Genomic DNA, 53,561 nt, shown 5'->3' with positions numbered 1-53,561 from the left:
CCAGAACACCCGCCATCACTCTCGCCGCATGACCACCCCCAACACCCGCACACCAGGCACCACGTCCTTGACGAAGGACATAGAGACACCCCCCCCCCCCGGGCCGACGAACCCAACCGGCTCGACACGCTCAGGTTGGCTCGCCTTTGACCGGAAGTGCATTGCTCCCGCAACGAACCGACTGATAGAGATGAAAGATCCTTTCGTCGGGGCATGTCCGACAATCGAGAGCTGGGGAGAGGGACCGGTAGGTCCTGGAGGACACGGGGGTTGGCGTGACGGGTTGGGACATCTCGCCCGCGGGGGTCCAGTCGGTGATCTCCAAGGTGAGGGATGCGGCTGACGGCATGAACGCCGGGATCAAGCTGTACGGAAGCAGCATTCAGGGAGCGATGGAGTCGGCGGGGACACTGGCCTTCGGCTCGGAGGGCCATGGGGGCGGCGACGGCCGTGCGGCCGGGTTGGTCGCAGTCGCGCTCGCAGAATTCAGCGAGGGCACGCAGACGAACGTTGTGTCCTTGTCGCTGCGTGCGAGCAACTCGGCAAACGGGGCGATCGAGGCGACCAACGCCTACCTCGCCGGGGACCTGGAACAGGCATGGAACGCGCAGCGACAGGCAACGCTGGCCCCTGACGTGACGGCATTCCTGCACGAGGCCCACAAGAAGGCCGGCCAGAAGTGATCGACCCGGAGAAGATACCCAGCTTCACCGGCAATCTAGTCGATCTGCAGCAGGAGATCATCTTTCTGCGCCGGGCAGCCAAGCAAATCAGCGAACGAGGAGACGACGTCCACACGCGCTTCCAGCGACTGGACGCCTTCTACAAAGCCCCTGAGGCCGAGCAGTTGTTCGGCACCACACAGGCGGTGCAGGACACGTCAGGCAGCTTCGCCGGCCAACTGGAGACGGTGGCCGAAGCGCTGGAAACCTACGTGGTCACGGTCGCTGAGATCGTCAAGCAGTTGGAGGCTCTTCGCGGACAGGCCGCAGCATTCGTGGAGTCGGTCAAGGACCAAGACGGCCTCATGGAGAGCTGGCGCAAGGACGAGGACAAGGTCAACGAGCACCAAGCCATCTGGGATGCGGTGAACGCAGCCGTCGCTGCCTTTCAGCAGGCCGAGGTGACCTGCGCCGGCAAGATCACCGCCCTGGTGGGCGGCACCCGATGGCACATCAACGACGGCAGCCCCGAGCAAGAGAACGCTTACGGCTTCAATGCCGGTCAACTGGCCTGGGCCGAGCATCTTCCATGGGGCCGCCCCGAGCACACGGAGTCGCTGCCTTTCGGCATCGACTACCACCTTCAGCAGACCGGCATCAGCTTGGCTGAGAACGCCGTCGCCTCGGTCGAAGGGCTGGTCGACCTGCTCAGTCCGGGCGAGGAAGGGGGTGCGGCCAGGGAAGGGATGCTGCGCGTCATCGTGGGAGCCGAGAGCTACCTGCTGAATCCTCGTGGAGATCGCGATACTCCTCTCGGCCCCTCCACGGAACGTTTCATGGAGGAAAGCAAGCCCTATTCCAAGGAGTTCGCGAAGTCCTTCGTGGCTTGGGACGACTGGTCCACCAACCCAGGCAAGGCGGTTGGCACGGTCATCTTCAATGGGCTCACACTGGGCGCCGGGCCCTTGGGAGCAGCCGCCAAGGCCGGATCAGGCGCGGGTAAAGCGGGAGCCGCCGCTCGCACGGCAGGTGCTCTGGCCAAGGCAGGCGACGTACTCGACCCGATCGGCGCGGCGGCGAAGGCCGTCGGCGCAACCGCCCGCGCCCTGCCCAAAGTCGCCGAGCTCACCGCAGGCGTACGCGCGGCCACCGAAGCGGCCGCTGCGGCGGACGCCACGCACAGCTTCCTGGAACTTCCGGACGGCTCTCAACTTCGTTTGTCTGACGGCGAGTTCATTCCGAGCCGCAATGGCATCACGGACGTCAGCCCAGTGCCCCACGAGCGGGCAGCCGTCGACCGAACACCATCCCTCGCCGGCCCAAATGAGCGCGACCTGGTCGGTGCGGGAGCGCGCGCCCCAGTGGCGACGGCGCACGCGGGAGATCACCTGCCGCCCCAGGCCGGCCACGAGGCACCTCGCCCTTCCGCAGGGGAAGGCGTCGGCGAGCGGACGAGCACGCCACAGGGCGCTGGCGGCCCCGGCGCAGGGCACGTCGCCGAAGGCACCAGGCCGACGGGCCACTCACCGGCAGAACCTGGCACGTCGCTCACCCCTGACGCCGACATCTCGACGGGCGGAACCGACGCACCTGGCGCCAGCTTCGGCGATAAGACTGACGGCAACCCCTCGACCGGATCAAGCGGCGGCGGGGCGCCACCCGACGGTGAACCCCAGCCCATGGTGCGCGGCGGCGAAACAGAACAGCGCATCCGGGATGCCATCAAGGGCATTCCCGGAAGAACACGACCGAAGCCACCCATCCTCGAGAGGGTGCTGGACAGGCTGGCCTCTGAACGCAACGGTCAACGAGTCGCCGAAATCATCGCCTCCGGGCAGTTCAACAAGAGCGACGAGTTCGGCACAGTGATGTCATCTCTGGCTGCGAAGAAGGAGCACATGTTCCAACCCGCCGCCGATCAGTTGATTTTCGCGGACGACCTGGTCAGGAGCGGCGTCCCCGCTCACGCCATCCAATTCGAGCAGAAGCATCCACCAGGTGCCGACGCCGATGTTCGCGTCACTGGTGAGTCCGGAGAGGTCTACGCCTATCAGATGAAGCGACTCAACAATCCCGCGGACCCGGTGAGCGAAATCACCAGGAACAAGTACCTGCTTCAGTTGGCACGAGCAGAAGCCGATTATCACGTGATGCTGGTTGACGGTGCCAGGGGAACGCGTGCGGACTGGATGTCCAACGGCTCCTACGATGCACTCATGGACACTCACCGAGGCGCGAATGGACCGAAGGGTGAGGGCATCAGGTTCGTCGTGCGTCTCGAGGACGGAACTCTCGTGATCCCGCCCGGCAGCAAGCTCGACCCCAAGGACATGCTGTGATCACCACGAAACCTGTCGGCGACTGGACCTGGGAAGTCACGTCGGACACCGGCACCCTGCGCCCCGGGCGGGCAGCCGACGTAATGGTCGCGGTGTGGGACGAGCTCACCCGTCACGAGTTGGCCGTTCCGGTGGGGAAGGCCAGAGTCTCGGTTCGCCCCATCGGCGACATGAGAAACGCCCGCATCGACGTCGGCGGACTGCCCCTGGGAAAGGAACCGCAATCTCGGGGAGCAGCGCTCTCCCAAGTGATGGCCGAGGCCGCATCACTTGACGGCGACTTCCTGGTGACCATTCGAACCGACTGCCCCGGCCTTTGGCTGGAGTCCGAGTCGGGAACACGACATCGCGCGGAGAAGCTGTTCGTCATCCATGTCGACATTTGGAAAGGCGCCCTTCTCTCGGTGACGTTGGAAACATATTCAGACGCATGGTTGACAATGGACACGCGCGACCGGGAGCAACCCGAGGTGTTCGCAGCGAACGCTCCGCGTCTGGCCGCGGCGCTGGACGGAATTTCGAGGCTGCTCGGCGGCCCTCCAGAACCGGGCAACCCGAACTGCTTTGCCACCGCGACGGTGACGGGCTTCGAGGACCCACGGGTCGAGGGAACCGCCTACGACGACTCGTGGGGGACCTTTGAGGTCCCGGCTCGTGGGGCACTGCTCCACACCGGGGTCCCGGACTCCGAGGACGAGTACGAGGAGGTCACCGACCAGCCCGTGCGCTACTTCCCTGTTCTGCGGGACGGGCAGACGCTTGGCTACGTATGGGCCGCGGTCGGCGAGCAGGCCGCGGGGTACGAACCGCGCACAGCAGCCGGCAGTGACGCGTTCGAAGCGGGGACCCAATGGCTGCTGCGGCTGCGCGAGGCCCACAGGCGTGGACTCACTGCTCTGGCCGCGCTGGACTGGGTGGTACGGCAACCACCTCGGGCCGAAATGGGCGCAGTCATGGACTCCGTCTCCCGGGAAGCCCAGTCCTTGGACGCTCTGCAGGAGCTGTCAGGACGGTACTGACCGAGGGCGCCGTTACTTTCACTACGGGAGAGAAGTACGTGACTCAGGACGTCATAGCCCTCACCCCCGCCATGCCGGATGCACGGGCCACGCTCGCCGGGCTGTTCGCCGGTGGTCCCGGCCTTCGGGTGAGCAGCCGCGCCGAGGGCGCTGCCGTGCAATTGTGCACGGACGGCGGGCTTCCCCTGGTCACGCTCGAAGTGCCCATCCTCGTCCAAGTGCCGGGCGAGACCGTCCGTTTGCTCGGCCCCGAGGTACGGGCCGAGGCACCCGTGTGGTGGACCGAGGTACGTGCGGCCCCGTCGGTCGAGGAAGCGGCGCCCTTGGCGCAATCGGTGGCGGCCCGCCTTACCGCCACATTGGGCGGCGCGACTTGGCCGCGTCACATCGCAGACACCGGCGTCGTATCGGTCCCCTCGGCAGGCGAGGCCTCGGCCTGTGAAGACGACACGCTCGGTGTTGACGTCCTCACTCAACGGGCGGTGGTCCTGATCCAGGACCGTCCTGTGATCGCTGCGACCACTTGGCTCACCCACCTCCTCCGCTCGGCCGTCGCCTCGGGGCGCGAACTGCAGATCGTCACGACGCCCGAAGCTCGACTGACACTCCCGGCCCGGACCCTGCTGACCCATGTGCCCGCCCGCTGGGTCGTCCGTGATCCGGCCTGCGGCTATTACGACGGGTTCTCCGGCGCCGTCCTCCGGTGGCACGACGGCCGTTTCGCCCCCGAGCCGACCGGTGACGGCCCCCAGTCGATCGCGAAGTCGTTCAGCAACCGCGCCACCGCTCAGGGCGAACAGCAACTTCACCTCACCATCCGTACCACTCACCCCGCCGACCACGGGCTTGTCCTGGGCGGCGCACTGGAAGCCGCGTGGCAGGCTTTCACCGGCTCACCGCCCACCGGCTGGTCCACCGCCGAGCCCGTCAACCTTCCTTGGTCCTCACGGCAGTTGACAGAACTCGCGCGCAGCCGGGCGCAGAGGTCCGCGTCCACCTGGCTGGTCGCCGTCGGCGCTCCGGACCGGCCCGCGATCGCCACCCTCCGCACCACCCACACTTCGGAGGGCATCGAGGAGCACATCACCCTCGGCATCGGCTGCCCCGCCCATCAGGCACCGCCCGTCGACGAGCTCTCCGAGCTGGCCGCGACCCTCACCACCAGTCACCGCCTCACCTCACTGCTCGCCCAGGTGCGCCCGGCGCGCGCTGACCTGACCACCCCGTCCCATCGTGAAGGTCCTCCCGTGCCCGTCGCTTTCGCGCTCGGCCCTGATGCCGTCCACAGTGTCGGCCTCAAGAGCGCACAGTCCTCTCCGAGCACACGACCGACCACGCTCGGTCCCACCGCGCGACCTGGCCTCTACTACGCCCTCGGGGACGGCACCGACCTCACCAGCTGGCAGCGCCTCAAGGAGCTCAACGACCACCTGAGAGTGTCAATCCGGCGGTGACGTCGGCTCTGTCGCCCGGCACTCGAACCACACCGTCTTCCCGCCTCCCGGGAGCGGATCGGCGCCCCACTTGTCGGTCAACGCGCCGAGCAGGAGCAGACCTCGGCCGTTCTCGGCGTCCGGCGTCAACTGTTGTGGCGTCGCGGGGAGTCGGCGGCTTCCATCCGTCACCTCCACCCGCACGCCCGCCGTCTGCCGCAGCACCAGCACCTCGCAGCGCCGGTCCGGGACGTGCCGCACAACGTTGGCGAGCAGTTCCGTCACGCCCAGTTCCACGGCGTCGGACAGCTCCGGCATCTGCCACTGCTTCAGCAGCGACCGGACGATGCGGCGTACGTGCCGGGCCGCGTGTTCGGCCACGGTGAGGCGCAGGGCGTACTGGGCGGTGCGGGGCCACGTGGGGGAAATGTATTCGTTCACATCACTAGCCTGACCTCACATGACTACGGTGGGCTACCGAACGAATACAACACGTCCCGCTGTGGACCGAGTTGTGCGGGAGGGAGCTCCGCGTGACCCACATCAACACCCTCGACCCCGGCGCGTCACCGCTGGACTACTACGGCTTCGAACTGCGCCGTCACCGCGAGACGGCCGGGCTGACGCAACGGCAGTTGGGCGAGATCGTCAACTACACGGGGTCGCTGATCGGACAGATCGAGACGGCGCGGCGCATTCCCACACCGGAGTTCAGTGAGCGCGTAGACGCCGCGCTGGGCACCGGCGGGCTGCTGTCCCGACTCGTGGACCTCGTCCTGCGTCACCAACTCCCCGCATGGTTCCGGCAGGTGGCCGAGTTGCAGGCCCGGGCGTCCGAGATCTACTCCTTCGAAACGCACATGGTGCACGGGCTCCTCCAGACCAAAGCGTACGCACGTGCCGTGCTCAGCGTCCTCGACGAGGCAGGGCTGGACGACCGCATCGCGGTCCGGCTCGCCCGGCAACGCATCTTCGACAAGGAGGAGCCGCCCATCTCCTGGACGATCCTCAGCGAGGCCGCGCTCTACCAGGAGATCGGCGGCCGGACGACCATGCGGGACCAACTGGCCCACCTGTTGTCGTTCGCGGGCAATCCCCGGATCAATGTCCAGGTGCTTCCGTTCTCGGCCGGAGCCCACGCAGGGCTGACAGGCCCATTCGACCTCTACCGCTTCGAGAGCGATCCGGCCATCGTCTATACCGAGGGCTACGGCAGCGCGCATCCGACCGCCGACCGAGCCACCGTCAAGAACTGCTCGCTCCGTTACGATCATCTGCAAGCCGCCGCGCTCTCCATCGAGGCCTCGGCGGACCTGATCCGGCGTGTGATGGAGGAACGCTATGGAGAACAACCCGATTCCGACGGGCACCCAGTGGCGTAAGTCCAGTTACAGCAGTGACCAGGGCGGTAACTGCGTCGAGTGCGCGCCCCTCGGCGAGGCGACCTGGCGCAAGTCGACCCACAGCGGCGACCAGGGCGGCAACTGCCTCGAAGTCGCCCAACTCCCCACCGCCGCCCTCGCCGTCCGCGACTCCAAGACCCCGGCCGGCCCCGTCCTCACCGTCACGCCCGCCACCTTCACCCGCTTCGTGAACTGGGCTGCCGACACTGGTCGTTGAAGCCCGCAGACCCGCCCCGCTCGGCCCTCGCGCCGTTACGCGGCGGCGCTAGTCCGGGCGCGCGAAGTCCTGGGATCCGTGCACCGTGTCCACGTAGCCCAGTCCCGGCATCAGGCGCGGCGGGGCCGGTGGGTAGAGCCAGAAGCCCAGCAGGGCGAGCAGAGTGGTGGCGCCCAGGGTGGAGCGCGCCCAGCGGTAGGCGACCGGGCGGCGGACGTAGAGCACGCCAAGGACCGACGCGGTGGTCCGGCTGGACTGGCTGAGGGCGACCTTCGACTCCCCTACTGCAGTCGTTCCACTTCCTGGACCGTCGGCTGGAGGGGCGCCACGAACGCCTCCAGCGGCGCGCCTACGGCCTCGTCCAGGCCCACACCCCACTCCCCCTCCCCCGAACCGAAGGCGACGGCCCCATCCCCTGGGCCGCCGCCTTCGCCTGTCGCGGTACCGTCTCAGCCGGCCGCTCTGTGCTCCCGGAGTTCATGAACACTGGCCGTGAGGGTGCCGTCGTGCTGTTCGTAGTGGGACAGGGCGAGGCCGAGGCCGAAGAACGTGGGAGCCCACTCACCCACGAAGATGCCCCACCGGTCGGCTCGGGCGAGCCCGGTGCCGGGTTCGGCCTTGAGGCTGGTCATCCAGGCCGCGACAGTCAGGCCGATGGAAGTGAAGGCGGCCATGTAGGCGTGCTCGCTGCGGATGCCCATCTCGTGCATTTTCTTGACGCTCATGTTTTCTCCCGCTCATGGTCGGTGGTGGACGGGTTTTCTGCCGTCCCCGCGCCGGCGGGTGCCCATTTTCTGGAGCGACACCCGCGCTTTCTTGAGCAACACCCGCCCTCCGACGAAACGGCGGCGCTTTTGTTTGCGGCTTCAACGAGTCGCGCAGTCCGATCGGCAAAAATCCGCGTCCAGGTGGTTTCTTCATCAGGCGTGGTACTCGCGCGCCGAGCCTGCTCTTTTCGTACTCGTCATCCGTCGGACAGTGAGGACAAACCATGGCCACAAACGCACCGCGCACGACCGCCCGTACCCCTGTGCAGAAGGCCGCCATGCTGGTGGGGGCCGTGTTCCTGCTGGTGGGTATCCTGGGCTTCATCCCCGGTGTCACCACGAGCTACAGCGCGATGGAATTCGCCTCGCACGAGTCGGGCGCCAAGCTGTTCGGGATCTTCCAGATTTCCATCCTGCACAACCTGGTCCACCTGGCCTTCGGCGTCGCAGGCCTGGCACTGGCCCGTACCGTTTCCTCCGCCTACAGCTATCTGCTCGTCGGCGGGGCCATCTACCTGGTGTTGTGGATATACGGCCTGGCCGTCAGCCACGACAGTGGCGCCAACTTCGTGCCCCTCAACACCGCCGACGACTGGCTGCACTTCGTGCTGGGCCTCGCCATGGTCGGACTGGCGCTTGCCCTCGGCCGGCGTGCCCGTGGCACCGGAGGTCGGTAAAAGGTCCCTGCGGCAGGAGTGACGGCATGCAGACCTTCCTGCCCTACCCCGACTTCAGGTCCTCGGCCCTGACCCTGGACCGGCGCCGGCTCGGGAAACAGCGGGTCGAGGCGTTGCAGGTCCTTCGTGGCCTCGTCGTGCCGGGTTACGGGTGGCGCCACCATCCAGCGGTGCGGATGTGGGCGGGATACGAGGAAGCACTGGTCCGATACGGCCTGGAAGTCTGCAAGGTGTGGCGCGAACAAGGTCGTCCGGACAGCTGTGCGGCCACACTGGTCGCGGATCTCCTCGCGTTCCGCCCCGGTGCGTCGGTTCGCGACCAGCCGCTGCTGGCGGCCGCCGGGGATCTGCCTCCCTGGCTCGGTGACGACGCCTTTCACCGCAGCCACCGGTCAGCGCTGGTACGCAAGGAACCGGACAGCTACGCCCGGCTCTTCCCCGACGTGCCGGACGATCTGCCGTATGTGTGGCCGACGTCGGACCGCTCAGGCGATCCGCCTTCCGCGGCCTGAGGTGGCCGTTGTGGCACCCGCACTTCCCCGGCGGGAGCCCCCTGGGCACTGCGCCCGGGAACCGCACCCGTGATCACGCCGTCTGTTGCCCTGGCAGGCGACACGGGGAGGGGCTCCACACACATGTCCACACACATGCTCGACATCAGGCGCACCGGCAGACGCACACGGCTGCTCACCGTGCTCCTCACCCTGCTCACCCTCCAGCTGGCCTCCCTCGTCGCCCCCGCGTACGCGTGCGGCTGCGGCGCGATGGTGACCGACGAGCGGCGGCGCGTGGCCGTGGACCGGGAGACCTCCGTCGTCCGGTGGGACGGCCGCGAGCAGCAGATCGTGATGAGTCTGACCGTCGGCGGCGACGCCGAGCGGGCCGCCTGGATCATGCCCGTCCCGAACCGCGCCGACGTCCGCCTCGGCGACCCCGCGCTGTTCGAGACCCTGTCCGACGTCACCGCCCCGGTGTACCGCGACCGGTTCCGCTTCTGGCCCGAGGACCCCTGGCCGTTCGACGACGAGGGCGCCGGCGCCGCCCCGGGAGACGGTGCCGGGCCGGGCGTCGGAGTCGTGGACCGGCAGCGGCTCGGCCCCTTCGAGGTGGCCCGGCTCACCGCCGACGACCCCGACGCCCTCGACACCTGGCTCCGCGACAACGGCTTCGCCCTCCCCGCCCGCCTGGAGAGCGCCCTGCGGCCGTACGTCGAGCAGGACTGGGAGTACGTGGCCGTCCGCCTCGCCCCGGACAGCGGCGGCGCTCCCCTGTCCGGCACCCTCGACCCCCTGCACCTCACCTTCGCCTCCGACGCGCCCGTCTACCCGATGCGCCTGTCCCGGCTCGCCGACACCCCGCAGTCGCTGCGCCTGTACGTGCTGTCCGAGCACCGCATGCGCACCGAGAGCACCATCGGCGGCGACGCTCCCGAGGTCGCCTTCGCCGGGGACGTGGCCTCGAAGGCCGCCGACCTCGGCGGGCTCGCCGACGGGACGCCGTATCTCACCGCCCTCGACCAGGAGTTCCCCGAGCCCTCCCGGATCTCCGGCGACCACGCCCTGGTGCGCGCCGCGAACGACGCCCCGTACCAGGAGGTGATCCACCGGGACCGGCTGATGAAGGTCGCCGGGGTGCCCGTCTTCCTGCTGGTCGTCGGGGGCGGGTTCGCCGTGGCCGTCCTCGCCGTCGTCCTCGGTCTGCTGCGGTGGCGCCGGCGGCGGCGCGTCCTCCATGCGGTCGAAAGTGCGTGAGAGGGGAACCCCTGCGTCGTCGGCCCTCGTTGATCGATTGGCCGGGCCGTCCAACGGGGCTCGCCGAGGTCTCGTTCCGTACACGAAAGGCGGGCGCATGAGTGAGTCGCAGGTCTGGGACGGCGTCGACGACTACTTCAACAGCCACCTCACGCCCGACGACGACGTGCTCGCCGCCGCCCTGCGCGACAGCACGGCGGCCGGGCTGCCGCAGGTCAACGTCACCGCGACGCAGGGCAAGCTGCTGCACCTCCTCGCCCAGGTGCAGGGCGCCCGTACGATCCTGGAGATCGGCACCCTCGGCGGCTACAGCACGATCTGGCTGGCCCGCGCCCTGCCCGCCGACGGGCGGCTGATCTCCCTGGAGTACAACCCCCGGCACGCCGAGGTCGCCACCCGCAACATCGCCCGCGCCGGGTTCGACGGGGTCGTCGAGGTGCGGGTGGGCCCCGCCCTGGAGTCCCTGCCGCAGCTCGCCGACGAGAACCCCCCGCCGTTCGACCTCGTCTTCATCGACGCCGACAAGGCCAACAACGCGCACTACGTGGAGTGGGCCCTCCGCCTCACCAGCGCGGGCAGCCTGATCGTCGTGGACAACGTCGTCCGGGGCGGACGCGTCGCCGACGCCGGCAGCACCGACCCGGACGTGCGGGGCACCCGCGCGGCCATCGAACTCATCGGCAGCCACCCGAGGTTGAGCGGTACGGCCGTCCAGACGGTCGGCAGCAAGGGCTACGACGGGTTCGCCCTGGCGCGAGTCCTGGGCTGAGCCTCCGGGGCCCGCGGGCCGGCCTCACATCTCCCGGCCGAACACCTCCCGGCCTCACACGTCGGGGCCTCACACCTCGGGGCCTCACACCTCGTGGTAGAAGCCCACGTTGACGCTGCGCGGGGCCGTGCGGTCCTGGATGACGACCTCGCCGCTGCCGCCCCTCGGCAGCGGCACCGCACCGCCGTAGGGCACGGCGTGCACCTGGCCCGCGACGGTCAGCCGGACCTCCGAGGACGGATCCGGCTGCGAGCCGCGCAGCCACCTGAGCTGCCAGCCGCCGTCCGGGCCGCAGAGGAACTCCAGGTGCACGCGGGAGACGAACAGCCAGTCGTCCGGCGTCGACAGCCGGCACAGGGACTTGTCGCGGCCCACCCGCAGCACCGCGCCCGGCTCGGTGGGGGCGTCGGCCATGAGCATGCCGGCCGTGGCGCCCGCGTCCGCCGCGGACACGGCGGCCATGGTGAGTTCGAGCACGAGCGCTCCTCCTGGGACTCCCGGTGCGGTCGAACGGAACGACCGCGTACGGGCGCCCCGTTGGCGCTCCGCCGCCGCATGATAAATCGACCGGCAGTACGGCGTCCGGCACAATGGCCTCATGACCGAGCGAAAGCCACCCGGCGTGCCGTTCGACTCCTGGGCGGACAAGCAGATCCGTGACGCGCAGGCGCGCGGCGAGTTCGACCGCCTGCCGGGCGCCGGGCAGCCGTTGCCGAGGGAGATCGAGGCGACGTACGACGAGCTGTGGTGGGTCAAGCGGAAGCTGGCCCGCGAGGGCGTCTCCGTGCTGCCGCCCGCGCTGGCGCTGCGCAAGGAGGCCGAGGACGCGCTCGCCGCCGCGCTGGCCGCGCCGTCGGAGGGGGCGGCCCGGCGGATCGTCGAGAAGGTCAACGTCAAGATCCGCGACATGATGCTCAAGCCGCCGCCCGGCCCCCCGCTCGGCAGGAAGCCCTACGACGTCGAGGACGTCCTGCGGCAGTGGCGGGAGCGCCGGGCGAGCTGACGCGTTGGCGGTGCCCGTTCACACGTGCAGCAGCCGCTCCGCCAGTTCGCGGTAGTCCCGGAGGGCCAGCCGGAGTTGTTCCGTGTCGCCCGCCGTGTCACCCGCCGTGTCGGGGCCGGCCTCGGGGCCGGCCGCGGTGCCGTCGGGCTGCCAGGAGGCGCGCAGGCCCCGGCGGCGGTTCGTCATCGCCTCCGTGACCCGGGCGGCGATGTCCTCCAGCACATGGTCGGCCTCCTGGACGGCGCCCCGGGGCCCGTCCACGAACCCCGCCACCGCCTGCTGCATCCGCAACGCCAGCCGGTCGCTCTCGTCCTGCGGCAGGAGACTGCTTCCGGTGTCCGCAGCGGCGGTACCGCCTGTGGCACCAGTGGTGTTGGGGGTGCCGGTGGTGCCTGCGGTGGTGAAGTTGCCTGTGGTGCCTGTGGTGTCCGCACCGCCACCGGCGCCCGCGGGCACGCCCGCGTCCGTGCCCGCACCCCCGCGCGCGCCCATGCCCGCGCCCCCGCCACCCGTCGTCGTGCCCGCCGCGCGCGCCGCCCCGGGCGCGTTCTCCGGCCGGGCGCCGGGCGCCGCCGGGCCGCCGCTTCCCCGGCGCTCGGCGGGCGCCGCCTGCGGCGTGTTCTCCGCCCAGGTGCCGGTCTCGCGGCCGGGCGTCGGCGCGGCCGGGGTGCCGAGCGGGCTGTCGCCCCGTGTGCCCCGGGCGTTCTGGGCGTCCCGGGCGTTCTGGGCGCCCCGTGCGTTCTGGGCGTCCCAGTCGTCGTCGGCCGGGCCCGTCGGATGCGTCATCGGGTCAGCCCTCCTTCGGTCGGCGGCCGTGCAGCAGCGACGGCCGGTGGCCGCTGGTGTGCCGGTGCCCGTCGCTGTCGGCGCGATGGCGGCCGTGGTCGCCCCGGGACGTCGAGACCAGCTCGTCGAAGAGGGCCCGCGCCTCGACCATGGCCTCGCGCGTCTCCTCGGTACCGGGACCGGCGCCGGGACCGGTACCGGTTCCGGCCCCCTGGCCGGGGCGGCCGTCCGGCGTGCCGTCGGTGTGCGCGCGTGCCGCGCGGTGGATGCGCCGGTAGCCGTCGACGTGGGCGGCGTGGTGCACGGACAGCGCGGCGAGCTGCTCCTCGTACTGGCCGCCGTCCGGGAAGCCGCGGGCTCCGGCCAGGTCGGCGAGCAGCCGGTCCGCCTCCGCGGCGGCCTCGCGCGGGGAGTCGACGAAGCGCTCCTGCGCGGCCGTCCAGCGCGCCTCGTACCGCTCGCGCTCGGCCGGTTCCAGCGGCCGTTCCCGCAGGTCACCGTGGCGTTCGAGGCGCCCGGCGAGTTCCCGCTCGGCCGCCTTGGTGTCCCCGTCGTGGCGGGCGACGGTGCGGTCGTACTCGGGCCCGAAGCGGTGCCTCAGGTCCGGTCCGCGCCGGGTGCGTCGCGCGCGCAGGATCAGGACGGCCGCGAGGACGACGACCGCCGCGATCACTATCAGAGCAATGATCAGGCCAGTGGACATGAATGCCTTCCGGAATCTCGACCGGACCGGCTCTCCTTGCCTTGCCGGTTCGCCGGACGGGTAGCCCGGCGGCCCGCCGCCAAACGGCGCACGTCGACGGCCGACCGTGCCCGCGGCACAGGGACCGCCCCCGCGCTCCCGGACCGTCCGGGCCGGCCGCGCACACCCGGTTGCGTGCCGCGTGGCGCCGGGCCGGAGAATGCGGTGCATGACCTGGACCGTCGCCCCGGAACCGTACGACTCCCCCGTCGCCGCCGCCCTCTGGCGGGCGTACTACACGGAGGTGAGCGACCGCTGGTACCTGTTGCACGAGGGACGCCGCACCGACCCGGAAGAGCTGGAGCGGGAGATCGCGAAGGAGTCCGGCGCCGATCTGGCCCCGCCCGGCGGGCAGTTGCTGATCGCCCGGTACGACGGTGAGCCGGCCGGCAGCGCGGGCGTACGGCTGCTGGAGGGAGCGGTGGCGGAGCTGACCCGGGTGTACCTGTACCCGGAGGCGCGCGGCAAGGGCGGGGCCGCGCTCCTGGTGCGGGCGGCGGAGGACGCGGCACGCGCGCTCGGGGCCGCGCGGATCGTCCTGGACACCCGCGGCGACCTGGTGGAGGCCCGCGCCCTGTACGCACGGCTCGGCTACGCGGAGACCGAGCCGCACAACGCCGAGCCCTACGCCGAGCACTGGTTCGCCAAGGCGCTCGTCTGACGCCCGCGACGGTTTCGCCAAGGCGCTCGGCCCCCGCGTGGCACGGATTCACCAAACCGCTCAGCCGACGCCCGCGACGCTGCTGCCGCCGGCCCGGTCGTCGTGCGGGCGTTCCCGTTCGGAGCCGCACAGTTCGCCGTTCAGCTCGGTCACGAGCTGGACCAGGTCGCGCGGGCGGTCCGGGCCCCACCAGTCGCCGAGCAGTTCGGCCAGTGACTCCTCGCGGGCGTGCGCGAGGTCGTCGGCGATCTCCCGGCCCCGCTCGGTGAGGCGCAGGTCGAGGCCCTCGCGCACGGCGAGGCGCCGTTCCTCGACCTGGCGGGCGCCCGCCATGATGACGTGCAGCGGTACGGAGGTGCGCTCGGCCAGCACGGCCGGCTCGACGACGCCGTACCTGCGGATGCGCAGCAGGAGCCAGCCCGCGGCGGGCAGCAGGTCGTACCCGGCGCGTTCGATGATCTTCCGGTAGACCTCGCGCCGCCCCTCGCGGGTGCCGAGCACGGACAGCGCGCGGCACACCTCGTCGTACGAGGACCGTTCGACGGGGTTGCTGGCGAGGGTCTCGGTGACGTCGGGTGCCGTGACCGAGCCGCGCAGCCGGTCCTCGTGCAGGAACCAGGCCAGCACGAATCCGACGAGGGCGACGGGCGCGGCGTACAGGAACACGTCGGTGATGGACGTGGCGTAGGCCTGGAGGGCGGCCGGGCGCAGGTCGGGCGGCAGGGCGGCGATGCCGCGCGAGTCGGCCTCCAGGGCGTCGACCGTGACGCCGGGCGGGAGCCGGACCCCCTCGAAGGCCTTGGTGAGTTCGTCGCCGAGGCGGCCGGCGAAGAGCGTGCCGAAGACGGCGACGCCGAAGGAGGCGCCGATGGACCGGAAGAAGGTCGCGCCGGAGGTGGCGACGCCGAGGTCCTCGTAGGAGACGGCGTTCTGCACGATCAGGACGAGCACCTGCATGACGAGGCCGAGTCCGAGGCCGAAGACGAAGAAGAAGGCGCTCATCTCGAAGGTGGGGCTGTGCTCGTTCAACTGGTGCAGCAGGAGCAGGCCGAGGGCGGTGACGGCGGTGCCCGCGATCGGGAACACCTTCCAGCGGCCGGTGCGGCTGACGATCTGGCCGGAGGCGGTGGACGCCAGCAGCAGGCCGAACACCATCGGCAGCATGTGCACACCGGACATGGTCGGTGTCACGCCCCGCACGACCTGGAGGAACGTCGGCAGGTAGGTCATCGCGCCGAACATCGCGAAGCCGACGACGAAGCTGATGACGGCGGACAGCGTGAAGGTGCGGATGCCGAACAGCTTCAGCGGCAGTACGGGTTCGGCGGCGCGGCGTTCGACGGCCACGAAGGCGACGGCGAGGACGACGCCGAGCACCGCGAGCCCGATGATCTGCGGCGAGCCCCAGCTCCAGGTGGTGCCGCCGAGGGAGGCGACCAGGACCAGGCAGGTGGCGACGGACGCGATGAGGAGGGTGCCGAGGTAGTCGATGACGTGCCGGGTGGTGCGGCGCGGGATGTGCAGGACGGCGGCGATGACGGCGAGCGCGACGACGCCGACGGGCAGGTTGACGTAGAACACCCAGCGCCAGCTGAGGTGTTCGGTGAACAGGCCGCCCAACAGCGGTCCGAGGACGCTCGTCGCGCCGAACACGGCGCCGAACAGGCCCTGGTAGCGGCCGCGTTCGCGGGGCGGCACCAGGTCGCCGACGATCGCCATCGACAGCACCATCAGCCCGCCGCCGCCGAGGCCCTGGATCGCGCGGAAGGCGATGAGTTCGGCCATGTTCTGCGCCATGCCGCACAGCGCCGAGCCGACGAGGAAGATGACGACGGCGGCCTGGAACAGCCGTTTGCGCCCGTACTGGTCGCCGAGTTTGCCCCACAGCGGGGTCGCGGCGGTCGCGGCGAGCATGTACGCGGTGACGACCCACGACAGGTGGTCCATGCCGCCGAGTTCGCTGACGATGGTGGGCAGCGCGGTCGACACGATGGTCTGGTCGAGGGCGGCGAGCAGCATGCCGAGGAGCAGGGCGCCGATGGAGACGAGGACGTTGCCGGGCACGTGTTCCTCGGTGCCGGGGTCCGGTCCGGCGGGCCCGGCCGCGGCGGGCCGCGGGTGCCGTGCCGCTCCGGTCGTACCGTGCGCATCCCCGGCCATGGAGACCTCCCGAGGCTCTCGGTGACCCTTCCATCCTGAGCGGTGCGGCCGGTTATGGCCTGTCGAGTCCCCCCGGGGCTCACGGGGAATCCCCCGGAACCCTTTGTTCCGGGGGCTTGTCGCACATGATGTGGAGAAGATCTGGATAATCTCGGGAGTTCGCGAGGGGACGCGAAGGGAGGGGACGACCACATGACAGAGCCGAAGGGGCACGCGTGCCCGGAGTGCGGAACACCGCGCGAGCCGGACAACAGCCCGGCCTGCGCGTGCGCGCGGCGCGTTTCCGACGCCCTGCGCGACGCCCGCACCGCCGAGGCGGCAGCGGCCGAGGACTTCGACCCGCTGCGCATCAGGCCGTACGTCGAACTGGACGGCGCCGGGCCGCGGACGGCCGACGGGGGGTCGACGGCAGCCGAGGCGTCGACGGCGGCCGGGGCGTCGACGGCGGCCGGGGCGTCGACGGCGGCCGGGGCGTCGACGGCCGGGCTTCCGAAGGCGGGTCCGCGGGTGCCGCCCGCCGAGGCGACGATGCCGCTGCGTGCCGTGCCGCCGGAAACGCCCTCCACCGCCCCGGCGGGCGACGGCGGCTCCTCCCCCGACCGCACCTCCGTGCTCCCCACCCCCCTGGCGCCCCCGACCAGCGCGCCCAGCGACACCGACCTGCGCCTGTTCGAAGCGGCGGAGCCCCCGGGCGCCGGGCCGGCCGACGGGGACGACGACCGTGACGGCGTCGGCCCGCGGCGCCGGCGGCGGGCGCTGCTGCTCGGCGCGGCGGGCGGTGTCGTGGCGGTGGTCACGGCGGCCGGGTACGCGAGCGGGCTGTTCTCGTACGACACGCCGTCCCGGAACGCGGCCCTGCCGTCCGACCTGCGGGCGAGCGTCCCCGACGTCACCGCCGACGCGGTCTCCGAGGCGGCGGTCGGCAGCGCGTCCCCGTCCGCCGCACGGACGTCCGCCTCGCCGAGCCCGTCGGCCAGTGCGAGCGCGTCGCCGTCGCCGAGCCCGTCGCGGTCGAGCGCCTCCCCGAGCCCGTCGGCGGCGACGTCGTCGGCACCGGCGCCGGCCGTCACGGCGACCGGCAGCCTGTCGTCCGCCCCCGGCGACGGCGGGCGGGGCGACGGCACCCTGCTGCGCCGGGGCGACCGGGGACCCGAGGTCACCGAGCTCCAGCTGCGCCTGCACCAGCTGTACCTGTACGTGGGCGACGCCAACGGCCACTTCAACAACCAGGTGGAGAACGCCCTGCGCAACTACCAGTGGTCACGCGGCGTGGACACGGACGAGGGGCGGCTCGGGGTGTACGGCCCGGACACCCGCCGCAGCCTGGAGTCGGAGACCCGGGAGCCGTAGCGTCCGCGCGGGCGGGCAAGAAGCCCGCCCCGCACAGCCGCAGGGAAGACGCAGACGCGGCAAGAGCCCACGCGGCCATTTCGAACGGCGCCGGCGCCACAGAACGTACGCGGCCATGGGAACGGCGCCGGCGCCGCAGGAGCCCGCGTCACCCCACCCGCAGCCGCACGCCCCCGTCCGCCGTCGTCTCGACGCGGACCTCCGTCAGGTCCGTCACCAGCGCGTCCGGGCGGTGGAAGGCGGCGCGGGGGCCGACGCCCACGACGCGCATCCCGGCGGCGCGGGCGGCCGTGATGCCGGCGGCGGAGTCCTCGAAGACGACGCAGTCGGCGGGGTCCACGCCCAGTTCGGCGGCGCCCTTGAGGAACCCTTCCGGGTCGGGCTTGCTGGCGCCGACGGACTCGGCGGTGATCCGCACGTCGGGCAGCGCGAGCCCGGCGGCGGCCATCCGGGCGGTGGACAGGGCGACCGTCGCGGAGGTCACCAGGGCGTGCGGCACGCCAGCCAGGGAGGCGAGGAACTCGGGGGCGCCGGGGATGGCGACGACGCCCTCGGTGTCGGCGGTCTCCTCGGCGAGCATGCGGGCGTTGTCGGCGTGGTTCTGCTCCATGGGGCGGTCGGGCAGCAGCAGCGCCATGGAGGCGTAGCCCTGCCGGCCGTGGACGACCTTCATGATCTCGTCGCCGTCGAGCCCGTGCCGTTCGGCCCAGCGCCGCCAGACGCGTTCGACGGCGGCGTCGGAGTTGACGAGGGTGCCGTCCATGTCGAGCAGGAGGGCGCGGGCGGTGAGGTCGGCGGTGACCGGCATCGGCAGGCTCCAGAGCGGGGGGAACGGGGGCGGGACGCGAGGTCCGCCCCGGGGGGCAAAACGGCCCCGCCCGCCGGTCAGGGGAAACGGGCGGGAGCCACTTTGTTTCTCCACGGTACAAAACAAGCCGGGATACCGCCAGCCTCTCCGGCGACCGTTCACGCGACGTTCGCTCAGCCGGTCACGGCCTCCCACAGGCTCCACACGCCGAGACCGAGCATGAGCAGCGCCGCGATCTGCGTGATGAGCTTCAGCGGCACCCGCTTCATCAGGGCCTTTCCGCCGACGATGCCGAGGCCGGCGACCGCCCACAGGGCCAGCACCGCGCCGAGGCCGACGGAGAGCGGGTCGTCGTAGCGGGCGGCGAGGTTCGCGGTCATGATCTGCGTGAGGTCGCCGAACTCCGCGACCAGGATGAGCATGAAGCCCGCCCCGGAGACCTTCCAGAAGGACTGGTTCTCGGGCTTGCGGATCTCATCCTCGTCCTCGTCCTTCTTCAGCAGCAGCATCGCCGCGCCGGCCAGGAACAGCACGCCCGTGAGCGCGTGCACGATCTGCTGCGGCAGCAGCGTCAGCACGCTGCCCGCCGCGACGGCGAGCGCGACGTGCAGGGCGAAGGCGGCGGCGACGCCGGCGAAGACGTACGAGGCGCGGTAGCGGGTGCCGAGGACGAGGCCGGCGAGGGCGGTCTTGTCCGGCAGTTCGGCGAGGAAGACGACGCCGAAGACGAGCGCCGTGACGGACAGGCTGATCAAGGGTTCCTCAATCGGTCGGGGCTGCCCCACCGAGAGTGCTGAGCCTTTGCGCACGACACCTCGGCACGGCAGCACACGGATCACCCGCGCCTGACGGCACGGGCGTGCACTGCTCTGCCGAAGGTCTCGCTGGCCGGTCCCGGTGTCGGGGCCCGCCTCCGGGCGCCGGCTCAGACGAGCTGAGCAGTATGTCGACGGTCCGGCGAAGAGCTACTCCCCTTCTGCGCACCCCATGGTACGCGACCGGCGCACCGCACTCCGATCGCAATTGGATGCCGCACGCCCATGGACGCGACATGTACGCGTCACTAGCTTCTTACCGAACACACACCCCACCGCAATACGGCGTCGCGAGCATTCCCGTGCTCGCTTCACAACGCCCGCACCCCCCAAGGGAGTTCGTATGGCCACGTTCTACGCGCGTCGACGCTTCGGCATCCTGCTGGCGCTCGCCGGACTCATAGCCTCCGTCGGGCTGTTCAACGCCCCGACCGCCTCCGCCGCCCTGCCCACGCCCGTCAGCGGCGCCACCGCCCGCAGCTACCTCGCCACGCTCCCCGTGCGCACCGAGAACCGCACCGGCTACAACCGTGATCTGTTCCCCCACTGGATCACCATCAGCGGCGCGTGCAACACCCGTGAGACCGTCCTGAAGCGCGACGGCTCGAACGTCGTCACCGACTCCTCCTGCTACGCCACGAGCGGCAGCTGGTACTCCCCGTACGACGGCGCCACCTGGACCGCCGCCTCGGACGTCGACATCGACCACCTCGTCCCGCTCGCCGAGGCCTGGGACTCCGGCGCCGGCTCCTGGACCACCTCCCGCCGCCAGGCCTTCGCCAACGACCTGACCCGCCCGCAGCTCCTCGCGGTCACCGACAACGTCAACCAGGCCAAGGGCGACCAGGACCCGGCCACCTGGATGCCGTCGCGCTCCACGTACCGCTGCACCTACGTCCGCGCCTGGGTGCAGGTGAAGTACTACTACGGCCTGTCCGTCGACTCGGCCGAGAAGTCCGCGCTCACCAGCTACCTCGCCAACTGCTGACACAGCGGTTCCAGAGGTCCCGGAGCCTCCCCTCCCGGGCCGTCGCCCCGTACCGTACGGGGCGACGGAGGAGGGTGATCACGTGGCAGGACTGCGGCTGGGACCGCTGCTGAGGTACGCGGGCGGCCCGTCGGCGACCGTCTGGGTCGAGACGAGCCGCCCGTGCGCCGCCGAGGTGCGCTGCGCCGACGGCGCGCACGGCACGGCCCGCACCTTCCAGATCGCGGGCCACCACTACGCCCTGGTCCCGGTGACGGGACTCACACCCGGCTCGGCGACCCCGTACGAGGTCTTCCTCGACGGGGTCCGCGTGTGGCCGATGCCCGACTCGCCGTTCCCGCCGTCCGTGATCCGCACGCCCGGCGAGGACGGCGAGGTCCGGGTGGCCTTCGGCTCGTGCCGCTGGGCCTCGCCGCCGGCCGGCGGGCACGACCCGGTCGGACCCGACGCCCTGGACACGCTCGCCGCGCGCATCGCCGCCGACCCGGAGGGCGAACGGCCCGACGTCCTGCTGCTGTTGGGCGACCAGGTGTACGCCGACGAGGTCTCCGACGCGACCCGGCAGTGGCTCGCCGCCCGCCGCGACCTCGCGGACCCGCCGGGCGCCCAGGTCGCGGACTACGAGGAGTACACCCGCCTCTACTACGAGTCGTGGCTCGACCCCGAGGTGCGCTGGCTGCTGTCCACGGTGCCCACCTGCATGATCTTCGACGACCACGACGTCATCGACGACTGGAACACCTCCGCCGCCTGGCTCGCCGACATGCGGGCCACGCCGTGGTGGCGGGAGCGGCTGCTCAGCGGCCTGATGTCGTACTGGGTGTACCAGCACCTCGGCAACCTCACCGCCGCCGAACTGGCCGCCGACCCGCTCTACGCCGACGTCCGCGCGAGCGCCGACGGCACGGACGTGCTGCGCACCTTCGCCGCCGGGGCCGACGCCGACCCGGCCTCGGTCCGCTGGAGCTACCGGCGCGACGTCGGCCGCGTACGGCTGCTGATGGTGGACACGCGGGCGGCGCGGGTGCTGGACGAGAAGCGCCGGGCGATGCTGGACGCGGGCGAGGCGGCGTGGCTGCGCGAACAGGCCCTGGACGAGCGGGAGTCGTACGACCACCTGCTGCTCGGCACCTCGCTGCCGTGGCTGCTGCCGCACCTCGTGCACGACGTGGAGAACTGGAACTCCGCCGTGTGCGGGGGCGCCAAGGGCGAGCGCTGGGCGCGGACCGGCGAACGGGTGCGGCGCGCCGCCGACCTGGAGCACTGGGCGGCGTTCCCGGAGTCCTTCGAGGCGCTGGCCGACCTGATCGCCGAGACCGGCAGCGGGCCCGGGGCACCGGCGACGGTGTGCGTGCTGTCCGGGGACGTGCACCACGCGTACGTCGCCGAGCCGACCTGGCCGGGCCGGGCGCCGGACGCCCGGGTGGTGCAGCTGACCTGTTCGCCCGTGCACAACTCCGTCCCGCTGTCGATCCGGCTGGGCTTCCGGTTCGGCTGGAGCGCCCCGGCGCGGGCCCTGGGCCGGGTGTTCGCCCGGCACGGGCGGGTGCCCCGGCCGTCGGTCAAGTGGCGCAAGAACGGCGGCCCTTGGTTCGGCAACCAGCTCATGACCCTGACGCTGCGCGGGCGTTCGGCCCGGCTGCGACTGGAGCGGGCCCGTGCTGAAGGTGCCTCCGGGCCGCGGCTGACGACGGTCACGGAGTCCGAACTCACCCCGTAATTTCGCCCGGTGCGCCTGTTTGTCGGGCGTTGGGACGGCGTGTCCCGGGATGCTCGTGAGGCATCCCACAGTGGGGCCGGTTCCTGCCGCCCGGAGGTCGGCGGCCCGGCGCGGCGACGGCATGATGAGCCGGACCGTCCGCTTCCAGCGGGCGGTCCGCCGCCATGAGCCCGCACTGCCACGCGCCCACACGCCCGGGAGTCAGACCCTTGCCCGCACCGACCGAGGACCCCGCCGAGGCCCCGACCGCGATATCCGTACCGGCGCAGCGGAGGGCCGGTGGCGACGCCGGGCGCGGCGCCGAGGTCCGTGTCGCGATCGTCGGCGCCGGGCCGCGCGGGACCAGCGTCCTGGAACGGCTCTGCGCCTCGGCGCCCGAACTCCTGTTGCCCGGCGTCCGGTTGACGGTGCACGTGGTCGACCCCGACCCGCCGGGGCCGGGCCGGGTGTGGCGCACCGCGCAGTCCCCCGAGCTGCTGATGAACACCGTGGCCTGCCAGGTGACCCTGTTCACCGACGACAGCGTGGACTGCTCGGGGCCCGTCCGGCCGGGCCCGAGTCTGTACGAGTGGGCGTCCGGCGCGGCGGGCGGCACCGCCGGGGACCGCGAGCCGGCCCTCGGCCCCGACGACTATCCGACCCGCGCCCAGTACGGCCGTTACCTGGCGTGGGTGTTCGCGACGACGGTCCGCTCCGCGCCGCCCGGGGTGCGGGTGGTGACGCACGCGGCCCGCGCGACCCGCCTCGACGACACCCCGGACGGGCGCCAGGCGCTCACCCTGGACGACGGCCGGGTGCTGCCGGGGCTCGCGGCCGTCGTCCTCGCGCAGGGCCATCTGCCGGTGGCGCCGGACGCGGAGCAGCGGCGCCTGGCCTCGTACGCGGACCGGCACGGCCTGCGGTACGTGCCGCCCGCGAACCCGGCCGACGTCGACCTGTCGTCGCTCGCGCCGGGCGAGCCGGTACTGCTGCGCGGCCTGGGCCTCAACTTCTTCGACCACATGGCCCTGTTGACCACCGGCCGGGGCGGCCGTTTCGTGCGCGACGACGCCGGGCTGCGCTACGTGCCGTCCAGCCGTGAGCCGCGCCTGTACGCCGGTTCGCGCCGCGGTGTGCCGTACCAGGCGCGCGGCGACAACGAGAAGGGGCCGTACGGGCGGCACACCCCGCTGGTGCTGACCCCGGAGGCCGTCGCGGCCTTCCGCAAGCGCGCCGACTCCGGTGACGCGCCGGACTTCCGCGCGGAGATCTGGCCGTTGGTCGCCAAGGAGGTGGAGACCGTCTACTACGCGTGCCTGACCGGCCGGACGGACTTCGCCGACCGCTTCCTCGCCGTGCCGCACGGCGACCCGCGCGAGGGCCTGCTGCTGGACGAGTTCGGGGTGGCCGCCGCCGACCGCTGGTGCTGGGAGCGGATCTCCCGCCCGTACGGGACGCGGACGTTCGCGGATCCCGGCGAGTGGCGCGACTGGCTGCTGGCGTACGTGCGCGAGGACGCCGCGCAGGCCGCCCTCGGCAATGTGCGCGGCCCGCTCAAGGCCGCCCTGGACGTGCTGCGCGACCTGCGCAACGAGCTGCGGCTGATCGTCGACCACGGCGGGCTGACCGGCGCCTCCCGGCGCGATCACCTGGACCGCTGGTACACCCCGCTCAACGCCTTCCTGTCCATCGGCCCGCCCCGGCGCCGTATCGAGGAGCTGGCCGCGCTGCTGGAGGCGGGCGTGGTCGAGGTGCTGGGCCCGCGTGTGGCGGTGCGGTGCGAGGACGGGGCGTGGCTGGCGCACTCGCCCGACGTGCCGGGTTCCGGGGTCCGGGCGACGACGCTGGTCGAGGCGCGCCTGCCGGAGCCCGAACTGCGCCGGACCGCCGACGCGTTGCTGGCCGGCCTGCTGCGCGACGGGCGGTGCCGGGCGCACGTGGTCGGCGGTTACGAGACGGGCGGCCTGGACGTGACGGGGCGTCCGTACGCCGTGATCGACCGGCAAGGGCGCCCGCATCCGGGGCGGTTCGCCTTCGGCGTGCCGACGGAGGGGGTCCACTGGGTGACCGCGGCCGGTGCCCGTCCAGGGGTGGATTCGGTCACGCTTTCGGACGCCGACGCGGTGGCGAGAGCCGTGCTACGTGCGGCAACTCCCGGGGCGCGGTTGCAGCATGAGGAAATCCTTCGGCCAAATGTTGAACTTGCAAGCTTTGATTAGGGATACCTAACGTTGGCAGTGACCCGTTCGGTCCCGTCCCCCGCCGGCCTGCCCCCACGGGCCGGTGCTACCGAAGGAGTTCCCCCTCCATGACCACCCCCCTCAACAAGGCACAGCCGTATGCCCTGGGCCTGTTCCGCATCGTGACCGGCCTGCTGTTCACCTGCCACGGCGCGTCCTCGCTCTTCGGCGTGCTCGGTGGCGCCCACGGCGGCGGCACCGTCGAGACCGGCTCCTGGCCGGGCTGGTACGCGGCCGTCATCCAGCTCGTCTGCGGCGGCCTCGTGCTCGTCGGCCTCGGCACCCGCGCGGCGGCGTTCCTCGCCTCGGGCTCCATGGCGTACGCGTACTTCAAGGTGCACCAGCCCGAGGCGCTGTGGCCGCTGCAGAACGGCGGCGAGCCCTCGGCGATGTTCTGCTGGGCGTTCCTGCTGCTGGTCTTCACCGGCTCCGGCGCCCTCGGGCTCGACCGGTTGCTGCGGCGCCGCTCCGCCGAGACCGGCGAGCCCCAGCGGCAGGCGCCGGTCGCGGTCTGACCGATCGAGCGACACCTGGACGACGCCCTCCCGCGCGGCATGCGCGGGAGGGCGTCGTCGCGTTCGGGCCGTCGGGGCGGTGGTGGCGCCGTGAACGCGGCGTCGTGGGTGAACGCGCCGTGCCCAACACGCGAGCCCCCCGTGAACCCCCGGTCACGCGTCGCGCGTACGCTGTATGGCTGTCACGGCCACCCCTGCCGCTCCCCCCGCGTCATCGCGGCACGGTCTGGCCCACGGGGGAACGACGGGGAGTTGCGGTGCTGGAGAGTATGGGGCCACTGACCGGTAGCCCATGGATCTACGCGGTGGTGGCGCTGTCGGTGCTGCTCGACGTCTTCCTGCCGGTGCTGCCCAGCGGCGTGCTCGTGATCACGGCGGCCACGGCGGCGGCAGCGGGCACGGGCGCGGCGACCGGCAAGGTGCCCGCCGACGTGCCCGACATCCTGCTCCTCACGCTGTGCGCGGCGACGGCGTCCGTGCTGGGCGACATGGTGGCCTACCGCATCGGCTGGCGCGGCGGACCCCGCCTGGACCGCGTGATCGCCCGCTCGCGTCGCCTCACCGGTGCGCAGGAACGTCTCGGCGCGGCGCTCGCGCGGGGTGGCGGCGCGCTGGTCGTCCTGGCCCGGTTCGCGCCGGCCGGCCGCTCCCTGGTCTCCCTCGGCGCCGGGGCCGCGCACCGCCGGGTCCGCGAGTTCCTGCCCTGGTCCGCGCTGGCGGGCCTGTCGTGGGCGGCGTACAGCGTGGCCCTCGGCTATCTCGGCGGCCACTGGCTGGGCGCGACCTGGCACGCCACGGCGGTGTCCGTGGCGGCGCTGTTCGCGGCCGGGTCGGGGGCGGCGTACGTGATGCGACGGAGGCCGGCGTAGGGCGGGCCGGCTGGGCGTGTCCGAGGGTGGGAACGGGGTGGAGGTGCGGGATCAGCCCGCCCGTCGGACCGACTGTCCCCGTACCTCCAGGCCGGCCAGCAGGTCGGCCGTGGCCTCGGCGATCGCGTCCACGGCGCGGTCGAAGACCTCCTGGTTGTGCGCGGCGGGGGCCCGGAAGCCGGACACCTTGCGCACGTACTGGAGGGCGGCGGCCCTGATGTCCTCCTCCGTGGCCTCCTCGGGCAGGGCGGGCGGACGAAGCGTCTTGATGCTGCGGCACATGCACCCAGTCTCGCGCTTCCCGGGGAAACCGTCACGGGAAACCGTCACGGGAAAACCGCGCGGGAATACCGCCGCGCCCGGTCCGATTGAGCGGAACATGATCGCAGCGGCCACCGTTCCGGGGCCGACCGACGAGAGGACCGACACATGGCGCACGACACATCCACGGTGGCCGTACTGGGCCCGGGCGGCGTGGGCGGACTGCTCGCCGCGCTGCTGGCGCGGGCCGGGCACCGGGTGATCTGCCTGGCCGGCGAGGAGACCGCGCACACCCTGCGCACGGACGGGATCCGCGTCCGCAGCGGACAGTTCGGCGACTTCACGGCCCGCGTCACGGCGGACACGGAACTGCGCGAGCCGGTCGACGCCTGCCTCGTCGCGGTGAAGCACACGAGCCTGGCCGCGGCCCTCGACCGCGTCCCGCCCGGCGCGCTCGGCGACGGCCTGCTCGTACCGCTCCTGAACGGCGTCGAACACCCGGCCGCCCTCCGCTCCCGCTACGGCACCGACCGCGTCGCCCCCGGCGTCATCCGCGTCGAGTCGACCCGCGTGGCACCCGGCGTCGTGGCGCACGGCAGCCCGTTCACCGAGGTCGACCTGGCCGGCGACCCGGTGCCCCGCGCGCGTCTCGACGCCCTGGCCGCCACGCTGACCGCCGCCGGCCCCGCGACGCGGGTGCTGGACGACGAGGCGGCGGCGCTGTGGGCGAAGATGTCGTTCCTCGCGCCGCTCGCGCTGCTCACCACCCGGCACCGGCTGCCCCTCGGCGAGATCCGCACCCGGCACCGCGACGAGCTGACCGCCCTGGTGACGGAGACGGCGGCGATCAGCGGCGCGTCCGGCGGCCCGGCGGACCCGGCCGGGGCCCTCGCCCGCTACGACGCCTTCCCGCCCGGCATGAAGTCCTCGATGCAACGGGACGCGGAGGCGGGCCGCCCCCTGGAACTGGACGCGATCGGCGGCGCACTGCTCCGCGCGGCCCAACACCACGGCGTGCCCGCGCCGGTGACGACCCGTGTGGTGCGGGAGCTGACGGAGGGCGGGTACTGACGGGGGCGGGCTGCGGGCTGCGGGGGTGAGGCGCAGGGGGTCGAGGTGCGGAGGCGGCCGGTCTCCGGCGCGGGGGCGTCGCCGCAGCCGCCCGGCCCGTACGCCGCCCCGCCCGTAGGCCGCCCGTCGCGCCCCGCGGGTCGCCGTCGCTGCCCCGCACGTCAGCCGGCCAGGTCCCACCGCCAGTCGTTCGACGTGATCGGGTTCCCCTTCGGGTACTCGAACCCGACCGGTCCGAGCAGGGTGAACCCGGCCCGGCGGCACACCCCGTTGGACGCGAGGTGCTCCACCTTCGGGAAGGCGTGCAGGTACCGGTGTCTCCCGGCGTCCCGCGCCGCCTCGGCGACCGCCCGCGCCGCGCGCACGGCGAGCCCTCTGCCCTGGAACTCGGGCAGGATGCCCCACCCGGTCTCCCACACCGTCCCGCCCCGCCACTCGTGCTCCCAGTAGCCGATGGTGCCGGCCGTCGCGCCGCCGTCAGCCAGGACGACACGGAACATCCCGCCCACCGCCGTATCGACATACCGGCGGTGCCGGGCGAGGAGCTTCTCCTCGGTCTCAGGACCACCCAAGTGCTCGGTCATCTCCGGGCTGTTGTGGCGGCGCAGCAGCCAGAGGTCCGCGTCCGCGTACGGCACGAGCCGCACCTGTTCACCCTGCATGCCACCAAGCTAGGACAGGGGTCTGACAACCGGCCCGGGAGCGACGGGCGGCCGGCCTCCTGCGGCGCTTCCACCGGCACGCTCGTTCGAGTGAAGCGACGGGTGGGAACTCGCGCCTCAAATTCGAACAGGCGTATCATTGGGCCGTGGCAACGACCTATGACTTTCCGAGTGACCTCCTCGCCGGTCAGGAGGAACTGCATCAGGTCCGGGCCGAGCTGTCGGCCCTGCTGAAGCGCCTCCCCTGGTCGGTGGAGCCGCTGGACGGCTTCAGCGACGACAACGGCTGGCGGAAGGTCGAGCGCCCGGCCTCACCGGGCTGGACGGCCGACGAACAGGCCGAGGTGGAAAAGCTCCGGCAGCGCGAGCGGGAGCTCGCCGTGTTCGTCAGCACCCACCGCTACTGGACGGAACTGTCCGGCCCCGACCGGATGCACGCCCGCTCCGAACTCAAGCACGCGCACGAGGCGCCGCCGGAGGACCCCGGCGACGCCTCGTAGCACCGTCAGTCCTTGCCGAGCAGCTTGTTCATCTCGGCGATCTCCTCGCTCTGCGCGGTGGCGATGGCGTCGGCCAGCTTCGTGGCCGGACCGTAGCGGCCCTCGGCCTTCTCGGTGCCGGCCATCTCCACGGCGCCCTCGTGATGCTCGATCATCAGCGTCAGGAACATGGTGTCGAACTCCTTGCCCGACGCCTTCTCCAGCTCGGCCATGTCCTTCTCCGACATCATCCCGGGCATGCCCCCGTGCCCGGAGTGCGCCGAGTGGTCCGCGCCGGGCGACGCCGCCGGCACGTCCTCGCCCCAGGTCTCCAGCCAGCCGGACATGGTCCGGATCTCCGGGTCCTGCGCCTTCTCGATACGCGCGGCGAGGTCCTTGACCGCGGCGGACCCGGCCCGGTCGGCGGCCAGGCGGGCCATCTCCAGAGCCTGCCGGTGATGCGGGATCATGCCCTGCGCGAAGGCGACGTCCTGGGCGTTGTGCGAACCGGCCGAGGCGCCGGCCTCCGCGGTGGCCCCGGCGCTCGCGGACGAGGAGCCGTGGCCCCCGTGTCCGCCGTCGCCGTCGCCACCACAGGCGGCCAGGGCGACCCCGGCGACGGCCGTGACGGCGACGAGGCCGACGCGCCGCGCGAGCCTATGGCGCATGAGCGCAGGGGCGCCGGTCATGGTGGCGCTCCGGGTGCTGGTCTTGATGGTGGTGCTGGTCATACGTGAACTCCTGCTGAGGCGAAACGAATTGCGGCACGCTGCGGCGCCGCGCCGACAGGCGCGGTGCGGGAGCGGTGCCTATATCCGCAGGAGTTGGAGCTCGGCGAGGGAGGGCGGCGCGCGTGCGCCGTCCGGCGCCTGGGCCGCGTACGCCCGTACGGCGTCGGCGCGGGCCGCCGCCGGAACCGGGTCGAGGACGAGCGCGGGCAACACCGGCCCGCCGCCCACCGCCCCCGACGCACAGGTCGGGTCGGCGTGCCGTACGTGCCCGCCCCCGCCGGCGTCGGCGCACCCCAGGACGGGATCGGTCACCGCGGCGGGCGTCACGGCCGCCCCATGAACGGCATGAGCCCCGGCATGATCGTGGCCGTGGTCGTGCCCCACGCCCCCGCCGGGCCCGAGCCCGTGCATGGCCAGCACGCCGGCCAGCACCCCCAGCACGCACGCGACCCGCCACCACCACAGGGGTGATCGCCGGTCGTACGCTCGGGGGCCGTTCACGGACGTCATCCTAGAGACCCCGTCGGCCCGGAGCCGAAGCGGTGGGTCAGCAGCTCTCGCCGTCCTTCACCGCGAACAGCGTCACGGGCGTGTCCGTCGGATAGGTGCCGGCCTCGGGTTTCTGGCTGCACACGACCCAGTTGCGGTCGAAGACCTGCAAGCGGTTCTGGCCGCTGGCGTCCTGGTCGTCGAGGACGAAGAACCCGGCGGCCTGCGCCTCGTCCTGTCCCTCTGAGGATAAATCGCGGGTTGCGGGCGTACGACTTGTGAAGGACCTGTGTGGTTGCCTCGGGCCGGCAGAAGTGACCTGTTCGTGATCATTGGGATGCCGCAGGACAACACAAAACCGCCCCACCCCCTGCACGGGGATGGGGCGGTCTGTCACTGACGCGGACCTGGACGGCCGGTGGGCGCGGACGGTTTCGAACCGCCGACATCCTGCTTGTAAGGCAGGCGCTCTACCCCTGAGCTACGCACCCAGAACGAGTCGACAGCCTACCTTGCCGGGGGCGCTGTCCCGCAAACCCGTTGTCGGGCCGCGGACCAGTAGGGGAACGGCGGGGGTTAACCCCACCCCGGATCCGGGAGCGGCCCGGATCCCCCGGGGGCGCCGTCGTCCGTACGGTCGAAGAGCCCGCGCAGGAGCGGGCAGGCACCGGCAGCGGAGTCGCCGCGCCGGACGTCCCAGGGGGAGACCGTCATGTCCCGTACCGCCCGTCGTACCGCCTCCGTTCGTGCCGCCGCCGTCGCCGGTGCCGTCGCGGTGCTGGTGGCGGGAGCCGGCGCCTGTGCGTCCGCCGGGGAGGACGAGGACCCCGAGCGCCGGACCTTCGCGCTGTCCGGCCGCACCCTCACCGTCGACTCCGACGACTCGCGGCTGGAGATCGTCGCGGCGGACGGGCAGAAGGCCGGGACGGTCGGCGTCACCCGCTGGTTCGACGGCTCGGTCGCGCTCGGTGGCGAACCCGAGGTGACCTGGACGATGAACGACGACCGGCTGGTGCTGCGCCTGAAGTGCTCAGGAGTGGTCGCCGACTGCGACGCCAAGCACCGCATCGAGGTGCCGCGCGGCGTCGCCGTCAAGGTCGAGGACGGCGACGGCTCCGTGCGCGCGAGCGGCTTCCGCGAGGCCCTCGACATCCGCACCGGCGACGGCTCGGTCCGGGTCGACGGTTCCAGTGGCCCCCTGCGCGTCCGCACCGGTGACGGCTCCGTGCGCGTGAGCGGCTCCAGCGGAGCCGTCCGCGTCCGCACCGGTGACGGCTCCGTGCGGGTCACGGACACCTCCGGGCCGGTCCGGCTGCACACCGGCGACGGCTCGGTGCACGCCGAGGTGTCCTCGCGCGAGGTGTCCGCCCGTACGACGGACGGCTCGGTGCGGCTCGAACTCGGCGCCGTGCCCGATCTGGTGGAGGCCCGCACCGGCGACGGCTCGGTGACGATCGCGGTGCCCCGCGAGACGTACCGCGTGACGACCGGGACGGGGGACGGCTCGGTCGACGTGTCCGTGCCCAGGAGCGACACGAGCGCCCACGTGGTGTCCGCGCACACCGGCGACGGGAAAGTCACGGTCCGGACCGCGAACTGATCGGCCCGTGTGTTCGTCCTTAACCGGTGGGAGAATGACAGGACACCGGGCAGGGCGGACACAGCACGGGAGAGGGATGTGACGGCGACACCATCGCGGCCGTACTCGCCGTTCGCGCCGCGCGCGCGCCGCCGCGCTCCCCGTACACCGGGCCCGCGCGCACGCCGCGCGGCCCGCGCCCCCGGACCGCTGCGGGACGCGCTGACCCTGATCGCGCTGCCGCTGACCGCCGTGCTCGTGCTGCCCGCCGCGTTCGCCGGCGGCGGCACCCGGCGCTGGTTCGGCGGGCGGGCCGAGAGCCAGCGGGCCGAGGCGCAGGCCGCGAAGGACGCGGCGGCCGCCGCCTTCTACGAGCTGGACACCGCCCAGCGGGACCTGCGGATCTCCATCGAGACGATCACCGCCGTCGACGCCTCCCCCGCGGCCCGCCGGGCCGTCACCGACTTCGAGGCGCTCGGCCGCCGCATCGACGAGGCCAGCCACCGGTACATCGACGCCGTGGACGCCCACGACCTCGACCGGGACGACCTGGAGGCGTCGGTCGCCGCCCGCGCCCGCGCGGAACTGACCGAGGCCAAGGGCGAACTGGACCGGGTGAAGCAGGAGCTGGACCGTTTCACCGAAGGGCTCGGCCCGCTGCTCGGCAAGGCCGAGACCCAACTGGCCCGCCTCGCGCCCGCCGTGGAGCGGGCCCGGCAGTCCCTGCTCGCCGCCTCCAACGCCCTGGACGCGGCGCGGGGTTCGGGCCTGCGCGCGGACGACCTCGCCGCCCGGCTCGCCGCGCTCGCGCCGGAACTGACCCGGCTGAACCAGGGCGCCGGACAGCACGGTGTGCCGCAGACGCTGGAGCGGGCCGAGCGGGTCACGCGCGAGGCCGAGGCGGTCCGCGCGGAGGCGGAGCGGCTGCCGGAACGGGCCGCCGAGATCGGGCACCGGCTGGTGTCGCTGCGCACCCGCGCCGAGGCCCTGACCACGCGCACCGAGCAGGTCGAGCCCGTCCTGAGCGAGCTGCGGCGCCGCTTCACGGCCGCCTGCTGGCAGGACCTCCAGCACGTGCCGGACCAGGCCGTGGAGACGGTACGGCAGGCCGAGGCGAAGCTGCGCGAGGCGGCGACCGCCCGCGACGAGCAGCGCTGGCCGGACGCGACGGCGCTGCTGTCGACGGTGCGGGCGCTGCTCAACGCGACGGACGAGGCGGTGTCGGCGGCCGGCGACCGGCTGCGGCGGCTGAACGCCGTGCAGAAGGACCCGCAGGCGGAGATCGAGCGGACCCGGTTCGCGATCCGGGACGCGCAGCGCCTGGCGATGGCGGGCCGCAACACCCCGGACCCGCGGCACGCGCGCCCGCTGGACGACGCGGTGGCCCGCCTGGACCGGGCGATCGGCACGCTGGAGGGCCGGCACCCCGACTACTGGCGCTTCCTGACGGAGACGGACGCCGTGCGCCGGTCGGTGGCCGACGTGGTGTCGCGGATACGCGAGGAGCGCGGCGCGGGCCACTGACCGCGGACCACGGACGGGACCGCCGGGCAGGTTTTCCACAGGCCGGCGGCGGGCGTTTTCCACAGGCCTACGACGTGCGGGCGGCGGCCGTTAATCTGTGCGCATGCCTCGCTACGAGTACCGCTGCCGGACCTGCGGCGACACGTTCGAACTGAGCCGTCCCATGGCGGAGTCCGCCGCCCCCGCGAGCTGCCCGCGGGCCACGACGACACGGTGAAGCTGCTGTCGACGGTCGCCGTCGGCGGTTCGGCTTCGGCGTCCGCGCCGGCCCCCGCCCCCAGACAGGGCGGCGGAGGCGGCTGCTGCGGCGGGGGCTGCTGCGGCTGACCCCACCGGGCCGGGGCGGCCCGACCGGTTACCGGGCCGTGCCGCGCCCGACCGGCTACCGGCCGGGGTGCCCCCCGGCCGACTGCCGCTACGCGCTCCCGCGCACCTCACGCAGGAACTCCCGCAGGATGCGCTCCCCCGCGAGCACGCCCCGCTCGGGGAGGGCGGTGATCGCCGGTGCCGTCCAGTCGGCGTCGGCGAGTTCGCCGTGGCCGGGGCGCCAGCCCCGGTCGGCGGCCAGCAGCAGGTCGGCGTCGAGGAGGGAGTCTCCGGCGGCGAGGGTGAGGGCGGCGCCGGTGCGGCGGGCGACCTCGCGCATCGCGGCGCTCTTGGTGAGCGGCTTCGGCACGGCGTAGATCTTGCGGCCCTGGAGGGACACCGTCCAGCCGCGGTTCTCCGCCCACACCGCGAGGTCCTTCACCCACTCCTCGGGCAGCAGGTCGCGCTCGACGACGAGGTAGGCGAACAGGTCCTCGGCGACGCGGTGCTTGCGCACCCACAGCGGGTCGGCCGTGTTCATGAGGTGCTCGCGCACCTCGGTCAGCGGCGCGCACTCGTCGGCCAGCCGCGCGGTCACGCGCGCGTGCCACTCGGGGTCGGAGACGCCGTCCACGAGCAGGTGACCGCCGTTGGCGCAGATCGCGTACTTCGGGGGCGGTCCCGGCAGGTTGATGCGCTGGTACTGCTTGCGGGTGCGGGTCGTGGTGGGCACGAACAGCGCCGCGTCACCGAGGTCGGTGAGCAGCTGAGCCGCCGTCTCCGTCAGGTAGGACAGCGGTTTGCTCTCGTGGACCTCCACGCACAGCAGCCGGGGCGCCCGGGCGTCCGGCATGGTGAGGGCGAGGGCCGCCGCCGAGTAGATGAGCGTGCGGTCGAGGTCGCTCGCGACGAGTACCGGCATCAGAGGGTCACCGCCCGGCCGTCGGCGCCGGTGGCGCCGCGTGTGAAGCGCGGGTGGATCAACCCGACGCAGGTGTAGGGGAGTTCGGCGACCTCCTCGACGGGCACCCCGCGCTGCTCGGCGAGCAGTCGCACGTGGTCGAGGTCACTTCCGGCGTTCTGCCGGGCGAGGATCTTCCACGGCACGCGGCGCAGCAGCACCCGGGTGGTCTCGCCGACTCCGGGCTTGACGAGGTTCACGTCGTGGATGCCGTACTCCTCGCTGATGCGCTCGACGGCCGCCCAGCCCTCCCAGGTGGGGTCGCGGTCGGCGGCGAGGAGTTCCTTGACCTGCCGGTCGACGGCGTCGGTGACCTCGGGGAAGCGGGCGGAGACGGCGTCCAGGAAGGCGACGGAGACGTCGGCGCCGGCGAGTTCGCGGTAGAACTTCGCGCCGTGGTAGTCGTGCGGGCCGACGAGGTCGGCGCGCAGCACGGTGCGGGAGATCAGGCCGGAGACGGTGGAGTTGAGGCAGGCCGAGGGGATGAGGAAGTCCTCGCGGGTGCCGTAGGTGCGGACGCAGGAGCCGGGGTCGGCGAGGACGGCGATCTCCGGGTCGAAGCCGGTGATGCCGTCGCTCTCCTCGAACTCGCGCAGGGCGGCGGCGAGTTCGCGGGTGATGGCGCCCTTGCCGGTCCAGCCGTCGACGAACACGACGTCGCGCGGGTCGTGGTCGGCGGCCAGCCGGCGCAGCGCGTTGGCGTCGATGCCGCGGCCCCGCACGATGGACACGGCGTAGTGCGGCAGGTCGAGGCCGTGCCGGTGCTGGGCCCAGCGGCGCATGAGGATGCCGATGGGGGTGCCGGCGCGGGCCAGGGAGACGAGGACGGGTCTCGGGGAGCGCTCGGCGAGGATCAGCTCGGTCACGGCGCCGGCGGCCTGCGCGATGCGGGCGGCGGAGGTGTCCAGCGCGGCCTGGAACAGCTCCTGGTACTGGTCGCTGGGCTGGTACTCGACGGGCAGGGACTCGGCGTAGTGGGCGCCGCCGCTCTGGATGGCCTCCTCGCGTTCCTCGGTGGGCGCCTCCAGGGTCACGTCCGAGAGGTCCTGGAGCAGCCAGCCGACCTCCTCGGGCGGGTACGAGGAGAAGGCGGGGCCGCGGAGGGGCTCGGGCAGCATCGGGGGCCTTTCGGTGGGGACGTACGACGGCACGACCGCGAGCAGGACCCGGGGGGTGTGCGCGGCGAGCGCGGCGAGCAGTCCGTCGGGCGCGTGCAGGGCGGGGGTGTCGGCGACGGAGTCGACGACCGCGACGACGGCGTCGAAGCCGGCGCCCGCGACGTTGTAGGCGTAGCGCTCGCCGGGGCCGTCGGCCGGGTCGTCGTGCGCGGAGAAGACCAGGCGGGTGCGTATGGCGTAGCCGGGGTCGTCGACGGCGAGGACGGGTGAGCGGGTGGTGGTGGAGAAGCGGACGTCGGCGCCGGCGGTCTGCTCCAGTTCGCGGGCGAGTCGCAGCGGCGCGTACATCAGCTCCTCGAAGCCGAGGACGAGCACGCGGCGGGCGTCGGCGGGCAGGGCCTCGGCGAGGCGGGCCGCCATGGCGGGCAGGGCGGCCTCCAGGCGGGCGCGGTGCGCGGGCGTGAAGCCGTGCCGACCGCCGTCGGGCACGCCGCGGGGCCAGCGCAGGTCCACGCGGGTGACGTGGGGGCGGCCAGGGGGCTGGGCGTGAGGGCGGGCGCGGGCCTCGCCGGGAAGCGGCCCCGCGGGCGTCGGACCGGCCGTGCCGGCGCGCTCCGCCCCGTCCGGCGCCGCCGGCTCCCGCTCGTGCCGCACCGCCGGCTCCCGCTCATGGCGCGTCACCAGCTCCTGCCCCTTCTCCAGCACCCCCTCGGGCAGCTCCACGGTGCCCGCGGCGGCCGTCACCAGGTCGACGCGGGCGCCGATCTCCCGGGCGAAGTCCGCGAGGCGGCCCGCGTCGGCCGGCGACCGCATGTCGACGAGCGCGACCACGACGTAGCGCCGCCGCGGATACCGCTCGTGGAGGTCCCTGATGGTGTTGAGGACCGTGTTGCCGGTGGAGAACTCGTCGTCGACGAGGACGAGCGGGCCGTCCCCCGCCAGCAGCGCCGGGTCGGCGGGCAGCAGCAGGTGGGACGTGGCGTGCGAGTGGGACTCCTCGAAGCCGCCGGCCGTGGCGACGCCGTCGACCGGGCGGCGGGTGGAGTGCAGGTAGGGGGCGAGTCCGACGCCGTCGGCGACCGAGTGGCCGAGGCCCGTCGCGGTCTCCGCGTAGCCGAGGACGACCGCGTCGGCGGCCTCGGAGCCCAGCAGCTCGCGCACCCGGCGGCCGAGCCGGAACCCGTGGCCGTAGACGACGGACGGCGACTGCGGCACGTGTTTGCCGAGCACGTTGGACACGAGCAGGTGGGCCCGTTTCGGGTTGCGGCGCAGGGCGAGGCCCAGCAGGCCGGTCAGCGAGTCGTCGCCGGCCAGCCGCACGCCGAGCCGTTCGGCGACCCAGCGCCCGGACCATATGCCGTCGGTGCCGTCGGACGGCCCGTCCTGCTCCCCGTATCGCACGCGCTCGTGCACCTCCCTGTTCGCCTTCATGAATATCCTGCGCCCGAGCCGGAACCGAAATCGTGTTCCCGGCCGGGCCGGGTGCCGGTTTTCGGATACCCGCCGGTCACTCGCTGTCCGTGAGACCGGCGGCGAGCAGCTCGACGAAGCCGATGTCCTCGTTGGCGACGCCGAACGCCTCGGCGCGCAGCATCGTGCGCTCCGCCCAGGCGCGGTGGGGCTTCACCTCGTTCATCTTGTTCGTGTACGCCGACCTCAGCACGCCCCCGCCGCACCGCTCGGGCCGCAGGATGTCCTGGGCGTCGCTGAACTCCTCGTGGCTGACGACGGACAGCGCGTGCACCGGCAGCACGTGGGAGGGGTGGATGCAGGTCTTGCCGAGCAGGCCGTTGGCGTGGTCGAGGGAGATCTCCCGCAGCAGGCCGTCCATGGCGTGCTCGATCAGTTTCTCGCGCAGTGCCACGGCCTTCACCTCCAGGAAGGGGCTCTGCCGCAGCTGCGGCTTGAACATGCGCTCCTGGACGCGGAAGTACTCCCACACGGGCCCGGTGACGGTGAAGCCGGTGCCGTCGGCGCGTCCCAGCATGTTGACCACGTCGGAGATCACGGACGCGACGACCTGCACGTCGTAGGCGGTCATGTCGGGGCCGCGGCGCAGGCCGTAGGAGGAGCAGAAGTCGGTGACGCCGAGGCGGAGCGCGAGGACCCGGTCGCGGTACTTGTCGACCGCGCGGAAGATGCCCTCCAGGGTGGCCACGCGCGTCTCCCGGTAGAGCAGCTCGGGGGACTCCAGGACGGGCATCGCGAACAGCCGCCGGCCGCAGGCGGCCTCGGCGCCGGCGAGGGCCTCCAGGAACGCCATGCCGCGTTCCTCGGTGAACTTCGGCAGCACGAACCCGGACAGCAGCCGGACGGCGGGGCCGAGCCTGCGCACCAGGTCGGGGATCTGCTCGGGCGCCCGGACCCGGACGAACAGCAGCGGCGGGTCGGCGCCCGGCCGTCCGGCGAGGTCGGTGAACTGCCGGACGAGGTTGTCCTCGCCCGCCGGTACGTCCGCGTCGTCGATGGAGTCCTCCAGGCACAGCACCATCGACACCACGCCGCGGGCGGCCTGCTTGAGGATGTCGTCCGCGAGTCTGGGCCGGGTGGCCGGACTGTAGAGCGTGGCGCCCAGTGCCGCGGACAGCAGCCTGGTCGGGGAGTCCGCGGTGAACTCGCTGGGCTCCCGGTGGAAGATACGTTCCCGCACCTCAGGGGCGATGTGCCCGAAATGCCGCATAAAACTCCCCCGTGGTGTCTTGGTGACCCTTGGTCCGTCCAAGGTGGCCGGTAATAGTACGTAGAAGTCCGTGTCGGGGGTTCCCAGCAGGCATGAACTCCACGTAACGCGCACACGCCGATCGGCCGACACGACGCCCCCCGTGTTCCCCGGGACGGCCACCGGAATCCCCTCCCCCGCGTTGTCGTGACCAGGACCGACAGGGCAGGATGACCGCATGACGCACGCGATGCTGAAGGGGTCGAACGTCCCGCTGGAAGCCACCACGGTACGTGCCGTGCTGCGCTGGACTCCCGGGCAGGGGGTCCCGGACGTCGACGCCTCCGCGCTGCTCCTCGGCCCCGACGGTCGCGTGCGCTCCGACGAGGACTTCGTCTTCTACAACCAGCCCCGGCACCCCTCCGGGCAGGTCTGGCGGCTCGGCAAGAAGCGCGACGCCGAGGCCCTCACCGACACGATCCAGACAGACCTCTTGGGTGTCGAGGCCTCCGTGGGGCGGATTCTGCTGGTCGCCTCGGCGGACGGCGTCACCTTCGACCGCGTACAGGCGCTGCGCATCCTGCTGTACGACGCGACGGCCGCCGACGCCGAGCCAATCGCGTCCTTCGACGTCAAACCGGAGACCGGCGAGGAGACCGCGCTGATCTGCGGCGAGCTGTACCGGCGCGGGGAGGGCTGGAAGTTCCGCGCGCTCGGCGAGGGCTACAGCAACGGCCTGAAGGGCCTGGCCACCGACTTCGGCATCTCGGTGGACGAGTCGGAGCAGCAGTCGGAGCAGTCGGAGGGCCCGACGCGGGTCACCCCCCGTCCGGAGGTCTCCCAGCCGCTCCCGCCGGAGCAGCCCACGGCGGCGGTCCCGGCCCAGCCCGCCTACGGCTATCCGCAGCCCCAGCCTCAGCCTCAGCAGCGGCCGTCGTACGGCTACCCGCAGCCCACGAGCGCGGCACCGGCCTACGGCTATCCGCAGCCGGCCCCGGCGGCCCAGGGCTACGGCTACCCCCAGCCGGCCGGCCCCGACCCGGACTTCCGGCTGCCTCCCCAGGGCCCGCAGTTCATCGGGCGGTAGGCGAGCGGCTGGAGCGGGTGAGGAGCGGGCCGGGCCGCGCGGTGGGGCGGGTCAGCGGTCCGCCTTGGACTTGTAGCCCCGCCCCCACTGCAGTCCCCACCCGTACAGCCGGTCCAGCTCGCCCTGGAAGCCGTAGACGAACTTCACCTCGCGCCGGACCATGATCTCGCCCTTGACGTTCTCGAGCATCACCACCGCGCAGGAGCGGGCCTGCGGGTGCCGCTCGTCGAGGCCGATCTCGATGCGCGGCCCGTTGCTGGGGAACAGCGTCACGATCGCGTGCGTCCGGTCGAACGCGGGCGTCTGGTCGTAGATGTAGACGAACACCAGCAGCCGCTTGATGTTCTCGCGGTGGTCGAGGTTGACGTACAGCGTCTCGCCGGACGCCGAGCCGAACCGGTCGTCGCCGCTGATCTTGACGTACGGCGGCGCGTTCACGTCCCCGAGGTAGCCGCCGAGCGGCTGGACGACGCCCTTGGTGCCGTCCTGGAGTTCGTACAGGCAGCCGAGGTCGAGGTCGACGTTGACCATGCTCTGGCTGTGGCCCATGACCTCCGGCGGCTTCAGCGCCTTGAAGGGGTGCCGCAGCAGGCTCTCACGCTGCGAGCCGCCGATGTCGGACGTCCGCATGCGCCAGTTCAGGTTGACGCGCAGGTGGCCCGTGGCCGCGCCCTGCTTCGTCAGCGACACCTGACTGTGCCGTTTGGTCAGCTCGATGGCGTTGCTGGACGCGCTGCCCGAGTCGAAGTCGGCCCGGCGTCCGCGCCACAGACCGTCCAAGATGCCCAATTCCCGCCCCCACGTTCACTTGTGGACCGACCGAAACGGGGCGGCCGCCCAGGACTCCTCCTGACGGCCGCCCCGCACAGAGCGTTCCTCACCCGGTCGGGTGTCACACCCCGGACGACACCTCGGTCTTGTCGTCCGAACCCGCTTCGCCCTCGGCTGCCGCCAGCGCCTTGTTGCGCCGCACGGAGGACCAGAACGACCAGCCGATCAGGGCGACGCCGATCAGGCCGGTGATCAGCTCGTGGATCTCGTACTGGATGGTGATCAGCAGGATCATGGCGAGCGCGCCGATCGCGTAGTGCGCGCCGTGCTCCAGGTACACGTAGTCGTCGAGGGTGCCCTGGCGGACCAGGTACACGGTGAGCGACCGGACGTACATGGCGCCGATGCCGAGGCCGAGGGCCATCAGCACGATGTCGTTGGTGATGGCGAAGGCGCCGATGACGCCGTCGAAGGAGAACGACGCGTCCAGGACCTCCAGGTAGAGGAACATGAAGAACGCGGCCTTGCCCGCGAGGGCGACCGCGGAGCGCGGCTTGCCCTTCTTCGCGGCCTCTTCCTCCTGCTCGTGCTCGCGTTCCTCCTCCTCTTCGAGCTTGTCCTCGAAGTAGCCGGAGAGACCACCGACGATCATGTACGTGATCAGACCGGCGACACCCGAGAGGAGGACCGTCTCCGCCTTGTTCGCCGGCCCCGCGTGCAGGTGGGCGTGGGTCGCGAAGGTCATGGCCGTGATCAGCAGGATGATCAGGGCGATGCAGACCGACAGCATGTCGACCTTGCCGAGCTTGGCGAGCGGGCGCTCGATCCAGCCGAGCCACTTGATGTCACGGTCCTCGAAGATGAAGTCGAGGAAGATCATCAGCAGGAACATGCCACCGAACGCGGCGATCGCCGGGTGGGCGTCGGTGACGAGCTCCTGGTAGCGATCCTTGTCGGTGAGCGCGAGGTCGACGGCCTCGATCGGCCCCAGCTGGGCGCTGACGGCGACGATGACGACGGGAAAGACCAGTCGCATGCCGAAGACGGCGATCAGAATGCCGATGGTGAGGAAGATCTTCTGCCAGAAGGCATTCATCTTCTTCAGGATGCCGGCGTTGACCACCGCGTTGTCGAACGACAGCGAGATCTCGAGTACGGAGAGGATCGCCACGATGCCGAAGGCGGTCCACCCCCCGTAGAAGACCGCTGCGACCAGTCCGAGCGCGGTGACCGCGAACGACCAGCCGAAGGTTTTCAGAACCACTGGCTACCCAATCCCTTGTGTACGGGGTGTACGGGTCTCCCCCGCGCCGCACCCGGCTTTACGAAACGTTGACTCCGAAGTCTAGAGCGATGCCTCGCAGCCCCGACGCGTACCCCTGTCCCACGGCTCGGAACTTCCACTCGCCCTGGTACCGGTACACCTCACCGAAGATCATCGCGGTCTCCGTGGAGGCGTCCTCGCTGAGGTCGTAGCGGGCGAGTTCCTGGCCGTCGGCCTGGTTCACCACGCGGATGAACGCGTTGCTGACCTGGCCGAAGGTCTGGCCGCGCTCGTCGGCCATGTGGATGGAGACCGGGAAGACGATCTTGTCGCACTGCGCGGGCACCTTGGAGAGGTCGATCAGAACGGACTCGTCGTCGCCGTCGCCCTCACCGGTGAGGTTGTCACCGGTGTGCTCCACCGAGCCGTCCGGGCTCTTGAGCTGGTTGTAGAAGATGAACCACTCGTCGCCGAGCACCCGGCCGCCGCTGCACACCAGCGCGCTGGCGTCCAGGTCGAAGGGGGCTCCGGTGGTGGAGCGCGCGTCCCAGCCGAGCCCGATCATCACCTGAGTGAGGTTCGGTGCGGCCTTGGACAGGGAGACGTTGCCTCCCTTGGCGAGCGTGACGCCCATGTTCTGGTCCCTCCCCGGGTGATGCTGCTGTCTTTGGTTGTCCTGCGCGTCCGGCGCCGCACGCAAACCGTGCGGCGCCGGACGATGCGGGCGTGCGCCCCGCGTCAGACGTTCACGCCGAAGTCCTGCGCGATGCCGCGCAGGCCCGAGGCGTAGCCCTGGCCGATGGCGCGGAACTTCCACTCCGCGCCGTGCCGGTACAGCTCGCCGAAGACCATCGCGGTCTCCGTGGAGGCGTCCTCGGACAGGTCGTAGCGGGCGATCTCCGCCTCGCCCGCCTGGTTCACGACGCGGATGAACGCGTTGCGGACCTGGCCGAAGGACTGCTGGCGGTTCTCGGCGTCGTAGATCGAGACCGGGAAGACGATCTTCTCGATCTCGGCCGGGACGGCGGCGAGGTTGACCTTGATCTGCTCGTCGTCGCCCTCGCCCTCACCGGTGATGTTGTCACCGGTGTGCTCGACGGAACCGTCGGGGCTCTTGAGGTTGTTGAAGAAGATGAAGTGCTGGTCGTTGGCGACCTTGCCGGTGCTGTTCAGCAGCAGGGCGCTGGCGTCGAGGTCGAAGTCCGTGCCGGTCGTGGTGCGCACGTCCCACCCCAGACCGACGATGACCGCGGTCAGGCCCGGAGCCTCCTTGGTCAGCGAAACGTTGCCGCCCTTGCTGAGGCTGACTCCCACGAGTCCTCCATTGGTGTCCTGGGGCCGGGGAGCCCCGTAGTGCTGGATGTCGGATCAACGAGTCGATCCTAGTGACGGGTTCCCGTGCGTCGCAGGCCCTGGCGGGCAGGAATCACAGGGTGTCGAGCGCCTTCACGTAGTCGTTCAGGTCGCGGGCGTCCGGCAGGCCGTTGACGACGGTCCAGCGCACGACGCCCTCCTTGTCGATGATGAAGGTTCCGCGCACGGCGCAACCCTTGTCCTCGTCGAAGACGCCGTAGGCGCGCGAGACGTTGCCGTGCGGCCAGAAGTCGGACAGCAGCGGGTACTCCAGGCCCTCCTGCTCGGCGAAGACGCGCAGGGTGTGGATGGAGTCGTTCGAGACGGCGAGCACCTGGGTGTCGCGGTCCGAGAAGTGGGGCAGGTGGTCCCGCAGTTCGCAGAGCTCACCGGTGCACACGCCGGTGAAGGCGAACGGGTAGAAGAGCAGGACGACGTTCTTGTGACCGCGGAAGTCGGAGAGCTTCACGGTCGCGCCGTGGTTGTCCTTGAGCTCGAAGTCGGGGGCCTTTTCGCCGACCTGGATCGCCATCGCGCCGGGTGTCCCTTCGGTGGGGCTGTTCGGGTGGTGGGTCCACCCTACGCAGCGATCACCGGGGACCCTCGGACGGGCCGGGACCTTCGGACGGACCGGGCGCGACGGCCCGGCCCGTCCGGTGGGTCATGTGCCGGCGGGGGTCACTTCTTGGACTTGGCCGCCTTGGGCGTGGCCAGGCGGCTTCCGCTCCAGTCCTTGCCCACGCTGACGCTCTTGGACGCCGTCAGCCCTGCCGTCGTGGCGGCTTCCGAGATGTCGCTCGGTTCCACGTACCCCGCACGGCCGGTCTTCGGCGTGAGGAGCAGGATCGCGCCGCCTTCTTCGATGTACGTGGTGGCATCCACCAGCGCATCCGTCAGGTCGCCGTCGTCGTCACGGAACCACAGCACAACGGCGTCGGCCACGTCGTCGTAGTCCTCGTCGACCAGGTCGCCCTCGACGACTTCCTCGATGGCCTCGCGGAGTTCCTGGTCCACGTCGTCGTCGTAGCCGATCTCCTGGACCACCTGCCCGGGCTGGAACCCCAGCCTGGCGGCAGGGTTCGTCCGCTCCTCCGCGTGGTCCGCGGTCGCGCTCACGGGTTGCCTCCTGATCATGTCTTGGAATCTCTGTACCCCCCGCTCTGTCGAGCTCGGGGGAATCTCAGCCACGCGCGTGCGCGAAGCATTGGCCGTAGTCCACACGGGCGGGACGGATCGCGCAAGTACCCGGCCTCCGGGACCGCCGAAACGGTGACGATCCTGACCGTGTCACCGCAAGTCCGTGCACATCATCCCGGCCCATGGTGACGCACACCACACCTTTCTGCCCTGTTTGCGCATTTGGGAACCGTCCACGGGTACGAGACTCGAACGACTTCGCCGAGCCGGGCCGGGCCGGGCCGGGCGCCCCATTGGTTACCTCTCGGTAAAGATGACGTTTGCCTCCCAAGAGGTACACGATGGGGACGGCGCAGGCACATCGACTTCCTTCTCCCCAGCAGCCCTCCGACAGGTAAGGACCAGCGTGGCTTCCGGATCCGATCGCAACCCGATCATCATTGGCGGCCTTCCGAGTCAGGTTCCTGACTTCGATCCCGAGGAAACCCAGGAGTGGCTCGACTCCCTCGACGCCGCCGTCGACGAGCGCGGCCGGGAGCGGGCCCGCTACCTGATGCTGCGGCTCATCGAGCGGGCCCGTGAGAAGCGCGTGGCCGTGCCCGAGATGCGCAGCACGGACTACGTCAACACCATCGCCACCAAGGACGAGCCGTTCTTCCCCGGCAACGAGGAGATCGAGCGGAAGATCCTCAACGCGACCCGCTGGAACGCGGCCGTGATGGTGTCCAGGGCCCAGCGTCCGGGCATCGGGGTCGGCGGCCACATCGCCACGTTCGCCTCCTCCGCCTCGCTGTACGACGTGGGCTTCAACCACTTCTTCCGGGGCAAGGACGAGGGCGACGGCGGCGACCAGGTGTTCTTCCAGGGGCACGCCTCGCCGGGCATCTACGCCCGCGCGTTCCTGCTGGACCGGCTCGGCGAGCAGCACCTCGACGGGTTCCGGCAGGAGAAGTCGAAGGCTCCGCACGCGCTGTCGTCGTACCCGCACCCGCGGTCGATGCCGGACTTCTGGGAGTTCCCGACGGTGTCGATGGGCCTCGGTCCGATCGGCGCGATCTACCAGGCGCGGATGAACCGCTACATGCACGCGCGCGGGATCGCGGACACCTCGAAGTCGCACGTGTGGGCGTTCCTCGGCGACGGCGAGATGGACGAGCCGGAGTCGCTGGGCCAGTTGTCGATCGCGGCCCGCGAGGGACTGGACAACCTGACCTTCGTCGTCAACTGCAACCTCCAGCGCCTCGACGGTCCGGTGCGCGGCAACGGCAAGATCATCCAGGAGCTGGAGTCGATCTTCCGGGGCGCCGGCTGGAACGTGATCAAGCTGGTGTGGGACCGCACGTGGGACCCGCTGCTCGCGCAGGACCGCGACGGCGTGCTGGTCAACCGGATGAACACCACGCCGGACGGCCAGTTCCAGACGTACGCCACCGAGTCCGGCGCGTACATCCGCGACCACTTCTTCGGCGACGACCACCGGCTGCGGGCCATGGTCGAGGGCATGACCGACGACCAGATCCTGCACCTGGGGCGCGGCGGCCACGACCACCGGAAGATCTACGCGGCGTACAAGGCGGCCGTCGAGCACAAGGGCCAGCCGACGGTCGTCCTGGCGAAGACGATCAAGGGCTGGACGCTGGGTCCGAACTTCGAGGGCCGCAACGCCACGCACCAGATGAAGAAGCTGACGGTCGACGACCTGAAGCGCTTCCGGGACCGGCTGCACCTGCCGATCTCCGACCAGGAGCTGGAGTCCGGCGTGCCGCCGTACTACCACCCGGGCCGGGACTCGGAGGAGATCCAGTACATGCACGACCGCCGCAGGAGCCTCGGCGGGTACGTGCCGACGCGCGTGGTGCGGTCCAAGGCGCTCGCGCTGCCGGACGACAAGGCGTACGCGACCGTGAAGAAGGGCTCCGGTCAGCAGTCCATCGCGACGACCATGGCGTTCGTCCGGCTGCTGAAGGACCTCATGCGGGACAAGGAGATCGGCAGGCGGTTCGTGCTGATCGCACCGGACGAATACCGCACGTTCGGCATGGACTCGTTCTTCCCGAGCGCGAAGATCTACAACCCGCTGGGCCAGCAGTACGAGGCGGTGGACCGTGATCTGCTGCTCGCCTACAAGGAGGCTCCGAACGGCCAGATGCTGCACGACGGCATCTCCGAGGCCGGCTGCACGGCCTCGCTGATCGCCGCGGGATCGGCGTACGCCACGCACGGCGAGCCGCTGATCCCGGTGTACGTCTTCTACTCGATGTTCGGTTTCCAGCGCACCGGCGACCAGTTCTGGCAGATGGCCGACCAGCTCTCGCGCGGTTTCGTGCTGGGCGCGACCGCCGGGCGTACGACCCTGACCGGTGAGGGTCTCCAGCACGCGGACGGCCACTCGCAGCTGCTCGCCTCGACCAACCCGGCGTGCGTCGCGTACGACCCGGCGTTCGGCTTCGAGATCGCGCACATCGTCAAGGACGGCCTGCGCCGGATGTACGGCGCGGACGAGGAACACCCGCACGGCGAGGACGTCTTCTACTACCTCACCGTCTACAACGAGCCGATCCAGCACCCGGCCGAGCCGGAGGGCGTGGACGTCGAGGGGATCCTCAAGGGCATCCACCGGCTGAGCGAGGGCACGTCCGGCGCGCTTCCCGCGCAGATCATCGCGTCGGGTGTCGCCGTGCCGTGGGCGATCGAGGCGCAGCGGATCCTCGCCGAGGAGTGGAACGTCAGGGCGGACGTCTGGTCGGCGACCTCCTGGAACGAGCTGCGGCGCGACGCCGTGGCCTGCGAGGAGCACAACCTGCTGCACCCGGAGGAGGAGCAGCGGGTGCCGTACGTGACGCGGAAGCTGGCCGGGGCTCAGGGGCCGTTCGTGGCGGTGTCGGACTGGATGCGGGCGGTGCCGGACCAGATCGCGCGGTGGGTGCCGGGCACGTACCAGTCGCTCGGCGCGGACGGCTTCGGCTTCGCCGACACGCGCGGCGCGGCCCGCCGCTTCTTCCACATCGACGCGCAGTCGATCGTGGTCGGCGTGCTGACCGAGCTGGCCCGGGAGGGCAAGGTCGACCGGTCGGTGCTGAAGCAGGCCGTCGACCGCTACCAGCTCCTGGACGTGACGGCCGCGGACCCGGGCGCGGCGGGCGGCGACGCGTAGCGCTCCGCGCGGCCGGCACGGTTCGGCGGGTGAGGGCGGCGGGCCGGTGGCCCCGCCGCCCTCGGGCGTTTCCTACGATGCCGGGCATGAGCATCGACGCGGTCGTGAGCGGTGGGCGGGAAACCAAGGTCGCCCGCTGGGAGCGGCACACCCAGGGCCCGCTGCTGGCGCTGGCCGTCCTCTTCGCGGTCGCCTACGCCGTGCCGGTGGTGAAGCCGGACGCGCCGGAGGCCGTTCTGACCGCGTGCCATGTGGCCAACTGGGCGGTGTGGGCGGCCTTCGCCCTCGACTACGCCGTCCGGCTGTGGCTGAGCGAGGACCGGCTGCGGTTCGTGCGCGGCAACCCGCTGGCGCTGCTCGCGGTCGCGCTGCCGCTGCTGCAGCCGCTGCGGCTGCTGAAGCTGGTGTCGATGCTGCTGCTCGCCGGGCAGCGGGCGCGGATGGCGTCGCAGGTCAGGGTGACGACGTATGTCGCGGGCTGCTGCCTGGGACTGCTGATCTTCGGCGCGCTGGCCGTGCTGGAGGTGGAGCGGGGCGAGCCGGGGGCGTCCATCCACACGCTGGGGGACGCCGTGTGGTGGGCGTTCACGACGATGACGACCGTCGGGTACGGCGACATGGCGCCGACGACGGGCCTCGGGAGGGCGCTGGCGGTCGGGCTGATGCTGTCCGGGATCGCCCTGCTCGGTGTGGTCACCGCGAACATCGCGGCCTGGTTCATCGCCCGGTTCGAGAAGGACGACGCCGAGGAACGGCGGCAGACGGCGGCCATCGAGGAGCTGACCGAGGAGGTGCGCGCGCTGCGGGCCCAGGTCGCGGCCCTGCGGGAGGGCACTCGGCCGTAGGCCGGGGTGGCGCGAGGGCCCGGTGATTGAACATGTACACGGGGGTACTCGTCACGCGAACCCGGAACGAACCCGATCGGCAACGGGTTCAGGGGAGTTGAAGATGGCGAGCTTCGGACACGGCACGCGCGGGGACCCCCGGTCACGTGGCCGGACGTGGTCAGGGACCGGGCCGGACCGCGCGACGGCCGGAATCGTCTGAGCAGTGGGGAAGGGCCCCCGGCGAGAGCCGGGGGCCCACCCGTGTCCGGACGCCGGACGGCGCGTCAGATGTGGCCGACGCCCGCGCCCGCCTCCGCGTTCGCACCGCGCTTGGTGAGGAAGGCGACCAGGACCGCGAAGGCGGCGACGCCCGCGGCGGTCAGGGAGGCCAGGCTCATGCCGGAGATGAACGTGTCGTGCGCGACGTCGGTGATCCGCGCGGCGATCTGCCCCGGCGTGCCCTCGGCGACCGGCGCCACGCCGACCTGGACGGCCTCGGAGGCCTGGCCCAGCTGTTCCGGCGTGAGCTGCGGCAGGCCCGCGTCCGCCCAGTTGCCCGGCAGGTCGTTGTCGACCTTGGAGGCCATCACGGCGCCCAGCACGGCCGTACCGAGGCTGCCGCCGATCTGCATGGCGGCCTGCTGGAGACCGCCGGCCACACCGGAGAGCTCCATCGGCGCGTTGCCGACGATGACCTCCGTGGCGCCGACCATCACGGGCGCGAGGCCGAGACCGAGCAGCGCGAACCAGAGCGACATCAGGCCGCTGCCGGTGTCCACCTTCAGCGTGGACATGCCGTACATGGCGAGGGCGGTGACCGCCATGCCGCCGGCCAGGGGGACGCGCGGGCCGAACTTGGTGATCATCGCGCCGGCGAGCGGCGAGCCGACGATCATCATGCCGGTGAGCGGCAGCAGGTGCAGACCGGCGTCGATCGGGCCCATGCCGTGCACGTTCTGGAGGTAGAAGGTGACGAAGAACAGGCCGCCCATGAAGGCGATGGCCATCAGGACCATCAGGACGACACCCGCGGACAGCGGCACCGAGCGGAACAGCGCCAGCGGGATCAGCGGTTCCTTGACCTTCGACTCCCAGAGGGCGAACAGCAGGAAGCCGGCGACGGAGGCGGCGAGCCACAGCCAGGTCTGCCCGTCGCCCCAGCCCCACTCCGGGGCCTTGATCAGGGCCCACACGAGGCAGAACATCGCGGCCGAGAGCAGGGCGATGCCGAGCAGGTCGAAGGAGCGCGGCGCGTTCTCCGCGCGGTGGTCGAGCAGGATCACGACGCCGAGCACCACGGCGAGGATGCCGACCGGGATGTTGATGAAGAACACCGACTGCCAGCTGACGCGCTCGACGAGGACGCCGCCCAGGATCGGGCCGCCCGCCGTGGAGGCACCGATGACCATGCCCCAGATGCCGATGGCCATGTTGAGCTTCTCGGCCGGGAAGGTCGCGCGCAGCAGGCCGAGCGCGGCCGGCATCAGCAGCGCGCCGAACACACCTTGCAGGACGCGGAAGGCGACGACCAGGGCGATGCTGTCGGACATGCCGATGGCCCCGGAGGCGGCGGCGAAGCCGACCACGCCGATGAGGAAGGTCTGCCGGTGGCCGAACCGGTCGCCGAGCTTGCCCGCGGTGATCAGGGAGACCGCGAGGGCCAGGAAGTAGCCGTTGGTTATCCACTGGACCTCGGCGAACGTCGCTCCGAGGTCGCGCTGGATGGCCGGGTTGGCGATCGCCACGATGGTGCCGTCGAGGGCCACCATCATGACCCCGACCGCGACGGTGACGAGGGTGACCCAGGGGTGGCCGCGCAGCCCCTTGGCCGGCTGCGGGCCGGACGCCGCGGGCGGCACCTTGTCCCCCGGTCCCGTCGCTTCGATGGTGGTCTGACTAGTTATGTGTTCGAGACTAGAGACAGCCACTGACAATTGACGAATCAATTCACAAGTCGGTGACTGACACAACTGTCGGACGAGAAGTGAGGCAGCGTGAGAACAGCGGACACGGCGGAGACGGCGCACGCGGCGGAGACGGCGCGTGCGGCGGAGCCCGTCCGGACGGCGGCGCCTCGGCCGGGACTGCGCGAGCTGAAGAAGCAGCGCACCCGGGACGCGCTGCTGCGGGCCGCTCTCGAACTGTTCACCACCCGCGGCTTCGAGCGGACCACCGTCGACGACATCGCCGACGTCGTCGGCGTCTCGCAGCGCACCTTCTTCCGCTACTTCGCGGGCAAGGAGGACGCCGCGCTCTTCGTGACGCGGCTCGTGCAGGCCCACTACCTGGAGGCGGTGCGCGAGCGGCCGGCGCACGAGCCGCCGCTGGAGGCGCTGCGCCGGGCCGCGCTGGAGAACTGGGACACCATCGGCGAGGCGATCGAGCGCGTCGTCCCGCTGGAACTGCACATGCGCTCCTACCGGGCGATCGAGTCGACGCCCGCACTGCTCGCCGTCCACCTGCGCCGTTCGACGGAGCTGGAGGAGGAGATCGCCCGCGTCATCGCCGGGCGCGAGGGCCTGGACGTGGACGCCGATCCCCGGCCCCGGCTGCTGGTGGCCATGTTCGGCGCGGTGATGCGGGTCACCGAACGCCGCTGGTCCGTGGGCGAGGACTTCGGCATCGCCGCGATCCGGGACCTCACCGCCGCCCACCTGGACCAGCTGGGCCCGGCCCTCGGCGGGAGCTGGCGCGCCGAGTGAACCCACCGCGAGCAGGGGCGAAACGTGATCCCGGCCACATGATTCACGCGAGACCCTCTCGTTCTCCTAGTGTGTCCTTTCAGTGACTTCCTTCGACACCTCCCCGCAACTGAACGTGTGGCGCGCTCTGCTCGCGCTGGCCGTGGTGTTCGTGATGCTGGCGACCACCGGCTGGACCGCCATGCGCAACCAGCCGCCGTCGACGCCGCTGAAGGCCGCGCTGTCGGCCTGGGAGAACGGCCGGTTCGCCGGACACCGGCTGCCCGACGCCCAGGCCGCGCCCACCCGGCTCGCCCGCTTCTTCGCCTCGCTCAGTGAACGGGAGCGCGGCGGCCTCGTCCGTCGCCACCCGCTCGTGGTCGGCAACATGAACGGCGCGCCGGTGGAGCTGCGCTACCGCGCCAACCGCATCGCGCTGGAACAGGCCCGGGACGTCGAGCTGAAACGCATGCGCGACAACCGCCTCACGCCCGCCGGGCAGCACGAGGCGGGGCGCCGCATGCACCGGCTGGAGGCGCTGATGAGCCCCGGCCGCCGCATCCTCGCCTTCAGCCCGGAGGGCGCCGGCCGCGTAGCCGAGGTGTTCGGCAGCCTCAAGAAGGCCCAGCGGGTCTCCGTCGTCGTCCCCGGCGTCGACACCGACCTGCTCACCTTCCAGCGCACCCGGCGCAAGTACTCGGCGCCGGTCGGCATGGCCCAGGCGCTGTACGCGGCGGAGCGCTCCGCGCGTCCCTCGACGCGCACGGCCGTGATCGCCTGGGCCGACTACACCGCGCCCAGCGGCATCGGCATGGACGCGGCCACCGCGATGCGCGCCGCCGACGGCGCCGTCCGGCTGAACTCGCTGGTGCGGGCCCTGCCGGGCCGCGCGCCCGTCTCGCTGTTCTGCCACAGCTACGGCTCCGTGGTGTGCGGGCTCGCCGCGCGCGAACTGCCGGAGCGGGTCACCGACATCGCGGTGGCGGGCAGCCCCGGCATGCGTGCCGAGAAGGCCTCGCAGCTGCGCACGAGCGCCCGGGTGTGGGCGATGCGGGACGCCGACGACTGGGTGCAGGACGTGCCGTACCTGGAGGTCGGCGGGCTCGGTCACGGCGCCGACCCGGTCTCCCCCGGCTTCGGGGCACGGGTGCTGTCGGCGGCCGACGCCAGGGGGCACAGCGGCTACTTCGAACCCGGCACGGACAGCCTGTCGAACTTCGCGGTGATCGGGGTTGGCGCATATGACGCGGTCCAGTGCGCACACGAAGACGGTGGTTGCCGTGCGGATTTGTCCGGCACCGCCCCTTCCGGACGCGCGTAGAAGCGGAGAAACTGCGGTATGCGCGTGGAGGGGACGGAAGAGGGCGTGCCGCATACGATGAGCCGCATGGGTGACGTACTGGCCGGATTTCATGCCGCCTGGGAGTTCGAGTCCGACTCCGTGCTCATCCGCTACGAACGAGGGCTGCGAACACCCAAGCTGTTCCAGGCGCTCGGTGAACGGCGCGTCCCGCTGGAGGCGATCGCCTCGGTGACGCTGACGCCGGGCAGGCGCGGCACGGTGGTGCTGCGCGCCGAGCCCCGGCCGGGCGCCGATCCGCTGATGGAGGCGGCCGCCGGGCAGCTGAAGGAGGGCTGCGATCCGTACCGGCTGGTGCTGCCCGCCGAGCGGGAGACGCTCGCCGAGTACTACGCGGACGAGCTGCGGGCGCGGCTGACCGCGTCCGGTCCGGCCGAGCGGCACCTGGTGGCGGCGCCGGACGCGCCGCTGCACTTCAAGGCGTACGACGGGAAGGCGTCCTTCGACGGGACGTCGGTGTCCTTCCGGTGGTCGTGGACCGGCGCGTCGTCGGCCAAGTGGAAGGCCGGCGACCAGACGTTCCCGGTCGCCGACCTCACCGGCGTGGAGTGGCGCTCCCCCGAGGTGTTCGAGGGCCATCTGCGGCTGCTGCGCCGTGACGTGGCGGGCGGGCAGCCGCCGCAGGCGGACCAGGACCCGGCGGCGGTCGTCTTCGGCCTCGGGTACGGGACCGTGCACGAGTCGCTGCCGTTCGCCGCGGCGGTGCTGGCGGCCGTACGGCGGTGCCGGCCGGCCGACGCGGTGTCCGTGCCGGTGCCCCGGCGGGACCCGGCCGACATCGCCGAGCGGATCCGGCACCTCGGGGAGCTGCACCAGGCCGGGCTGGTCACGGACGAGGAGTTCTCCAGCAAGAAGCGGGAGCTGCTGGCGGAGTTGTAGCCGCCGGCGCGGTGGTCACTCCCGTCCCGCCGAGGTGAACGACATGTCCTGGTAGCGGTCGCCGGCCACCTGGGACGCGATCGGGTCCAGCAGCGCCAGTTCCTCCGCGCTCAGTTCGATGCCGGCCGCCGCCGTGTTCTCCTCCACCCTCGTGGGCCTGCGGGTGCCCGGGATCGGGACGACGGGCAGGCCGTGGGTCCTCGCCTGTGCGTGGACCCAGGCGAGGGCGATCTGGCCGGGGGTCGCGCCGTGGGCCTCGGCGACCGCGCGGACCGGCTCCAGCAGGGCGGCGTTGGCGGCCGCGTTGTCCCCCGTGAAGCGGGGCTGCCGGCGGCGGAAGTCGTCGGCGGTGAGCTCCTGTTCGGCGTTGACGAACGACCCGGTCAAGAAGCCCCGGCCGAGCGGCGAGTACGGCACCAGGGTCACGCCCAGTTCGCGGGCCGCCGGTACCACCCGGGCCTCGATGTCCCGGCTGAACAGCGACCACTCCGACTGCACGGCGGCGATGGGGTGCACGGCGTGCGCGGCGCGCAGCTCGTCGGCGGTGACCTCGCTCAGGCCCAGCTGCTTGACCTTGCCCTCGCGGACCAGCTCCGCCATGACGCCGACGGTGTCCTCGATGGGGACGTTCACGTCCCGGCGGTGCATGTAGTAGAGGTCGATCACGTCGACGTCCAGGCGCTTCAGGCTCGCCTCGACGGCCTCGCGGATGTAGGGCGCGTCGTTGCGGATGATGCGCCGCGTCGGGTCGTCCGGCGGGATGGCCAGGGCGAACTTCGTCGCGATGACGACCTCGTCGCGGTGGGCGCGGAAGAACGGCGCCAGGAACCGCTCGTTCTCGCCGGCGCCGTACGCGTCGGCCGTGTCGTACAGCGTGACGCCGAGTTCCCGTGCCCGCTCCAGCGTCGCCCGGGAGGCGTCGGCGTCCGTGGGGCCGTACGCGAAGCTCATGCCCATGCAGCCCAGGCCCTGGACGCCCACTTCGGGGCCGTCCGCGCCGAGCCGTGCCGTCGGGATCCTGCTGTCCGTCATCGGGACCTCTCCGACGCCGGGGCCCGCCCGGCGTCCGCGTAGAAGGTGATCTTCCGGTCGAGCACGGCGAGCGTGCCCTGGAGTTCGGCGATCCGCGCGAGGACGTCCTCGCGGGTCGACTTCAGCAGCGCGAACCGCTCGCCGTAGGTGTGGTCGCCCTCGCGGACCAGCTCGGCGTACCGCACCATGTCGGCGACCGGCATGCCCGTCAGGCGCAGCTTGCCGACCAGGTCGAGCCAGTCGAGGTCGCGGTTGGTGTAGCGGCGCTGGCCGGTGTGCGAGCGGTCGATGTGCGGCATCAGCCCGATGCGCTCGTACCACCGCAGGGTGTGAGCCGTCAGGCCGGTGAGGGCGGCGACCTCGCTGATCGTGTACCTGTCCTGCCCGTCCGGCCGCCGGCTGTGCTGCCGTGGTCCCGCGCAACTGCCGGTCCTGGTGGTCTCCATCACCGTCATGGGCCCCACGCTAGAACCCTGGAGTGCACTCCAGGCAAGCGAAGCCGG

General features: G+C 71.9%; 53 protein-coding genes, 1 tRNA gene and 3 pseudogenes. 30 read left to right on the top strand and 27 right to left on the bottom strand.

Annotated features, from left to right (window positions below; translation table 11 throughout):
• Nucleotides 1–275: 275 nt before the first annotated feature.
• The 4 genes from ACZ7D7_RS08560 to ACZ7D7_RS08545 are packed head-to-tail and all read left to right on the top strand — an operon-like array spanning nucleotide 276 to nucleotide 5,474.
• Complete coding sequence (locus tag ACZ7D7_RS08560; RefSeq protein ID WP_470823180.1) at nucleotides 276–683, top strand: DUF6507 family protein; 408 nt, start codon at nucleotides 276–278, stop codon at nucleotides 681–683.
• Nucleotides 680–3,001: a hypothetical protein gene (locus ACZ7D7_RS08555; protein WP_470823179.1), complete on the top strand. Its 2,322-nt coding sequence runs from the start codon at nucleotides 680–682 to the stop codon at nucleotides 2,999–3,001. Before ACZ7D7_RS08560 ends, ACZ7D7_RS08555 begins: the two co-directional genes overlap by 4 nt.
• Nucleotides 2,998–4,020, top strand: coding sequence for a hypothetical protein (locus ACZ7D7_RS08550; RefSeq protein ID WP_470823178.1), 1,023 nt, complete (start codon nucleotides 2,998–3,000; stop codon nucleotides 4,018–4,020). Before ACZ7D7_RS08555 ends, ACZ7D7_RS08550 begins: the two co-directional genes overlap by 4 nt.
• A 38-nt stretch (nucleotides 4,021–4,058) precedes the next feature.
• The gene (locus ACZ7D7_RS08545; protein WP_470823177.1) at nucleotides 4,059–5,474 is read left to right on the top strand and encodes a DUF6177 family protein; all 1,416 of its coding nucleotides are present in this window, start codon (nucleotides 4,059–4,061) and stop codon (nucleotides 5,472–5,474) included.
• On the opposite strand, the gene ACZ7D7_RS08540 is transcribed toward ACZ7D7_RS08545, so the two are convergent.
• The gene (locus ACZ7D7_RS08540) at nucleotides 5,460–5,894 is read right to left on the bottom strand and encodes an ATP-binding protein (RefSeq protein ID WP_470823176.1); all 435 of its coding nucleotides are present in this window, start codon (nucleotides 5,892–5,894) and stop codon (nucleotides 5,460–5,462) included. The genes ACZ7D7_RS08545 and ACZ7D7_RS08540 overlap by 15 nt on opposite strands.
• 92 nt (nucleotides 5,895–5,986) lie before the next feature.
• Here ACZ7D7_RS08540 and ACZ7D7_RS08535 point away from each other — a divergent pair, with 92 nt between their 5' ends.
• A complete protein-coding gene (locus tag ACZ7D7_RS08535; protein WP_470823175.1) occupies nucleotides 5,987–6,835 on the top strand; it encodes a helix-turn-helix domain-containing protein in 849 nt (282 codons plus the stop codon).
• Nucleotides 6,795–7,073 (top strand): DUF397 domain-containing protein, encoded by a 279-nt coding sequence (locus ACZ7D7_RS08530; protein WP_470823174.1) that lies wholly within the window; start codon nucleotides 6,795–6,797, stop codon nucleotides 7,071–7,073. Before ACZ7D7_RS08535 ends, ACZ7D7_RS08530 begins: the two co-directional genes overlap by 41 nt.
• 51 nt (nucleotides 7,074–7,124) lie before the next feature.
• Here the strand turns inward: ACZ7D7_RS08530 and ACZ7D7_RS08525 are convergent.
• Both ACZ7D7_RS08525 and ACZ7D7_RS08520 read right to left on the bottom strand, forming a co-directional pair.
• Nucleotides 7,125–7,310 (bottom strand): annotated as a pseudogene (locus ACZ7D7_RS08525) (phosphatase PAP2 family protein); the annotation flags it as partial.
• Nucleotides 7,311–7,522: 212 nt separating this feature from the next.
• Nucleotides 7,523–7,798, bottom strand: coding sequence for a hypothetical protein (locus ACZ7D7_RS08520; RefSeq protein ID WP_470823173.1), 276 nt, complete (start codon nucleotides 7,796–7,798; stop codon nucleotides 7,523–7,525).
• Nucleotides 7,799–8,064: 266 nt separating this feature from the next.
• On the opposite strand from ACZ7D7_RS08520, the gene ACZ7D7_RS08515 reads away from it, so the two are divergent.
• The 4 genes from ACZ7D7_RS08515 to ACZ7D7_RS08500 all read left to right on the top strand — a co-directional run bounded on the left by ACZ7D7_RS08515 (nucleotide 8,065) and on the right by ACZ7D7_RS08500 (nucleotide 11,037).
• Nucleotides 8,065–8,517 carry a DUF4383 domain-containing protein gene (locus tag ACZ7D7_RS08515; protein WP_470823172.1) on the top strand — a complete coding sequence of 151 codons (453 nt, stop codon included), beginning with the start codon at nucleotides 8,065–8,067 and terminating at the stop codon, nucleotides 8,515–8,517.
• Nucleotides 8,518–8,543: 26 nt separating this feature from the next.
• The gene (locus ACZ7D7_RS08510; RefSeq protein ID WP_470823171.1) at nucleotides 8,544–9,029 is read left to right on the top strand and encodes an MSMEG_6728 family protein; all 486 of its coding nucleotides are present in this window, start codon (nucleotides 8,544–8,546) and stop codon (nucleotides 9,027–9,029) included.
• 123 nt (nucleotides 9,030–9,152) lie between these two features.
• A complete protein-coding gene (locus ACZ7D7_RS08505; RefSeq protein ID WP_470823170.1) occupies nucleotides 9,153–10,268 on the top strand; it encodes a DUF2330 domain-containing protein in 1,116 nt (371 codons plus the stop codon).
• A 97-nt stretch (nucleotides 10,269–10,365) separates the two neighbouring features.
• Nucleotides 10,366–11,037, top strand: coding sequence for an O-methyltransferase (locus ACZ7D7_RS08500; protein ID WP_470823169.1), 672 nt, complete (start codon nucleotides 10,366–10,368; stop codon nucleotides 11,035–11,037).
• An 84-nt stretch (nucleotides 11,038–11,121) separates the two neighbouring features.
• On the opposite strand, the gene ACZ7D7_RS08495 is transcribed toward ACZ7D7_RS08500, so the two are convergent.
• Entirely contained in the window at nucleotides 11,122–11,514 is a 393-nt protein-coding gene (locus ACZ7D7_RS08495) for a hypothetical protein (protein WP_470823168.1), read from the bottom strand.
• Nucleotides 11,515–11,635: 121 nt separating this feature from the next.
• Between ACZ7D7_RS08495 and ACZ7D7_RS08490 the strand changes: the two genes are divergently transcribed.
• Nucleotides 11,636–12,040: a DnaJ family domain-containing protein gene (locus ACZ7D7_RS08490; RefSeq protein WP_470823167.1), complete on the top strand. Its 405-nt coding sequence runs from the start codon at nucleotides 11,636–11,638 to the stop codon at nucleotides 12,038–12,040.
• Between the two features lie 18 nt (nucleotides 12,041–12,058).
• Here ACZ7D7_RS08490 and ACZ7D7_RS08485 read toward each other — a convergent pair whose 3' ends face one another.
• Nucleotides 12,059–12,826: a hypothetical protein gene (locus tag ACZ7D7_RS08485; protein ID WP_470823166.1), complete on the bottom strand. Its 768-nt coding sequence runs from the start codon at nucleotides 12,824–12,826 to the stop codon at nucleotides 12,059–12,061.
• Between the two features lie 4 nt (nucleotides 12,827–12,830).
• Entirely contained in the window at nucleotides 12,831–13,529 is a 699-nt protein-coding gene (locus ACZ7D7_RS08480; RefSeq protein ID WP_470823165.1) for a hypothetical protein, read from the bottom strand.
• Between the two features lie 208 nt (nucleotides 13,530–13,737).
• On the opposite strand from ACZ7D7_RS08480, the gene ACZ7D7_RS08475 reads away from it, so the two are divergent.
• The gene (locus ACZ7D7_RS08475) at nucleotides 13,738–14,229 is read left to right on the top strand and encodes a GNAT family N-acetyltransferase (RefSeq protein WP_470823164.1); all 492 of its coding nucleotides are present in this window, start codon (nucleotides 13,738–13,740) and stop codon (nucleotides 14,227–14,229) included.
• A 60-nt stretch (nucleotides 14,230–14,289) separates the two neighbouring features.
• On the opposite strand, the gene ACZ7D7_RS08470 is transcribed toward ACZ7D7_RS08475, so the two are convergent.
• The gene (locus tag ACZ7D7_RS08470) at nucleotides 14,290–16,389 is read right to left on the bottom strand and encodes an MDR family MFS transporter (RefSeq protein ID WP_470823163.1); all 2,100 of its coding nucleotides are present in this window, start codon (nucleotides 16,387–16,389) and stop codon (nucleotides 14,290–14,292) included.
• Between the two features lie 192 nt (nucleotides 16,390–16,581).
• Here ACZ7D7_RS08470 and ACZ7D7_RS08465 point away from each other — a divergent pair, with 192 nt between their 5' ends.
• A complete protein-coding gene (locus tag ACZ7D7_RS08465) occupies nucleotides 16,582–17,739 on the top strand; it encodes a peptidoglycan-binding domain-containing protein (RefSeq protein WP_470823162.1) in 1,158 nt (385 codons plus the stop codon).
• Nucleotides 17,740–17,887: 148 nt separating this feature from the next.
• Here the strand turns inward: ACZ7D7_RS08465 and ACZ7D7_RS08460 are convergent, their stop codons facing one another.
• The gene (locus ACZ7D7_RS08460) at nucleotides 17,888–18,547 is read right to left on the bottom strand and encodes an HAD-IA family hydrolase (RefSeq protein WP_470823161.1); all 660 of its coding nucleotides are present in this window, start codon (nucleotides 18,545–18,547) and stop codon (nucleotides 17,888–17,890) included.
• Between the two features lie 173 nt (nucleotides 18,548–18,720).
• Nucleotides 18,721–19,302 (bottom strand): TMEM165/GDT1 family protein, encoded by a 582-nt coding sequence (locus tag ACZ7D7_RS08455; protein ID WP_470823160.1) that lies wholly within the window; start codon nucleotides 19,300–19,302, stop codon nucleotides 18,721–18,723.
• Nucleotides 19,303–19,705: 403 nt separating this feature from the next.
• Between ACZ7D7_RS08455 and ACZ7D7_RS08450 the strand changes: the two genes are divergently transcribed.
• From ACZ7D7_RS08450 to ACZ7D7_RS08430, 5 genes are all read left to right on the top strand, one after another.
• On the top strand, nucleotides 19,706–20,350 hold the full coding sequence (locus ACZ7D7_RS08450) for an HNH endonuclease family protein (protein WP_470823159.1): 645 nt from the start codon (nucleotides 19,706–19,708) through the stop codon (nucleotides 20,348–20,350).
• Nucleotides 20,351–20,432: 82 nt separating this feature from the next.
• Nucleotides 20,433–22,070 carry an alkaline phosphatase D family protein gene (locus tag ACZ7D7_RS08445; protein WP_470823158.1) on the top strand — a complete coding sequence of 546 codons (1,638 nt, stop codon included), beginning with the start codon at nucleotides 20,433–20,435 and terminating at the stop codon, nucleotides 22,068–22,070.
• Between the two features lie 164 nt (nucleotides 22,071–22,234).
• Nucleotides 22,235–24,268: an FAD/NAD(P)-binding protein gene (locus ACZ7D7_RS08440; RefSeq protein ID WP_470823157.1), complete on the top strand. Its 2,034-nt coding sequence runs from the start codon at nucleotides 22,235–22,237 to the stop codon at nucleotides 24,266–24,268.
• 89 nt (nucleotides 24,269–24,357) lie between these two features.
• Nucleotides 24,358–24,804: a DoxX family protein gene (locus ACZ7D7_RS08435; RefSeq protein WP_470823156.1), complete on the top strand. Its 447-nt coding sequence runs from the start codon at nucleotides 24,358–24,360 to the stop codon at nucleotides 24,802–24,804.
• A gap of 257 nt (nucleotides 24,805–25,061) precedes the next feature.
• A complete protein-coding gene (locus ACZ7D7_RS08430; RefSeq protein ID WP_470823155.1) occupies nucleotides 25,062–25,673 on the top strand; it encodes a DedA family protein in 612 nt (203 codons plus the stop codon).
• A 51-nt stretch (nucleotides 25,674–25,724) separates the two neighbouring features.
• Here the strand turns inward: ACZ7D7_RS08430 and ACZ7D7_RS08425 are convergent, their stop codons facing one another.
• Nucleotides 25,725–25,955 carry a DUF2277 domain-containing protein gene (locus tag ACZ7D7_RS08425; RefSeq protein WP_470823154.1) on the bottom strand — a complete coding sequence of 77 codons (231 nt, stop codon included), beginning with the start codon at nucleotides 25,953–25,955 and terminating at the stop codon, nucleotides 25,725–25,727.
• A gap of 147 nt (nucleotides 25,956–26,102) precedes the next feature.
• Between ACZ7D7_RS08425 and ACZ7D7_RS08420 the strand changes: the two genes are divergently transcribed.
• Nucleotides 26,103–27,005, top strand: coding sequence for a ketopantoate reductase family protein (locus tag ACZ7D7_RS08420; RefSeq protein WP_470823153.1), 903 nt, complete (start codon nucleotides 26,103–26,105; stop codon nucleotides 27,003–27,005).
• A 161-nt stretch (nucleotides 27,006–27,166) separates the two neighbouring features.
• On the opposite strand, the gene ACZ7D7_RS08415 is transcribed toward ACZ7D7_RS08420, so the two are convergent.
• Nucleotides 27,167–27,667, bottom strand: coding sequence for a GNAT family N-acetyltransferase (locus ACZ7D7_RS08415; RefSeq protein WP_470823152.1), 501 nt, complete (start codon nucleotides 27,665–27,667; stop codon nucleotides 27,167–27,169).
• 146 nt (nucleotides 27,668–27,813) lie between these two features.
• Here ACZ7D7_RS08415 and ACZ7D7_RS08410 point away from each other — a divergent pair, with 146 nt between their 5' ends.
• On the top strand, nucleotides 27,814–28,167 hold the full coding sequence (locus ACZ7D7_RS08410) for a hypothetical protein (RefSeq protein ID WP_470823151.1): 354 nt from the start codon (nucleotides 27,814–27,816) through the stop codon (nucleotides 28,165–28,167).
• A 5-nt stretch (nucleotides 28,168–28,172) separates the two neighbouring features.
• On the opposite strand, the gene ACZ7D7_RS08405 is transcribed toward ACZ7D7_RS08410, so the two are convergent.
• From ACZ7D7_RS08405 to ACZ7D7_RS08390, 4 genes are all read right to left on the bottom strand, one after another.
• Nucleotides 28,173–28,814, bottom strand: coding sequence for a DUF305 domain-containing protein (locus ACZ7D7_RS08405; protein ID WP_470823225.1), 642 nt, complete (start codon nucleotides 28,812–28,814; stop codon nucleotides 28,173–28,175).
• 141 nt (nucleotides 28,815–28,955) lie between these two features.
• Complete coding sequence (locus tag ACZ7D7_RS08400; protein ID WP_470823150.1) at nucleotides 28,956–29,387, bottom strand: DUF6153 family protein; 432 nt, start codon at nucleotides 29,385–29,387, stop codon at nucleotides 28,956–28,958.
• A 37-nt stretch (nucleotides 29,388–29,424) separates the two neighbouring features.
• Nucleotides 29,425–29,763 (bottom strand): hypothetical protein, encoded by a 339-nt coding sequence (locus tag ACZ7D7_RS08395; RefSeq protein WP_470823149.1) that lies wholly within the window; start codon nucleotides 29,761–29,763, stop codon nucleotides 29,425–29,427.
• 22 nt (nucleotides 29,764–29,785) lie between these two features.
• Nucleotides 29,786–29,857 (bottom strand) — tRNA-Val (locus ACZ7D7_RS08390).
• Nucleotides 29,858–30,078: 221 nt separating this feature from the next.
• Here ACZ7D7_RS08390 and ACZ7D7_RS08385 point away from each other — a divergent pair.
• The 3 genes and pseudogenes from ACZ7D7_RS08385 to ACZ7D7_RS08375 all read left to right on the top strand — a co-directional run bounded on the left by ACZ7D7_RS08385 (nucleotide 30,079) and on the right by ACZ7D7_RS08375 (nucleotide 32,796).
• Entirely contained in the window at nucleotides 30,079–30,966 is an 888-nt protein-coding gene (locus ACZ7D7_RS08385) for a DUF4097 family beta strand repeat-containing protein (protein ID WP_470823148.1), read from the top strand.
• Nucleotides 30,967–31,044: 78 nt separating this feature from the next.
• Nucleotides 31,045–32,469, top strand: a complete 1,425-nt coding sequence (locus ACZ7D7_RS08380; RefSeq protein WP_470823147.1) for a hypothetical protein — start codon at nucleotides 31,045–31,047, stop codon at nucleotides 32,467–32,469.
• A 103-nt stretch (nucleotides 32,470–32,572) separates the two neighbouring features.
• Nucleotides 32,573–32,796, top strand: a pseudogene (locus tag ACZ7D7_RS08375) (FmdB family zinc ribbon protein).
• An 88-nt stretch (nucleotides 32,797–32,884) separates the two neighbouring features.
• Here ACZ7D7_RS08375 and ACZ7D7_RS08370 read toward each other — a convergent pair.
• From ACZ7D7_RS08370 to ACZ7D7_RS08360, 3 genes are all read right to left on the bottom strand, one after another.
• The gene (locus ACZ7D7_RS08370) at nucleotides 32,885–33,697 is read right to left on the bottom strand and encodes an HAD family hydrolase (RefSeq protein WP_470823146.1); all 813 of its coding nucleotides are present in this window, start codon (nucleotides 33,695–33,697) and stop codon (nucleotides 32,885–32,887) included.
• Entirely contained in the window at nucleotides 33,697–36,285 is a 2,589-nt protein-coding gene (locus ACZ7D7_RS08365; RefSeq protein WP_470823145.1) for a phosphoribosyltransferase, read from the bottom strand. The genes ACZ7D7_RS08370 and ACZ7D7_RS08365 overlap by 1 nt, the downstream gene beginning before the upstream one ends.
• Before the next feature lie 76 nt (nucleotides 36,286–36,361).
• The gene (locus tag ACZ7D7_RS08360; RefSeq protein WP_470823144.1) at nucleotides 36,362–37,534 is read right to left on the bottom strand and encodes an HpcH/HpaI aldolase/citrate lyase family protein; all 1,173 of its coding nucleotides are present in this window, start codon (nucleotides 37,532–37,534) and stop codon (nucleotides 36,362–36,364) included.
• Between the two features lie 217 nt (nucleotides 37,535–37,751).
• On the opposite strand from ACZ7D7_RS08360, the gene ACZ7D7_RS08355 reads away from it, so the two are divergent.
• The gene (locus ACZ7D7_RS08355; protein WP_470823143.1) at nucleotides 37,752–38,600 is read left to right on the top strand and encodes a TerD family protein; all 849 of its coding nucleotides are present in this window, start codon (nucleotides 37,752–37,754) and stop codon (nucleotides 38,598–38,600) included.
• A gap of 51 nt (nucleotides 38,601–38,651) precedes the next feature.
• On the opposite strand, the gene ACZ7D7_RS08350 is transcribed toward ACZ7D7_RS08355, so the two are convergent.
• The 6 genes from ACZ7D7_RS08350 to ACZ7D7_RS08325 form a co-directional block, all read right to left on the bottom strand.
• Nucleotides 38,652–39,389, bottom strand: coding sequence for a TerD family protein (locus tag ACZ7D7_RS08350; RefSeq protein WP_470823142.1), 738 nt, complete (start codon nucleotides 39,387–39,389; stop codon nucleotides 38,652–38,654).
• Nucleotides 39,390–39,492: 103 nt separating this feature from the next.
• Nucleotides 39,493–40,635 carry a DUF475 domain-containing protein gene (locus ACZ7D7_RS08345; protein WP_470823141.1) on the bottom strand — a complete coding sequence of 381 codons (1,143 nt, stop codon included), beginning with the start codon at nucleotides 40,633–40,635 and terminating at the stop codon, nucleotides 39,493–39,495.
• A 58-nt stretch (nucleotides 40,636–40,693) separates the two neighbouring features.
• Nucleotides 40,694–41,269 (bottom strand): TerD family protein, encoded by a 576-nt coding sequence (locus tag ACZ7D7_RS08340; protein ID WP_470823140.1) that lies wholly within the window; start codon nucleotides 41,267–41,269, stop codon nucleotides 40,694–40,696.
• Nucleotides 41,270–41,373: 104 nt separating this feature from the next.
• Nucleotides 41,374–41,949 carry a calcium homeostasis/redox stress adaptation protein gene (locus ACZ7D7_RS08335; protein ID WP_470823139.1) on the bottom strand — a complete coding sequence of 192 codons (576 nt, stop codon included), beginning with the start codon at nucleotides 41,947–41,949 and terminating at the stop codon, nucleotides 41,374–41,376.
• Between the two features lie 112 nt (nucleotides 41,950–42,061).
• A complete protein-coding gene (locus tag ACZ7D7_RS08330; RefSeq protein WP_279549090.1) occupies nucleotides 42,062–42,520 on the bottom strand; it encodes a peroxiredoxin in 459 nt (152 codons plus the stop codon).
• 146 nt (nucleotides 42,521–42,666) lie between these two features.
• Nucleotides 42,667–43,104, bottom strand: a complete 438-nt coding sequence (locus tag ACZ7D7_RS08325; protein ID WP_279549089.1) for a DUF3052 domain-containing protein — start codon at nucleotides 43,102–43,104, stop codon at nucleotides 42,667–42,669.
• A 427-nt stretch (nucleotides 43,105–43,531) separates the two neighbouring features.
• On the opposite strand from ACZ7D7_RS08325, the gene aceE reads away from it, so the two are divergent.
• The 3 genes and pseudogenes from aceE to ACZ7D7_RS08310 form a co-directional block, all read left to right on the top strand.
• The gene (gene aceE / locus ACZ7D7_RS08320) at nucleotides 43,532–46,279 is read left to right on the top strand and encodes a pyruvate dehydrogenase (acetyl-transferring), homodimeric type (RefSeq protein WP_470823138.1); all 2,748 of its coding nucleotides are present in this window, start codon (nucleotides 43,532–43,534) and stop codon (nucleotides 46,277–46,279) included.
• A gap of 86 nt (nucleotides 46,280–46,365) precedes the next feature.
• Nucleotides 46,366–47,124 carry a potassium channel family protein gene (locus ACZ7D7_RS08315; RefSeq protein WP_470823137.1) on the top strand — a complete coding sequence of 253 codons (759 nt, stop codon included), beginning with the start codon at nucleotides 46,366–46,368 and terminating at the stop codon, nucleotides 47,122–47,124.
• A gap of 103 nt (nucleotides 47,125–47,227) precedes the next feature.
• Nucleotides 47,228–47,323: pseudogene (locus ACZ7D7_RS08310) on the top strand (small hydrophobic protein); the annotation flags it as partial.
• Between the two features lie 67 nt (nucleotides 47,324–47,390).
• Here the strand turns inward: ACZ7D7_RS08310 and ACZ7D7_RS08305 are convergent.
• On the bottom strand, nucleotides 47,391–49,010 hold the full coding sequence (locus ACZ7D7_RS08305; protein ID WP_470823224.1) for an MFS transporter: 1,620 nt from the start codon (nucleotides 49,008–49,010) through the stop codon (nucleotides 47,391–47,393).
• Nucleotides 49,011–49,190: 180 nt separating this feature from the next.
• On the opposite strand from ACZ7D7_RS08305, the gene ACZ7D7_RS08300 reads away from it, so the two are divergent.
• The 3 genes from ACZ7D7_RS08300 to ACZ7D7_RS08290 all read left to right on the top strand — a co-directional run bounded on the left by ACZ7D7_RS08300 (nucleotide 49,191) and on the right by ACZ7D7_RS08290 (nucleotide 52,026).
• Entirely contained in the window at nucleotides 49,191–49,808 is a 618-nt protein-coding gene (locus tag ACZ7D7_RS08300; protein ID WP_470823223.1) for a TetR family transcriptional regulator, read from the top strand.
• Nucleotides 49,809–49,890: 82 nt separating this feature from the next.
• On the top strand, nucleotides 49,891–51,108 hold the full coding sequence (locus ACZ7D7_RS08295; protein ID WP_470823136.1) for an alpha/beta hydrolase: 1,218 nt from the start codon (nucleotides 49,891–49,893) through the stop codon (nucleotides 51,106–51,108).
• Between the two features lie 66 nt (nucleotides 51,109–51,174).
• The gene (locus ACZ7D7_RS08290; protein WP_470823135.1) at nucleotides 51,175–52,026 is read left to right on the top strand and encodes a DUF4429 domain-containing protein; all 852 of its coding nucleotides are present in this window, start codon (nucleotides 51,175–51,177) and stop codon (nucleotides 52,024–52,026) included.
• 15 nt (nucleotides 52,027–52,041) lie between these two features.
• Here ACZ7D7_RS08290 and ACZ7D7_RS08285 read toward each other — a convergent pair whose 3' ends face one another.
• Together ACZ7D7_RS08285 and ACZ7D7_RS08280 are read right to left on the bottom strand one after the other, a co-directional pair.
• Complete coding sequence (locus tag ACZ7D7_RS08285) at nucleotides 52,042–53,058, bottom strand: aldo/keto reductase (protein WP_470823134.1); 1,017 nt, start codon at nucleotides 53,056–53,058, stop codon at nucleotides 52,042–52,044.
• Nucleotides 53,055–53,513 (bottom strand): MerR family transcriptional regulator, encoded by a 459-nt coding sequence (locus ACZ7D7_RS08280; protein WP_470823133.1) that lies wholly within the window; start codon nucleotides 53,511–53,513, stop codon nucleotides 53,055–53,057. The genes ACZ7D7_RS08285 and ACZ7D7_RS08280 overlap by 4 nt, the downstream gene beginning before the upstream one ends.
• Between the last annotated feature and the right edge of the window lie 48 nt (nucleotides 53,514–53,561).

Source organism: Streptomyces sp. NPDC037054 (assembly GCF_055606745.1).
The sequence above is the reverse complement of the archived record's forward strand: the minus strand, read 5'-3'. Positions and strand labels throughout refer to the sequence as shown.

What these genes read in the sequence shown, in the direction of transcription:
- ACZ7D7_RS08530 (WP_470823174.1), top strand. Translation starts at nt 6,795, where the DNA reads ATGGAGAACAACCCGATTCCGACGGGCACCCAGTGGCGTAAGTCCAGT.
- ACZ7D7_RS08520 (WP_470823173.1), bottom strand. Translation starts at nt 7,798, where the DNA reads ATGAGCGTCAAGAAAATGCACGAGATGGGCATCCGCAGCGAGCACGCC.
- ACZ7D7_RS08515 (WP_470823172.1), top strand. Translation starts at nt 8,065, where the DNA reads ATGGCCACAAACGCACCGCGCACGACCGCCCGTACCCCTGTGCAGAAG.
- ACZ7D7_RS08510 (WP_470823171.1), top strand. Translation starts at nt 8,544, where the DNA reads ATGCAGACCTTCCTGCCCTACCCCGACTTCAGGTCCTCGGCCCTGACC.
- ACZ7D7_RS08505 (WP_470823170.1), top strand. Translation starts at nt 9,153, where the DNA reads ATGTCCACACACATGCTCGACATCAGGCGCACCGGCAGACGCACACGG.
- ACZ7D7_RS08500 (WP_470823169.1), top strand. Translation starts at nt 10,366, where the DNA reads ATGAGTGAGTCGCAGGTCTGGGACGGCGTCGACGACTACTTCAACAGC.
- ACZ7D7_RS08490 (WP_470823167.1), top strand. Translation starts at nt 11,636, where the DNA reads ATGACCGAGCGAAAGCCACCCGGCGTGCCGTTCGACTCCTGGGCGGAC.
- ACZ7D7_RS08485 (WP_470823166.1), bottom strand. Translation starts at nt 12,826, where the DNA reads ATGACGCATCCGACGGGCCCGGCCGACGACGACTGGGACGCCCAGAAC.
- ACZ7D7_RS08480 (WP_470823165.1), bottom strand. Translation starts at nt 13,529, where the DNA reads ATGTCCACTGGCCTGATCATTGCTCTGATAGTGATCGCGGCGGTCGTC.
- ACZ7D7_RS08475 (WP_470823164.1), top strand. Translation starts at nt 13,738, where the DNA reads ATGACCTGGACCGTCGCCCCGGAACCGTACGACTCCCCCGTCGCCGCC.
- ACZ7D7_RS08470 (WP_470823163.1), bottom strand. Translation starts at nt 16,389, where the DNA reads ATGGCCGGGGATGCGCACGGTACGACCGGAGCGGCACGGCACCCGCGG.
- ACZ7D7_RS08465 (WP_470823162.1), top strand. Translation starts at nt 16,582, where the DNA reads ATGACAGAGCCGAAGGGGCACGCGTGCCCGGAGTGCGGAACACCGCGC.
- ACZ7D7_RS08460 (WP_470823161.1), bottom strand. Translation starts at nt 18,547, where the DNA reads ATGCCGGTCACCGCCGACCTCACCGCCCGCGCCCTCCTGCTCGACATG.
- ACZ7D7_RS08450 (WP_470823159.1), top strand. Translation starts at nt 19,706, where the DNA reads ATGGCCACGTTCTACGCGCGTCGACGCTTCGGCATCCTGCTGGCGCTC.
- ACZ7D7_RS08440 (WP_470823157.1), top strand. Translation starts at nt 22,235, where the DNA reads ATGAGCCCGCACTGCCACGCGCCCACACGCCCGGGAGTCAGACCCTTG.
- ACZ7D7_RS08435 (WP_470823156.1), top strand. Translation starts at nt 24,358, where the DNA reads ATGACCACCCCCCTCAACAAGGCACAGCCGTATGCCCTGGGCCTGTTC.
- ACZ7D7_RS08425 (WP_470823154.1), bottom strand. Translation starts at nt 25,955, where the DNA reads ATGTGCCGCAGCATCAAGACGCTTCGTCCGCCCGCCCTGCCCGAGGAG.
- ACZ7D7_RS08420 (WP_470823153.1), top strand. Translation starts at nt 26,103, where the DNA reads ATGGCGCACGACACATCCACGGTGGCCGTACTGGGCCCGGGCGGCGTG.
- ACZ7D7_RS08415 (WP_470823152.1), bottom strand. Translation starts at nt 27,667, where the DNA reads ATGCAGGGTGAACAGGTGCGGCTCGTGCCGTACGCGGACGCGGACCTC.
- ACZ7D7_RS08405 (WP_470823225.1), bottom strand. Translation starts at nt 28,814, where the DNA reads ATGCGCCATAGGCTCGCGCGGCGCGTCGGCCTCGTCGCCGTCACGGCC.
- ACZ7D7_RS08400 (WP_470823150.1), bottom strand. Translation starts at nt 29,387, where the DNA reads ATGACGTCCGTGAACGGCCCCCGAGCGTACGACCGGCGATCACCCCTG.
- ACZ7D7_RS08385 (WP_470823148.1), top strand. Translation starts at nt 30,079, where the DNA reads ATGTCCCGTACCGCCCGTCGTACCGCCTCCGTTCGTGCCGCCGCCGTC.
- ACZ7D7_RS08370 (WP_470823146.1), bottom strand. Translation starts at nt 33,697, where the DNA reads ATGCCGGTACTCGTCGCGAGCGACCTCGACCGCACGCTCATCTACTCG.
- ACZ7D7_RS08365 (WP_470823145.1), bottom strand. Translation starts at nt 36,285, where the DNA reads ATGAAGGCGAACAGGGAGGTGCACGAGCGCGTGCGATACGGGGAGCAG.
- ACZ7D7_RS08360 (WP_470823144.1), bottom strand. Translation starts at nt 37,534, where the DNA reads ATGCGGCATTTCGGGCACATCGCCCCTGAGGTGCGGGAACGTATCTTC.
- ACZ7D7_RS08355 (WP_470823143.1), top strand. Translation starts at nt 37,752, where the DNA reads ATGACGCACGCGATGCTGAAGGGGTCGAACGTCCCGCTGGAAGCCACC.
- ACZ7D7_RS08340 (WP_470823140.1), bottom strand. Translation starts at nt 41,269, where the DNA reads ATGGGCGTCACGCTCGCCAAGGGAGGCAACGTCTCCCTGTCCAAGGCC.
- ACZ7D7_RS08330 (WP_279549090.1), bottom strand. Translation starts at nt 42,520, where the DNA reads ATGGCGATCCAGGTCGGCGAAAAGGCCCCCGACTTCGAGCTCAAGGAC.
- ACZ7D7_RS08315 (WP_470823137.1), top strand. Translation starts at nt 46,366, where the DNA reads ATGAGCATCGACGCGGTCGTGAGCGGTGGGCGGGAAACCAAGGTCGCC.
- ACZ7D7_RS08290 (WP_470823135.1), top strand. Translation starts at nt 51,175, where the DNA reads ATGGGTGACGTACTGGCCGGATTTCATGCCGCCTGGGAGTTCGAGTCC.
- ACZ7D7_RS08285 (WP_470823134.1), bottom strand. Translation starts at nt 53,058, where the DNA reads ATGACGGACAGCAGGATCCCGACGGCACGGCTCGGCGCGGACGGCCCC.
- ACZ7D7_RS08280 (WP_470823133.1), bottom strand. Translation starts at nt 53,513, where the DNA reads ATGACGGTGATGGAGACCACCAGGACCGGCAGTTGCGCGGGACCACGG.